Origin of the sequence: Haloarcula pelagica, from assembly GCF_030127105.1 — an archaeon.
GTDB classification, from domain to species: Archaea; Halobacteriota; Halobacteria; order Halobacteriales; family Haloarculaceae; genus Haloarcula; species Haloarcula pelagica.
In genome coordinates this window covers 113,678-168,942 of sequence record NZ_CP126163.1, presented here as the reverse complement: position 1 = coordinate 168,942, position 55,265 = coordinate 113,678, and the positions used below count along the sequence as shown (strand labels likewise).

62 protein-coding genes and 4 pseudogenes (2 of these 66 running past the window's edge) are annotated in these 55,265 nt (G+C 57.3%); 38 read left to right on the top strand and 28 right to left on the bottom strand.

Annotated features, from left to right (window positions below; translation table 11 throughout):
- Nucleotides 1-59 (bottom strand): annotated as a pseudogene (locus tag P1L40_RS22025) (IS1595 family transposase); its annotated part reaches 73 nt to the left of the window's first position; the annotation flags it as partial.
- 236 nt (nt 60-295) lie between these two features.
- On the opposite strand from P1L40_RS22025, the pseudogene P1L40_RS22020 reads away from it, so the two are divergent.
- A pseudogene (locus P1L40_RS22020) lies at nt 296-446 on the top strand (zinc ribbon domain-containing protein); the annotation flags it as partial.
- A 28-nt stretch (nt 447-474) separates the two neighbouring features.
- On the opposite strand, the gene P1L40_RS22015 reads toward P1L40_RS22020, so the two are convergent.
- From P1L40_RS22015 to P1L40_RS21995, 5 genes and pseudogenes are all read right to left on the bottom strand, one after another.
- Nucleotides 475-1,803: a Cdc6/Cdc18 family protein gene (locus P1L40_RS22015; RefSeq protein WP_284011603.1), complete on the bottom strand. Its 1,329-nt coding sequence runs from the start codon at nt 1,801-1,803 to the stop codon at nt 475-477.
- A gap of 752 nt (nt 1,804-2,555) precedes the next feature.
- Nucleotides 2,556-2,861 (bottom strand): hypothetical protein, encoded by a 306-nt coding sequence (locus tag P1L40_RS22010; RefSeq protein ID WP_284011602.1) that lies wholly within the window; start codon nt 2,859-2,861, stop codon nt 2,556-2,558.
- A 219-nt stretch (nt 2,862-3,080) separates the two neighbouring features.
- Nucleotides 3,081-3,350 (bottom strand): annotated as a pseudogene (locus P1L40_RS22005) (transposase); the annotation flags it as partial.
- Nucleotides 3,351-3,524: 174 nt separating this feature from the next.
- Nucleotides 3,525-4,691, bottom strand: a complete 1,167-nt coding sequence (locus P1L40_RS22000; RefSeq protein WP_284011601.1) for an ISH3 family transposase — start codon at nt 4,689-4,691, stop codon at nt 3,525-3,527.
- Nucleotides 4,692-4,739: 48 nt separating this feature from the next.
- A pseudogene (locus P1L40_RS21995) lies at nt 4,740-5,298 on the bottom strand (IS5 family transposase); the annotation flags it as partial.
- Between the two features lie 117 nt (nt 5,299-5,415).
- Between P1L40_RS21995 and P1L40_RS21990 the strand changes: the two are divergent.
- Entirely contained in the window at nt 5,416-5,868 is a 453-nt protein-coding gene (locus tag P1L40_RS21990) for a DUF5518 domain-containing protein (RefSeq protein WP_284011600.1), read from the top strand.
- Nucleotides 5,869-6,271: 403 nt separating this feature from the next.
- On the opposite strand, the gene P1L40_RS21985 is transcribed toward P1L40_RS21990, so the two are convergent.
- Nucleotides 6,272-7,222 (bottom strand): CPBP family intramembrane glutamic endopeptidase, encoded by a 951-nt coding sequence (locus P1L40_RS21985; RefSeq protein ID WP_284011599.1) that lies wholly within the window; start codon nt 7,220-7,222, stop codon nt 6,272-6,274.
- 100 nt (nt 7,223-7,322) lie between these two features.
- Between P1L40_RS21985 and P1L40_RS21980 the strand changes: the two genes are divergently transcribed.
- From P1L40_RS21980 to P1L40_RS21870, 24 genes are all read left to right on the top strand, one after another.
- Entirely contained in the window at nt 7,323-7,667 is a 345-nt protein-coding gene (locus tag P1L40_RS21980) for an ArsR/SmtB family transcription factor (RefSeq protein WP_284011598.1), read from the top strand.
- Between the two features lie 326 nt (nt 7,668-7,993).
- Nucleotides 7,994-8,293 (top strand): DUF7521 family protein, encoded by a 300-nt coding sequence (locus P1L40_RS23640; RefSeq protein WP_284011597.1) that lies wholly within the window; start codon nt 7,994-7,996, stop codon nt 8,291-8,293.
- A 105-nt stretch (nt 8,294-8,398) separates the two neighbouring features.
- The gene (locus P1L40_RS21970; protein WP_284011596.1) at nt 8,399-9,223 is read left to right on the top strand and encodes an IS5 family transposase; all 825 of its coding nucleotides are present in this window, start codon (nt 8,399-8,401) and stop codon (nt 9,221-9,223) included.
- Nucleotides 9,224-9,315: 92 nt separating this feature from the next.
- Nucleotides 9,316-10,269 (top strand): ArdC-like ssDNA-binding domain-containing protein, encoded by a 954-nt coding sequence (locus P1L40_RS21965; RefSeq protein WP_284011595.1) that lies wholly within the window; start codon nt 9,316-9,318, stop codon nt 10,267-10,269.
- 233 nt (nt 10,270-10,502) lie between these two features.
- Nucleotides 10,503-11,024 carry a winged helix-turn-helix domain-containing protein gene (locus P1L40_RS21960; protein ID WP_284011594.1) on the top strand — a complete coding sequence of 174 codons (522 nt, stop codon included), beginning with the start codon at nt 10,503-10,505 and terminating at the stop codon, nt 11,022-11,024.
- A gap of 3 nt (nt 11,025-11,027) precedes the next feature.
- Nucleotides 11,028-11,471 (top strand): toxin-antitoxin system TumE family protein, encoded by a 444-nt coding sequence (locus tag P1L40_RS21955; protein ID WP_284011593.1) that lies wholly within the window; start codon nt 11,028-11,030, stop codon nt 11,469-11,471.
- An 81-nt stretch (nt 11,472-11,552) separates the two neighbouring features.
- Nucleotides 11,553-12,500, top strand: coding sequence for a DUF6610 family protein (locus tag P1L40_RS21950; protein WP_284011592.1), 948 nt, complete (start codon nt 11,553-11,555; stop codon nt 12,498-12,500).
- Nucleotides 12,501-12,519: 19 nt separating this feature from the next.
- Entirely contained in the window at nt 12,520-13,365 is an 846-nt protein-coding gene (locus P1L40_RS21945) for a DUF6884 domain-containing protein (RefSeq protein WP_284011591.1), read from the top strand.
- 148 nt (nt 13,366-13,513) lie between these two features.
- Complete coding sequence (locus P1L40_RS21940; protein WP_284011590.1) at nt 13,514-14,014, top strand: hypothetical protein; 501 nt, start codon at nt 13,514-13,516, stop codon at nt 14,012-14,014.
- An 82-nt stretch (nt 14,015-14,096) separates the two neighbouring features.
- Nucleotides 14,097-14,771, top strand: coding sequence for a hypothetical protein (locus P1L40_RS21935; protein ID WP_284011589.1), 675 nt, complete (start codon nt 14,097-14,099; stop codon nt 14,769-14,771).
- A gap of 39 nt (nt 14,772-14,810) precedes the next feature.
- On the top strand, nt 14,811-15,566 hold the full coding sequence (locus P1L40_RS21930; RefSeq protein ID WP_284011588.1) for a hypothetical protein: 756 nt from the start codon (nt 14,811-14,813) through the stop codon (nt 15,564-15,566).
- Nucleotides 15,563-15,817, top strand: a complete 255-nt coding sequence (locus tag P1L40_RS23770; protein ID WP_465260817.1) for a hypothetical protein — start codon at nt 15,563-15,565, stop codon at nt 15,815-15,817. The genes P1L40_RS21930 and P1L40_RS23770 overlap by 4 nt, the downstream gene beginning before the upstream one ends.
- Nucleotides 15,818-15,898: 81 nt before the next feature.
- Nucleotides 15,899-16,195, top strand: coding sequence for a hypothetical protein (locus tag P1L40_RS21925; protein WP_284011587.1), 297 nt, complete (start codon nt 15,899-15,901; stop codon nt 16,193-16,195).
- A gap of 48 nt (nt 16,196-16,243) precedes the next feature.
- Entirely contained in the window at nt 16,244-16,546 is a 303-nt protein-coding gene (locus P1L40_RS21920) for a hypothetical protein (RefSeq protein WP_284011586.1), read from the top strand.
- Nucleotides 16,543-16,848 carry a hypothetical protein gene (locus P1L40_RS21915; RefSeq protein WP_284011585.1) on the top strand — a complete coding sequence of 102 codons (306 nt, stop codon included), beginning with the start codon at nt 16,543-16,545 and terminating at the stop codon, nt 16,846-16,848. Before P1L40_RS21920 ends, P1L40_RS21915 begins: the two co-directional genes overlap by 4 nt.
- Nucleotides 16,845-17,084, top strand: a complete 240-nt coding sequence (locus P1L40_RS21910; protein ID WP_284011584.1) for a DUF8129 domain-containing protein — start codon at nt 16,845-16,847, stop codon at nt 17,082-17,084. Before P1L40_RS21915 ends, P1L40_RS21910 begins: the two co-directional genes overlap by 4 nt.
- Before the next feature lie 58 nt (nt 17,085-17,142).
- Nucleotides 17,143-17,811: an SWIM zinc finger family protein gene (locus P1L40_RS21905; RefSeq protein ID WP_284011583.1), complete on the top strand. Its 669-nt coding sequence runs from the start codon at nt 17,143-17,145 to the stop codon at nt 17,809-17,811.
- 68 nt (nt 17,812-17,879) lie between these two features.
- The gene (locus P1L40_RS21900; RefSeq protein ID WP_284011582.1) at nt 17,880-18,101 is read left to right on the top strand and encodes a DUF7557 family protein; all 222 of its coding nucleotides are present in this window, start codon (nt 17,880-17,882) and stop codon (nt 18,099-18,101) included.
- Nucleotides 18,102-18,103: 2 nt separating this feature from the next.
- A complete protein-coding gene (locus tag P1L40_RS21895) occupies nt 18,104-18,523 on the top strand; it encodes a type II toxin-antitoxin system VapC family toxin (protein ID WP_284011581.1) in 420 nt (139 codons plus the stop codon).
- A gap of 91 nt (nt 18,524-18,614) precedes the next feature.
- The gene (locus tag P1L40_RS21890) at nt 18,615-19,514 is read left to right on the top strand and encodes a transcription initiation factor IIB (protein WP_284011580.1); all 900 of its coding nucleotides are present in this window, start codon (nt 18,615-18,617) and stop codon (nt 19,512-19,514) included.
- 45 nt (nt 19,515-19,559) lie between these two features.
- Nucleotides 19,560-20,552 carry a DUF7983 family protein gene (locus P1L40_RS21885; RefSeq protein ID WP_284011578.1) on the top strand — a complete coding sequence of 331 codons (993 nt, stop codon included), beginning with the start codon at nt 19,560-19,562 and terminating at the stop codon, nt 20,550-20,552.
- A gap of 110 nt (nt 20,553-20,662) precedes the next feature.
- Entirely contained in the window at nt 20,663-21,064 is a 402-nt protein-coding gene (locus P1L40_RS21880) for a response regulator (protein WP_284011577.1), read from the top strand.
- Between the two features lie 258 nt (nt 21,065-21,322).
- Nucleotides 21,323-21,769, top strand: coding sequence for a DUF8030 family protein (locus tag P1L40_RS21875; RefSeq protein ID WP_284011576.1), 447 nt, complete (start codon nt 21,323-21,325; stop codon nt 21,767-21,769).
- On the top strand, nt 21,766-22,074 hold the full coding sequence (locus P1L40_RS21870) for a hypothetical protein (protein WP_284011575.1): 309 nt from the start codon (nt 21,766-21,768) through the stop codon (nt 22,072-22,074). Before P1L40_RS21875 ends, P1L40_RS21870 begins: the two co-directional genes overlap by 4 nt.
- Nucleotides 22,075-22,397: 323 nt before the next feature.
- Here the strand turns inward: P1L40_RS21870 and ppsA are convergent, their stop codons facing one another.
- The 10 genes from ppsA to P1L40_RS21820 form a co-directional block, all read right to left on the bottom strand.
- Nucleotides 22,398-24,674 (bottom strand): phosphoenolpyruvate synthase, encoded by a 2,277-nt coding sequence (ppsA, locus tag P1L40_RS21865; RefSeq protein WP_284011764.1) that lies wholly within the window; start codon nt 24,672-24,674, stop codon nt 22,398-22,400.
- Between the two features lie 416 nt (nt 24,675-25,090).
- Entirely contained in the window at nt 25,091-25,372 is a 282-nt protein-coding gene (locus tag P1L40_RS21860; RefSeq protein ID WP_284011574.1) for a hypothetical protein, read from the bottom strand.
- A 135-nt stretch (nt 25,373-25,507) separates the two neighbouring features.
- On the bottom strand, nt 25,508-26,782 hold the full coding sequence (locus P1L40_RS21855; RefSeq protein ID WP_284011573.1) for a TRAP transporter large permease: 1,275 nt from the start codon (nt 26,780-26,782) through the stop codon (nt 25,508-25,510).
- Nucleotides 26,783-26,784: 2 nt separating this feature from the next.
- A complete protein-coding gene (locus P1L40_RS21850; RefSeq protein ID WP_284011572.1) occupies nt 26,785-27,351 on the bottom strand; it encodes a TRAP transporter small permease in 567 nt (188 codons plus the stop codon).
- Nucleotides 27,352-27,389: 38 nt separating this feature from the next.
- Nucleotides 27,390-28,529, bottom strand: a complete 1,140-nt coding sequence (locus P1L40_RS21845) for a TRAP transporter substrate-binding protein (protein WP_284011571.1) — start codon at nt 28,527-28,529, stop codon at nt 27,390-27,392.
- 329 nt (nt 28,530-28,858) lie between these two features.
- Complete coding sequence (gene hisD, locus P1L40_RS21840) at nt 28,859-30,139, bottom strand: histidinol dehydrogenase (RefSeq protein WP_284011570.1); 1,281 nt, start codon at nt 30,137-30,139, stop codon at nt 28,859-28,861.
- A gap of 128 nt (nt 30,140-30,267) precedes the next feature.
- Nucleotides 30,268-31,434, bottom strand: a complete 1,167-nt coding sequence (locus P1L40_RS21835; protein ID WP_284011568.1) for a UxaA family hydrolase — start codon at nt 31,432-31,434, stop codon at nt 30,268-30,270.
- A 6-nt stretch (nt 31,435-31,440) separates the two neighbouring features.
- Nucleotides 31,441-31,764 carry a UxaA family hydrolase gene (locus P1L40_RS21830; protein ID WP_284011567.1) on the bottom strand — a complete coding sequence of 108 codons (324 nt, stop codon included), beginning with the start codon at nt 31,762-31,764 and terminating at the stop codon, nt 31,441-31,443.
- Nucleotides 31,765-31,813: 49 nt separating this feature from the next.
- Nucleotides 31,814-32,812, bottom strand: coding sequence for a YeiH family protein (locus tag P1L40_RS21825; RefSeq protein WP_284011566.1), 999 nt, complete (start codon nt 32,810-32,812; stop codon nt 31,814-31,816).
- A 330-nt stretch (nt 32,813-33,142) separates the two neighbouring features.
- Nucleotides 33,143-33,895 (bottom strand): SDR family NAD(P)-dependent oxidoreductase, encoded by a 753-nt coding sequence (locus P1L40_RS21820; RefSeq protein ID WP_284011565.1) that lies wholly within the window; start codon nt 33,893-33,895, stop codon nt 33,143-33,145.
- A 387-nt stretch (nt 33,896-34,282) separates the two neighbouring features.
- On the opposite strand from P1L40_RS21820, the gene P1L40_RS21815 reads away from it, so the two are divergent.
- Complete coding sequence (locus P1L40_RS21815; RefSeq protein ID WP_284011564.1) at nt 34,283-35,068, top strand: IclR family transcriptional regulator; 786 nt, start codon at nt 34,283-34,285, stop codon at nt 35,066-35,068.
- An 806-nt stretch (nt 35,069-35,874) separates the two neighbouring features.
- On the opposite strand, the gene P1L40_RS21810 is transcribed toward P1L40_RS21815, so the two are convergent.
- On the bottom strand, nt 35,875-36,261 hold the full coding sequence (locus tag P1L40_RS21810; RefSeq protein WP_284011563.1) for a hypothetical protein: 387 nt from the start codon (nt 36,259-36,261) through the stop codon (nt 35,875-35,877).
- A gap of 106 nt (nt 36,262-36,367) precedes the next feature.
- Between P1L40_RS21810 and P1L40_RS21805 the strand changes: the two genes are divergently transcribed.
- From P1L40_RS21805 to P1L40_RS21795, 3 genes are all read left to right on the top strand, one after another.
- A complete protein-coding gene (locus P1L40_RS21805; protein WP_284011562.1) occupies nt 36,368-36,820 on the top strand; it encodes a hypothetical protein in 453 nt (150 codons plus the stop codon).
- Nucleotides 36,821-36,903: 83 nt separating this feature from the next.
- Nucleotides 36,904-37,728 (top strand): N-6 DNA methylase, encoded by an 825-nt coding sequence (locus P1L40_RS21800; protein WP_284011561.1) that lies wholly within the window; start codon nt 36,904-36,906, stop codon nt 37,726-37,728.
- 66 nt (nt 37,729-37,794) lie between these two features.
- Nucleotides 37,795-38,031 carry a DUF7389 domain-containing protein gene (locus P1L40_RS21795; protein ID WP_284011560.1) on the top strand — a complete coding sequence of 79 codons (237 nt, stop codon included), beginning with the start codon at nt 37,795-37,797 and terminating at the stop codon, nt 38,029-38,031.
- Nucleotides 38,032-38,763: 732 nt separating this feature from the next.
- Here P1L40_RS21795 and P1L40_RS21790 read toward each other — a convergent pair.
- From P1L40_RS21790 to P1L40_RS21775, 4 genes are all read right to left on the bottom strand, one after another.
- Nucleotides 38,764-39,234: a DdfA family disk-determining factor gene (locus P1L40_RS21790; protein ID WP_284011558.1), complete on the bottom strand. Its 471-nt coding sequence runs from the start codon at nt 39,232-39,234 to the stop codon at nt 38,764-38,766.
- Nucleotides 39,235-39,370: 136 nt separating this feature from the next.
- The gene (locus tag P1L40_RS21785; protein ID WP_284011760.1) at nt 39,371-40,048 is read right to left on the bottom strand and encodes a helix-turn-helix domain-containing protein; all 678 of its coding nucleotides are present in this window, start codon (nt 40,046-40,048) and stop codon (nt 39,371-39,373) included.
- 68 nt (nt 40,049-40,116) lie between these two features.
- Complete coding sequence (locus tag P1L40_RS21780) at nt 40,117-40,479, bottom strand: DUF7344 domain-containing protein (protein ID WP_284011759.1); 363 nt, start codon at nt 40,477-40,479, stop codon at nt 40,117-40,119.
- Between the two features lie 184 nt (nt 40,480-40,663).
- Complete coding sequence (locus P1L40_RS21775) at nt 40,664-41,125, bottom strand: Lrp/AsnC family transcriptional regulator (RefSeq protein ID WP_284011758.1); 462 nt, start codon at nt 41,123-41,125, stop codon at nt 40,664-40,666.
- 743 nt (nt 41,126-41,868) lie between these two features.
- Between P1L40_RS21775 and P1L40_RS21770 the strand changes: the two genes are divergently transcribed.
- From P1L40_RS21770 to P1L40_RS21755, 3 genes are all read left to right on the top strand, one after another.
- Nucleotides 41,869-43,218: an RNA-guided endonuclease InsQ/TnpB family protein gene (locus P1L40_RS21770; protein ID WP_284011757.1), complete on the top strand. Its 1,350-nt coding sequence runs from the start codon at nt 41,869-41,871 to the stop codon at nt 43,216-43,218.
- A 344-nt stretch (nt 43,219-43,562) separates the two neighbouring features.
- On the top strand, nt 43,563-44,399 hold the full coding sequence (locus P1L40_RS21760; RefSeq protein WP_284011756.1) for a hypothetical protein: 837 nt from the start codon (nt 43,563-43,565) through the stop codon (nt 44,397-44,399).
- Nucleotides 44,400-44,489: 90 nt separating this feature from the next.
- On the top strand, nt 44,490-45,095 hold the full coding sequence (locus P1L40_RS21755; RefSeq protein WP_284011755.1) for a hypothetical protein: 606 nt from the start codon (nt 44,490-44,492) through the stop codon (nt 45,093-45,095).
- Between the two features lie 64 nt (nt 45,096-45,159).
- Here P1L40_RS21755 and P1L40_RS21750 read toward each other — a convergent pair whose 3' ends face one another.
- Nucleotides 45,160-45,999, bottom strand: a complete 840-nt coding sequence (locus tag P1L40_RS21750; RefSeq protein WP_284011754.1) for a DUF1109 domain-containing protein — start codon at nt 45,997-45,999, stop codon at nt 45,160-45,162.
- Between the two features lie 150 nt (nt 46,000-46,149).
- Nucleotides 46,150-46,344, bottom strand: coding sequence for a DUF7557 family protein (locus tag P1L40_RS21745; protein ID WP_284011753.1), 195 nt, complete (start codon nt 46,342-46,344; stop codon nt 46,150-46,152).
- Between the two features lie 251 nt (nt 46,345-46,595).
- Here P1L40_RS21745 and P1L40_RS21740 point away from each other — a divergent pair, with 251 nt between their 5' ends.
- Nucleotides 46,596-47,618 (top strand): hypothetical protein, encoded by a 1,023-nt coding sequence (locus tag P1L40_RS21740; RefSeq protein ID WP_284011752.1) that lies wholly within the window; start codon nt 46,596-46,598, stop codon nt 47,616-47,618.
- Nucleotides 47,619-47,866: 248 nt separating this feature from the next.
- Here P1L40_RS21740 and P1L40_RS23765 read toward each other — a convergent pair whose 3' ends face one another.
- Both P1L40_RS23765 and P1L40_RS21735 read right to left on the bottom strand, forming a co-directional pair.
- Nucleotides 47,867-48,037, bottom strand: coding sequence for a DUF7837 family putative zinc-binding protein (locus P1L40_RS23765; RefSeq protein ID WP_465260815.1), 171 nt, complete (start codon nt 48,035-48,037; stop codon nt 47,867-47,869).
- A gap of 672 nt (nt 48,038-48,709) precedes the next feature.
- Nucleotides 48,710-50,074 carry a Cdc6/Cdc18 family protein gene (locus P1L40_RS21735; protein ID WP_284011751.1) on the bottom strand — a complete coding sequence of 455 codons (1,365 nt, stop codon included), beginning with the start codon at nt 50,072-50,074 and terminating at the stop codon, nt 48,710-48,712.
- A gap of 1,015 nt (nt 50,075-51,089) precedes the next feature.
- On the opposite strand from P1L40_RS21735, the gene P1L40_RS21730 reads away from it, so the two are divergent.
- Together P1L40_RS21730 and P1L40_RS21725 are read left to right on the top strand one after the other, a co-directional pair.
- Nucleotides 51,090-51,371 (top strand): DUF8028 family protein, encoded by a 282-nt coding sequence (locus P1L40_RS21730; RefSeq protein ID WP_284011750.1) that lies wholly within the window; start codon nt 51,090-51,092, stop codon nt 51,369-51,371.
- A gap of 8 nt (nt 51,372-51,379) precedes the next feature.
- Nucleotides 51,380-51,553: a DUF8106 domain-containing protein gene (locus P1L40_RS21725; protein ID WP_284011749.1), complete on the top strand. Its 174-nt coding sequence runs from the start codon at nt 51,380-51,382 to the stop codon at nt 51,551-51,553.
- A gap of 67 nt (nt 51,554-51,620) precedes the next feature.
- Here the strand turns inward: P1L40_RS21725 and P1L40_RS21720 are convergent, their stop codons facing one another.
- Together P1L40_RS21720 and P1L40_RS21715 are read right to left on the bottom strand one after the other, a co-directional pair.
- Nucleotides 51,621-52,724 (bottom strand): hypothetical protein, encoded by a 1,104-nt coding sequence (locus tag P1L40_RS21720; protein ID WP_284011748.1) that lies wholly within the window; start codon nt 52,722-52,724, stop codon nt 51,621-51,623.
- 24 nt (nt 52,725-52,748) lie between these two features.
- Complete coding sequence (locus tag P1L40_RS21715) at nt 52,749-53,531, bottom strand: hypothetical protein (protein ID WP_284011747.1); 783 nt, start codon at nt 53,529-53,531, stop codon at nt 52,749-52,751.
- 128 nt (nt 53,532-53,659) lie between these two features.
- On the opposite strand from P1L40_RS21715, the gene P1L40_RS21710 reads away from it, so the two are divergent.
- Together P1L40_RS21710 and P1L40_RS21705 are read left to right on the top strand one after the other, a co-directional pair.
- Complete coding sequence (locus P1L40_RS21710; RefSeq protein ID WP_284011746.1) at nt 53,660-54,523, top strand: DUF4352 domain-containing protein; 864 nt, start codon at nt 53,660-53,662, stop codon at nt 54,521-54,523.
- Nucleotides 54,524-54,620: 97 nt separating this feature from the next.
- Nucleotides 54,621-55,265: the 5' portion of a hypothetical protein gene (locus P1L40_RS21705; RefSeq protein WP_284011745.1), read on the top strand. It continues 492 nt past the right edge of the window; 645 of the gene's 1,137 nt are visible here — the first part of the coding sequence; its start codon is at nt 54,621-54,623; the stop codon falls past the right edge of the window.

The following is a 55,265-nucleotide window of genomic DNA, read 5'->3' as shown; positions in this document are numbered from 1 at the left end:
AGATACGGTGTTAGCTTGTCTTTCGATATTCCTCGATGGGGCGAGAGCCACCGTCGCGTACGACGGCAACCTGCGAATACCGTTTGTGGGTGTTGATGCCGAGGTACATACAACGCCTCCGTTGGGGCTGAACTGGCGTGAATCGGAGAGACACCTATACGTGCTCTGTGGCACAATTTTCTTCATCCTCCTGCGCAAGATCGATTGGTCTTAATCACACAGCTGTACACACCACCTTGCAAGTGTTCGATGCATACACTCAGACCTACACCACCCTGCAAGTGTTACAGAGGTTCAACAGTCGTCTCAGCGGACGGGCAACAGTCAACTTGCCCTGAAGTCTGGAACGGTGACGCCGAGTGGCGGATTTACCGCCCACCCGGACCGGGTTCGAGGACGAGGACACGGACAAGCCCCACCCTCAACGAGCGAAGTCATCAGACTGAGCGAAGTAGGGTGGGGTCGTTGACTTTGCTACGTGAACTGCCATATCTGCTGCTGTTTTTTGTCGTCCGGGTCAGGTGCTTCGAACGATGTCGACTCGTCTTCTTTGTGGTGTTTCAAGATATTCCAGACATTGTTTGGGAGCGCCCCACTGTAATCTGACTTGACGACGGCATTAATGATATCAACAGGATCGTCAGTCACCTGGTATACGAACCGTCGCCCACCACCTCTGCCTAGGTTGCGGTCTTCAGACCGAACGAATCCTTGCATCGACAGCTGGTCAAGGAACTCGTAGATTTTCCGCTCCGAGCGGACCTTGCTATCGGCCGCTTCAGCAATCGACGAATAGAGACTGTAGATCCGTTTCGTCCGTGCGTCGTGTTCTGGCTCGATAATCGCAAGTGTTGTGGCAATATAAGTCAGTGCTTGTTGGCGGGTAAGATCATTCTTGAAACAGTCGAGTATCTCATCAGTCTCAATCGATTCAGTCGCACGGCGAGTGTAGTCTTCTGTGACGACTGTTGACCCGTCCATTCGGGCGTATTCACCAGCTTTTTCGAGAATTTTCAGACCTTGCCGAACATCCCCACGCTCCTGAGCAGTGAACGCTGCCGCGAGTGGAACCACTTCAGTGCTGAGAACGTCGTTATGGAACGAGAGATCCGCATAATAACCGAGGATATCACGAAGTTCATTTGCATCGTATGGCCCAAATTTGATTTCCCGCTCCCCCAAAGTACTCTTCACTTTCGGTTCAAGAGAGTCAACGAACTTCAGATCGTTCGAGATACCGATGAGACCAATTCGAGCTTGGTCGATTGCTGCGTTCTCACTTGCTTCTGCTCTTGGAAGGTCGTAAAGGAAATCGTTCCGGGCATCAGGAGGGATGTTGTCAATTTCATCAAGGATAATCAGAACGTTCCCGCCAACAGATTCAATCTCCTCGTAAAGGAACTCAAAGACGGTATCCGTGCTGTATCCACTTTTCGGGAGCTTGTCTCCTGGTTCCCGAAACTCATTGACAAGCCGACTGACAAGCCGATAGGATGATTTGTAGTTGCGGCAGTTGACCGGGCCGACAATTTTGAGGGGAACATCCTGCTCACTCGCTTTTTCAAGCAGTTTGTCTCGAACCCACTTGGTTACAGCTGTTTTTCCGACACCTGTCGGACCATACACGAACACATTGTTAGGATCATGACCGACAACGACATCTTGGAGGGAATTAACGTAGTGGTTTATCTCTTCGTCACGGTGGAAGATTGTATCAGGGTCAAAGCTGTCCTTTTTGAGTGGTTGTTTCGCCTTGAAGATCGGATCTTTTCCCTCGAACGGATTCTCGTCCGTCTGTACCATCTTACTTCCCACTTCCCCATCTTCAGTAATAAAATCATCCACTACCCTGCATGTGTTTCAAGTGTTCTCGTTGAGTCGGATCGAGGGAACATACACACACCACCGTGCAAGTGTTCTTGGTGATAACAAGTGAGAGGGGTCAAATAGCTAAATGACGGAGTTGTATAAACAGATAAGTGCGAAATATACTATTAGAGGCCTATTTCACCTATACAATAAAATATTTATTAACGACTAGTGGTAGTGTAGTAGTTACTCAACGAAACTTGTAAATTTGTCTGAGGATACCATCTATTGCGTGTATGCGTGTGTGGACCAAAGCAATTCAAGAACACCTACTCCATCTCTTCACCTAGGAACACTTGCACGGTGGTGTGTGGGTGTAGGGTAATTCAGCCTTGTTAGAACTCTCAATAGGTAGTAAGTTTGAACAGTCCTGCTAACTGGTCCGTGTGAAAGAAGCCGAGTAATGAGCGTTTCATCCCGGATGCTGCTTAGCCCCAAGACACCCGGCCTGTTCCGCCTGTGAGAACCTCCGCGTCGTGAACGGTGCGGCTACCCACACATGGGGAATACCAGCTAAGTGCAGCTATCGCTGGTAGGGGGTCCACCCATGGACCGCCGAGAGAGTCATTTGCGAGTGTTTCTCGTTCGTTTCACGGTGGATCGTGGGTCTGTACTCGTGTACTCCCGTCGGACGTATTTGGCCGGAATGCCAGCCTCTCGCGCTTTGTCCTTGACGCGGTTCTGTATTAGACCGGTTGTGAGTACGACCGGGTATTTAATTGGTAAATCAAGCGTCCCACATCCACCAGAATTACCCCACCAACCACAACCCCGAGATACGAAGGTAGGGCCATCACAGTCGCAAGTACGCCGACCCCGAAGATGGCGATACCGACTCGGAAAATCGTATTTCCAACCATGTTCTCTACGACATTATCGGAGACTGTTGAGACCGGCTCGCTGTAGCCAGCCAGCAACCACGTCCACCCGGAGTTAATGATTCCACCGAGGAACATGGTGAATGCACCGCATGCAAGCCATTTGATAACCATTGGGCTAAGGGAGAGCATACTCGGAAAATGTGCTTGTGGGTAATCAAAAAACTAGTGATGCGCGAAGAAACGATGTCGAGGTTAGGAGGTAGCATCAGTACCTCACAAAGCCGGTTAGTTAGAACGTCTGCTTGCTGCGAATGTGCCTAGCAAACAGCAGCAAGCAGACGGTGAAATCCACGAGGACGGCCGTGGTGAATCGCCAGACGTAGCTTGATTTCACTGTTTCAGCGACTGCTTGATGTTGTGAACCGCACACATCAAGACGAGTTCTCGAAATTCTCCGTACCAAGTTCGCGCACGTACGGCGTCGCCGAGCGTGCGCTTGATCGTGGAGAAGACGGTCTCACACATCGCTCGTTGGCGGTATCGAGGCCCATCGATCCGCGCGTTATGCGCGTGATCGATGGGCCGGAACTCACGATGTTTGATCAGCGGTCTTACGCCCTCTTCCCGGAGTTTTTCGCGTAAATCCATCCAATCGTAGCCTCAGTACCTCACAAAGCATCGCCAGTTGACCTGACTTGAGTCACCTGTTCTATTGGGATGAGTCGTCGATAGTGGTCGATGAACGCTAATCGAGGACCGAGCTGCCGTGTCGGCGGCGATCAGCCGCCGACGCGGCAGCGTTGCCACTCACGAGGCAGCGTCCTCGGTCAGTGATTACCGGTGGAACCGGTCGTCCGGTGGCCGGTTCGCGGGGACGGCCCGACGCACCGCGAGGGCCGTCCACGCTGCCCGACACAACATGTTGATGAACTCCTCGAACGACCAGGACCAGAGGCGACGCCCGCCACGGCGGGGCGTCGCCACATACTCCCAATGGAGATACCGCCACACATTCTGCAAAAGTAGGCTAACCACGACGTACAGCAGCCGTACAACCGGATTCTTCGTTGTGGTCGTCACGATACTTTGTTCAGAGAGTCGGTAGCTGGCCTCGATACCGAAGCGTTTCGCGTAGTGGTATCGAGCATCTCGCGGTGTGTCAAGGAACGGCGCGTCAGCGGCGTAGCCGTGACGCGCCACTCCGTGCTCGCCGTACCGTCCGTTTTGATAGGTACAGTCGATGTAGACTGGAAACTCGACGGTCCAGCTGTGACCGTCGAGTTTCCCTGTCAGGTCATGTTGGATGATGCGGCTCCATCCTCTCGAGAGTTCCTGCTTGATCGTCTTTCCCCATCGGACGATCGGCATCACGTACGCGTAGTTGTGTGCGTGAAGCAGCGTGAGACACTTGCTATCGTAGAATTCTCGGTCAAGATAGACGGCCTTGACGCTGAGGTCAAGGCCGTCAAGCAAACCAAGAAACTCGGCGAGGACACTGCTGGCGGTGTCGCCGTCGATGAGACGGCGCACCGCCAGCGTGTACCGTTTATTCTTCACACGCGCGTAGAGTGTCGCATAGGCGTGGAACGCAGTGGTTCCACGCTTTGCTTCTGAGTGATAGAGGCCAGCTGTTTCGTCCTCGTCACCGTAGTAGGGCCGCAGGTGGAGGTCCGCGACGACCTCCACCTGCTCAGGAAGAACCTCTAGAACGTCCTTTTGCAGGAGTGCGTTCCCGACTTGTTCAACCGACGTTAGGTCGAACTTCTCGCGGAGGTGGTACAGAATCGTGTTCTGATGAGGAGAATCTTCACTGGTCTCGCAGAGTTCAGATATCGAGGTCCCGTCGGCGCAAGCGCCGACGAGGACCTCGTAGATGTCCTCAGCATCGATTTCAGCATTAGCGCCGAGACCGAGATCGACTTCCTCGTCAAGCGTGTTGACGAGGAAGTTAAGGAGCTGGTCCTCGTGGATTTCACCGTCTGCTTGCTTGGTCTTAGACACACCTTCAGCAAGCAGACCTCTCAACTAACCGGCTTTGTGAAGTACTGAGCCTTTGTCGGCAGCGAGGCAGCGAGGTCGCCCGCGTTGCGGAGGGCGACCTGCCAGCCGAGCTGTGTGTCGTGGCGTTTCTCAGTCGTACAGTGAACATCCAGAATGGCTTGGCTTTCTGTGTCGACGAGAGCAGTAGCTTTGAGCGTCTGAACCCGGTAATTCGTCCGCCGACAGTAGTGCTTGCTAGCGTTTTCGCGGTCGAAGAACGTCGCATCAATGGCGGCGTGACCGCTCGGCTCGTGCAGCTGCGCCGAGAGGCGCAGCAGCACTTGCCAGAGTGCTGTCTTGATTCTGTCAAACCACTTGACTAGCGTGGAGTGGTCGGGGAGATCGGTCGCGTTGAGGCCGATCTCCCCGAGTATTTGTGGCATCTCGCTCAGCAAATCGAGTGCCTCTCGGTAGGATTTTTCCAGGTAAACCCGCAGACAGTGCAGCGACACCACCGCATACTCGGCGAAGCCGCCACCCCTTCGGGGGCGGCGACTTCGCCTCGACCACCGACAGCATTTTTAGCTAACTGAACCGCTTTGCTCGTGAAGCGGGAGATCTTCGACATGGACATCGGCGATTTCCCGCTTCATTCCACTAGTTCTGACGGTTGAAGCCGACGCTGTCCAGCGATTCACCAGAGCCAAAAGCTACTTTTTTGTTTTCCCGAACTGAATAGATCTTCATGGTTCGAATTGGTCCCCTCCCCCTCCAAGTGACTGCGACGTGGAAGTACGCCCTCATCGGCGGAGTTGCTACCCTCCCGTTCACGATCGGCTTCTACTGGCAATCGAGAATGGGCAGTGAGTTCTCGCTCAACATGGTGTTCTGGGGTGGGCTCCTCGCTGGCTATCTCGCTAGCGCGGCAGCGACGGAAACTGAAGCTTCGAGTGCCGGGTTCCGTGCCGGCGTTCTTGGCGGACTGCCGGGACTGTGGCTCCTAGTCGACTTGCTCGAGGCTGCGATTACGTGGGGCAGTCCCCTTTGGTTCCGCGTGGTCACAGTTTCGATGTTAGCCGTTGGCTTCACAATAGTGCTACTCGGGTTCGCCGGTTTCGTTGGGCTCCTCGGCTCGAAGGTCGGTGGCTGGCTCGCCACGAAAACCGGCGCGCGTCGAACACCTTCAGTCAGGACATAACGAGCGGGTCAAGTTTCTTTCTGGGTTTCTCCGTCCGATTGGGTGTAGTAGTCCAGAAACCTTCTCTAGGAATCACAAACAGAGACTATATTGGCTCTGTTGAGGGCTCTGAATTCTAACGGAAAGTTCGTCTTGTATGCTGTCCCATCGAAGACCCAGGTTGCCAGCGTGTGAGCACCGTCGAAATCCATGTCAAGTTCTCCTGTGACGGCACGGAGGCGTTCGTCGCGGACGTATTCGTCTTGTTGGCTTAGTACTGTGTCCACGCTCCGGTGGGAACCGTCGGTGGGGCCGTATTCAAATCCGACGCCGGCGCATCGACAGACAACTTGAGAGTGAACTCGCCCCCGCAACCGCCCTTGTCGAGAAGAAGTTCCTTCTATTCAATTCTGGCAATTCTGAATCATGTTGAGATTGGATTCCATCGGGTCACGTGTTCGCTTATTTGTAACTGCCCATTCTGCCAGCGGATATACGCGAGAAGCAAGAGACCACCAAGGATCGCGAAGGAAACATGGACGAGCCCCTCCTCGCCGACCCATTTATCCGGGCCGGCGAGCTCAAGAACAACGAGTTCGGGCGTGACTTGAGAGACTCCAAGTCCGAGGAAACCCTGTGAGAAATTGTAGAACACATGAAATCCCATGGGAAGTGCGAGCTCGCCGGTGAGCGCGTACACGGTTCCGAGCACCAAGCCAGCGATCACGTAGTAGCCATACTGGCTGACGTGAGTTACTTTCCCGCCGTGTAATGTCGCGAAGACGAGTGTGCTGATGAGGACGGCTAGAAGGATAGCTGGTTTCTCCCCGACATATCCTGCACCGCCTTCTGCGAGATTCTTCAACATAGTCGCTCGGAAGATGAACTCTTCCCACATTGCCGCGACAGCAATCAACCCGAACGTGACGACCACTGCCGGAACGAACGGGAGGGTACCAGGGGTTTCAGCGAACCCTGTCACGGATACCCAGCCGGCGTAAAGCGACACGACGAGAGCCCCAGCGTTGACTAAGATTCCTATCACGCTCCCAACAGCGGCGGTCTTGCACCAGTCACGATCGACCGAGAGCCCGTAGTCGGTGGCGGGACGTCGGTCGATGAGCCTCGTGGCGACGAGAAGTCCCAGAGTGAGAACGACTGCTAGACCGAGTAGCTCGAGGAGCTCGCGAATTGGATGCTCGAACCGGGCTCGAACTGCTGTCTGGATTACCGCAAGAGCCAGAAACGTCAGGACGAGCGGTATCAGTGCCCGGAGCGGGGCCCGAAGCCGTTGATCGCCGTGGTTCCAAACCGGCCAGGTAAGCCAGTACCGGACACGCCACATAGTCTGGCCCTGGGTCTCTGTGGAGGGCATACTCGACTGGAGAATCCCGACCACAGTAGGACCCCAGCATCGGCTTCCAGTCCAGAAGTCGGGAAGGGTTTTTATTTGCAACCGCTCGCAGGGAGACGGTATGGACGAGGAAGGCGATGATGAACTCCTCGCGTTGCTCGACGACGAGTACGCGCGAGCCATCCTCGCCGAACTCACCGCTGAACCGATGTCCGCCTCTGAGCTCTGCACGGCCTGTGAAATGTCCGATCCGACAGCGTACCGTCGCCTCGACCGGTTAGAGGAGGCGGGCCTCGTGGCCGAACAACAAACGATCGATCCTGATGGTCACCACTACAAACAATACGTAGCTACCGTCGGCGAAGTGGCGGTCACGTTCGAGGATGGCACGTACGAGGTGACCGTGACAAGATCCGCGACGAATCCGGCCGACCGATTCACCAACCTGTTCGAGGGGTTGTCCTGAATGCTGGATGTACTGTTACAATTCCGTTCACCGTCCGCTGACCCGGTGATCGCGCTCGCCGTCATCGGCCTGATACTCATGTCGATCATCCTATCTTTCGTCATCGCGATCGTTCTCCTTCGCGGCTATCGTCGGGGGCCAGGACAGCCTGGGATGCTATATCTTGCTCTCGGCCTGATTCTGCTCACGACCGTTCCGGAACTCCTTCGAGTCGGATTACCCACCCTCACGAGTGTTGGCACCGTTGGTCGTACCACAATCGTGAGTGGGTGTGAACTCGCCGGGTTAGGAGTTATCCTCTGGACTGTCTATGGAGGCGGGTCGAAATGACGGGGCTTCCGGGTACAGAGGCACTTTCTCCTGACAGTATCGTCTGGCTTTCGCGGGGGTTGACTGGGCTCGTTGGACTCTTCGTTTCAATTCTGGCGTATCGTGGCTTTAGACGAAACGACGCTCCAAAGATGCGCTCGCTCGCCCTCGGAATCGGACTCCTAACGACGGGTGTGTTCCTGACAGTTACAGTCGCGAATCTCGCAGGTGCTAGTACAGGATCTATTCTGCTAGCACGGGGACTCGTGACCACAACTGGTCTCTGTGTCGTGCTATTGGCCCTTCTGTATCAATAGACTTTAGCCAGAGCACAGCAGCGGGATTTTCTGCTGTGTTGAATAGCGGTCTAATCGGTTGATATCGCGGAGTAGAAGGACGAAGCCGAGGAATTGACTCTGTCCATGGAAGTCGACATCCTCGACTTCGTTGAGCAGTGTCGGCGTCTAGCCAAACAAGCGTTAGGGAAGCACGCGGGCGAGCCCGCCAGCGGCGGGTTCGCCCGCTGGGTCCACGTCGTCTTGCACTGTTTCCGGGTCGAAGAAGAGTACAGCTACCGTGAAACGCCCAATCGGCTGGAATACATGGCTGAACTCCGTGAGCTTCTTGATCTTGATCAGGACGAACTCCCTGACTACACAACAATCTACAAGTCCTTCGACCGGCTGAAAATGTGGGTTTGGCGGGCGTTGCTGCGCGTTTCAGCGCAGCAACACCCGCAGTCTGGGCACGTAGCACTCGACAGCACGTTCTTCGACCGCCGCATTTCTTCATCGTACTACCGGCAACGCTCCGGAAACAGCGTTCAGACGCTGAAAGTGACGACGTTGACCGATGTGGAATCGCTTGCTGTGCTTGACGTACACATCTCGGCACGCTGGCTACACGATACCAAGACCGGACCGCAGGTCGTCCGCCGGAACGCGGGCGACCTGCAGTCCGTCGCCGCAGACACAGGTTTCCAGGACTGGAACACCGAGTACGAGATTGCCGCACTAGATATCGACTACCTTGTTCACTACCGTGGTTCGTCGCTGAACGCAACCGCGAATAACGCACTCATCCGGGCAAAAGGGTACTCTCAGCGGTGGATGGCCGAAACCTCGTATTCGACAATCAAGCGCTCGCTCGGCGATGCCGAGCGAGCGCTTGACTGGTATCGGCAGTTCCGTGAAATTGTCCTGATGGTCGCCATCACAAACATAGAACCGCTCTGTGAACCGCTCTAACTGTGACTCAGCATCTATTCAACAGAGCAGGATTTTCTGCCCCCCAGGGGAGGTGAGGGGTCGTGCCCGAGAGCGCGATCCGACACAGACCGATGTCGACGATACAGAGCAACCTCCCCGACCAGGAGCACAGCCAGCAGACCACTACCTTCGACGATTCGGACAGCCGTGCCGACGACATGCGCGAGCGCCTCAACGGGTGGGTTGAGGACCTCGCTGATCTCACCGACGAGGCCCAGGCCAGCGAGCAGTTCCAGCGCTGGCTGGACGTCCAATCGAAGTTCCATGACTACTCGGCGCGGAACACGCTGCTGATCAAGATGCAGTGTCCCGAGGCGACCCGCGTCGCGGGGTACAACACCTGGAAAAACGGGTTCAACCGCTACGTCCAGGAAGGCGAGTCGGCCATCTGGATCTGGGCACCCATCGTCACCAACAAGTGTCCCAAGTGCGGGAACTCGCCGTCCTACCACGAGAACACTGACTGTGACTACGACGAGACCGAGCCCGACGAGTGGCCCCGCGGACTGGTTGGATTCCGGCCAGCCAGCGTCTTCGACATCTCCCAGACCGACGGCGAGCCACTCCCGGAACTGGAGACCGAGACCCACGGCGACCCGGCTGGACTCGTCGAGGACCTCCTGGCTGCGACCGACGAGATCGGCATCGACGCACAGCTCGTCGACTCCGACGAGTGGGACCATGGGGCGGCAAAGGGCGTCTGTTCGCGCCGGAGCGTGACGACGACCAATCCCGTGGTCGAGGTGAAGCACCAGGACAACCGGGCCGCGGTCGCGAGCATGCTGATCCACGAGTTCGCCCACGCCAAGCTCCACTTCGACGTCGAGGACGAGACGGAGCGGGCAAAGCGTGAGGTCGAAGCCGAGGCCGTCGCCTACATCGTCAGTCGACACTTCGGACTGGACCCCGACAACTCGGCGTTCTATCTGGCGGCCTGGGACGGGGAGGCAGCCGAGACGCTACGGGACCGGCTGGACCGGATCTCCTCGACAGCAGCGGATCTCATCGATGTAGTCGAGGGATAGTGCCGATCGAATACGAGAAACGGACGGAAAGAGTCGTGTCGGCTAAAAATCCGGCCTAAAAGGAGATCTGGTAACCAGATCAGGGCCATCCACTCTCGCTCGAAAGTCGTTCTAGCGTAAGTTATATTTGCACCTCAAAGAATATCTTATGTAGGCATGGCGGATCTCCCACGATATCGGATTCAACATCGACAACCGATCCGGCGCCACCGCAAACGAGACAGGGCAAACGCATGAATTTCGATCCAACCGAGAAATACGACGACGTAAATGAGGCGGCGGTTAGTGACTGGAAGGACGAAACAACGACGCGAGAACGAATCAAGGTCGTAATCACGCGAACGACTGAGCCAACGCCGGCGTCCGAGATAGCCGAGAAAGCCAGAGCGAGCCAGCCAGTGGTTCGTGATGAACTCAAGGAGCTCACTGACATCGGGCTCGTCGAGACAATTGACAGTGGGCAGGGCGCGCTGTACAAGCGCAACGATCAGATGTATATCTATCAGCAGGTGTTGGAGCTGCACGATGCGTACTCGGAAGCAGAACTGGTCGAGACATTGCAGGATCTGAAACAGACAGTCAACGAGATCAGAACCAAACATGACGTCGAGTCACCTGCGGAACTCGCACAACAGCTTGACCCGGATGATCATGACGGTTGGGAGGACCATAAGACGTGGCAAACGGCTCAGAAGAATCTCTACCTCGCGAAAGCAGCGATCAGCTTCTACGATGCTGAAAAAGTGGTTGTCTGACTAATGACGTATATCGCAGGGAATACGGGGCCGATCGACTACGAGGCACTCCAACGAATCCGAGATATCTTTCTCAAGAGCGAACCACTGGTGACTCATCACGACCTCAGTGGTCGGCTCGACCCGCAACCGGAACTGAATATTACGGTCGGCGAGGGCTTTGGCGCTAGCCCGTCCGGGAGGTTCGACATTGTCTGGACGGAACGTGACTGCTACAACTTCCATTACACCGAACCAGATGGCATCGACTTTCGCTTCGATCGCCATCCGGAACCGAACGTCACAGAGAAGCATTTCCACGAACCACCGGATGCGAGCACGAGAGTTCCCTCGTGTATCGAGGTCGAAGCGGTCGAAGTTGTTACCCGAGCCGTGTTGAAATGCTGGCGAACAGCGCTGGAACGTGACGACCCCACGCTTGTCAATACCCGCTCGAATCCACCCTAACGCACCTTTCTATAACCAGTAGGGTGAGTTTTGTGGCGCGCTGGCCAGCTGGGCGCGCCCGATAGTGGCGCGCGATACTCGATGTCCTCCGAAGCAATCCACTCCTGGTCAGCGACGGCTATCGGCGACGCACAGCGCGCAGACTACATCGGATTCCTCCATCGCGAACCCTTCGTGATCGACGCCTATGCACGGGGGTTCGCCGTCGGCGTCCGCGAGGACTACTCCTACCAGTCCTCGCTCCGGAACGTCGACGTCCCGGTCGAGATCCTCGACAACGACTTTCGTAATCCCGACCTTGACCGGTACATCCAGCGGTTCGAGGCCCACGAGCCGTCGGTCGGGATACTCGGCGATGCATACGACCGCCAGGAGGCCAGACGGTACAACGAGGCCGCACGGGAGCTGACACGGAAGTTTCCGGGTACAGAGGTCATTATCGTCCCGAAGTGCCGGGTAGCCATCGACGTGATCGACGAGGACATCGTACTGGGCTACCCACTGGGATACTCGGATCAGACCGCCGACGAGTATACGGATATCGTGGACTGGCGCGGGCGGCGGGTGCATCTCTTGGGTGCGAGTCCGCCCAAACAGTACGAGGCCATCGAGGCGCTCACACAGCCGCGTGTGACCGGCGAGGAGCCAGCCGATATCGTCGGGCTTGACTGGAACGGAATCCACTTGGCGGCGCTGCACGGTGAGTATTTCACGCCGCATGGATATGCCGCCGCCGACCACCTCTCGATCCGGGAGACGGTTCGCGAGAGTCTGGAGTGGATCAAGCGATTCTGGCAGGACAAGGGCGTCTGGCCCAGCTGCGGAGACACTCGGAGTCCGCTGGAGACCGAGCCGATGGACCCAGTGTGGGCCGTCGACGGTCGGCGGGCGACCGCCGAAGCTCTGGAGGACGCCATTGTCGTCGAGTACGAGAACGGCGAGACACTCGCCTTCCGCGATCAGCACGAACGAGAGCGAATCGAGTACCGGGAGGGGCTGACGCCGAAGGCGGATTTTCTGACTCCCTGACGGGGTGAGGGAGTTGAGAATGACCACCACGCAGACCGAGCGAACCCGCGGCCGCTTCGTACTCATCGGTTGCGGCGACGCAAAAACCGACGATCCAGCCGACGCTCGCAACCTCTACACGTCCTCGTATTTCGCCGTCAAGCGCAAGTACGCTGAGGCCGCCGTCCAGTGGGCGCGAACGGCCGATCGACGAGCAAACGCCTGGGGTGTCCTCTCCGCCGAACACGGCGTGTTGCTGCCCCGCCAGACGGTCGACCCCTACGATACCACGATTGAGGCCCTCCGCAGAGAACCGATCGAAGGGGAGCTGAACTACGAACTCCCGTCAGGGGACCGAGTCGAAACCCGTCTCGATCAGTGGGCGCTTCGTGTCCACTCGGCTCTCGGCGATTGGCTTCGCCGCCCGTTCGCCGCCGATCAACAGGAGTCGCCCTGCCGGGAGTTGGTCGTACTGGCTGGCAGCGACTACGTCGACGCGCTTCGCGAGCGCGGGATCTTCGACGAGCGGCCAACCGCGATTCGGACCGGTCGCGAGACGTACCGAGCGCTCCCGCCGAAGGCGACTGTCCGGTTCCCCTTCCAGGAGCGAGATTTCGACGGAATGTTCGAGCAGATGGCGTGGCTCTCCGACCGGGCCGAGGCCCTCGATGCAGCCGCCACGCCCGCCAGAGAATCGGAGCTCTCAGCCTTCGACGGGGGCTTCGAGCGGGAACGTGCCACGTGGCAAACAGACCACAGTAGCGTCGACGTCGACGGCACCGAGCAGGCAGGCCTGGACGCATTCGAAGACGTCCCCGATAGGTTCCGTGCCACGAGGCAGACGAGTCTTGCCACTGACGGCGGGGAGGGAGGCCAAGATGTGTAGCTCACGAACTCGTCAGATCGAACGGGCAGCGGACGTCCGTGTCGGCACACCGCTCGATCGAGAGACGATTCGGACCACCGAGACTGGGTTCCTGGCCGTCTGTGCTGACCATCACTGTAGCTGGCAGGGCTTGTTCCCGAGTCGGGAAATGGCCAGCCAAGCAGTCGAGACACACGTCGAGCGAGCCCGGCGGTCGCCGGATTACGACTACCACTTTGGCAGCCAGTACCCCTTCGTCGTCGAGTTGCTTGACGACACGACGGCACGGGTCTGCCCCGACCAGGACCTGGACCCACTGGAACCGTGGACGGCCAGCTACGACGGCCAGAAGCTCACCCGAGCGGAGTGCGGGCGGCCACCTCTCGACGAGGAACTCCATCGCGGGGACCTCCTCGAGTGCCATGGCCCTGGCGACGGCATGGTCCTCCAGGTCACCCGCACCCGATCGTTCGGCCTGCCCGCGTTCAGCATCGTGTACGTCTCGCCGGAGGCCGAGACCAACGAAGACGGAACCTATCGGGACACAGACCACCGATACCTCAACGAGTACATCGCTCGTGACGGCGAGGCGGTTCGTGTCTCCGGCTCCGATCGGCTGTCGATCCTGGGGCAGACAGACGCACAGAGCGACCTCCGGCGCTGGGCTTAACCAACACTGGAGGGGATAATCGCGGGTTCGTTGGTTAAGACGCAGCCGACCCCCGTTTTCTGTTCCTCCAGAGGGTGAGAGGATGTCGACAGACAGTTCCACTCCGACCGAGGCAGCGACTCCTGACCAGTCCGGTGGCTTCCAGTTCACCAACCTCGCTGGCGACCACGAGATCGAGGCGGCCTACTCCTGGCGGTACGTCGACCGTATCCAATTCCGGGAGGGCGATACAGTCCGAATCGAGGATACCGACGGCTACTACGCGGAAGACGAGGAGTTCTGTTGCACCTGCGGCGAGGAGTTCGAGAGCGAAGCAGCGGCCAAAACTCACCTCCGGGAGCAGGCAGCCCAGGGGCCGCCAGTGCCCACCGCCGACGCCCCGACCCCCATCTCCTGGCAAAAAGAGGTGACCGACGAGTGTGACGGGTTCGTCCAGCTCCACCTGGGTCGTGGTCGTTCCACCGGTAAGGTCGTCGACGGACAGGAGTATCTCGTCGCCGTCTCCCGGGCAACGTACACGCCGCCAGCAGGGTTCCGGTTCGACGCCTGGGAACCCCTGGAGTCCGGGCGGCTCACGTTCCCGTCGGGCCGACCACTGTTCTCGGCGCGGTTGCTATCGCGAGCGCTCGCAACGCTCGTCGACGGCCACCGGTACACGCCTGAGCGGTACACGCTGTACTTCTTGGGCGGCGATGGGATGCTGCTGGAGGGGCCAGACAGCGCGGTTCTCGTCGCTCCGAAACAAACCTCACAGTAGCCCACACCGCGGTTTTCTGTTCCTCCAGCGGGTGAGAGGATGGCTACTCACCCACCAACGAAATCGTTCCAGCATCGTCCGTCGACGATCTCCTGTGACTGTCCGATCCACGCTGGCGGCGACCCGTTCACGGCGCCGCTCGGGGTCCGGTTCGCCGACCACGTCGACGTCGCCCCGATCGACCGGGAGACCGCAGCCGCCGTCTACCAGGCTCACCACTCCTACATGGACTCGCTGCCGTCGGTCAATCTCGCTCACCACGGGCTGTACTTCCAGGAGTCGCTCGTCGGCGCGATTACCTACCGCTACCCGCTGATCTCGAAAAAGCGAATCCGATACGGCGTCGACGGCCAGCTGAGACCCGAACCCGTCGAGATCGAGTCCTTACCACGAGGCATTCGGCCAACAGCCCGCCGGGTCCTCCCGTCGACGGACGAGCCCGTCGTCGACAGCGAGGTCGTCGCCGGCGACACGATCGTCGAGGCCGCACGGATCTGTCTGGGTGTGCGGATGCCCAATCTCGCGTCAGCAGCGCTGGCCCGCTCCCAGGAGCGATTCGTTCGCGACCACGAGGACCGTAGTATCCGATTCCTGTTGACGTGGGTCCGGGCGGATTTCGACGGCGCGATGGTGCGAGCGTTGCGAGACAAAGGCTGGACCTGTACGGGATATCGAGAGCCCGGCCAAGCGAGCAACCGCGAGGACAAGCCGATCAGAGAGCGGTACAAGTGGCGGTTTCTCTGCCCGGTCGAGCGCGTTCGCAAGCAGTCGACGCTCGAACGGTGGTCAGGATGACCGTCCAGTGTTCGACCTGCGGGCAACACTGGGAGCGCGACCCGGCGCTGGAAGTCGCCTGCCCGTCCTGTGGCGCAGACGTCGGTAGCCAGTGTCGCCGTCCAAGCGGGCATCCCTGTGCTGTCCATGCTGGGCGAGACAAGCGAGCGCTCCGCGAGGTTGCGGGCTACGAGCAGTGTCCTGGGGCGGACACACAGCAGCCCAACGCTTCCACAGAGAGGGGGCAGTCAAATATTGCTCAGTGGATATAAGGATAACTCAAACACTATTTTTATGTTATTTTCCTGTTGAAATGAGAAAATATGTTACCAGAAACTGTCAAAGAAAGTCTGGTGAGCACTCTGGAGGCGGATCGACAGGCGGCCCGGAACGTGGCTGTTCAGTGGTTCGAGGATGCGCCACACACCGATGTCGATCTCGCAAAGGGCGACGGCCAGACCACGCTTCGGTCCTGTGGGTTCACGGCAGTCTTCGAGCACGACGAGGGCGGGTACGAGTCTAAGGGAACGGCCTCGCTCAATTTCGTGTACGACGGCGAGGAGTACATTCTTCGGAGTCTCGCGGTCCCCTTCGAGCCGGTGGCCCACGCCGTCGGGGCTGAAGGGTCAGTGCGATTCCCGCCCTCGTAGGGCTAGCGCTCTCCGCCAGATTTTGTGCCCCTCCAGGGAGGTGAGAGGATGTCCCGTAACCAGTCTCGACAGAGTAGTGTGGGTGTCTCGTGTCAGAACCACTCGGCGTTCGTCGAGTCCATCGCGCAGAGCGCTCGCGAAGACGCCAGCGACCACGACCTCGAAGCGGTGGTCCTGCGGGCAGTTGCACAGCAGTCGGACACACTGTCCCTCCCGGACGTGCTGGAACTGCGGGCGGTCCTGGACGTCGACGTCGACGAAACGGCGCCGCTGGAGGTTCGCGTCGCGACGATCGTCGACGCCATCGAGGCGACGGTCGCTAGCTGGCCCCGACAGGAGGTCCCGGCATGAGCTCGGAGGGGACTGCAACGCTGGGCGATTTTGGTGCCGGTGGCCGGCGGTCGGAGGCGATGATCGACAAGGAGCAAGCGGCGATTGACGCCACTGTGGGGGAATGGGAGTTCCAGGTCCACACGAGCAACTCGATCGGCTGGCACGTTCCCGACACGACGGCGGCGCTGCTCCTTCGGTCGACGAACCAGGGCTGGGCGCTCCGGCGGGCTGGGAAACTAATCGGCTCCTGCGAGACGCTCGACGAGGGGCTTTTGTTGGCCCACAAGCACATGCAAGCGCGCCCGGAGGGTCAGCGATGAGCGACGAGCGAGACGCAATCCTCGACGAGTTGCCGCCCGAGCGGCTGTTGGACGGCGACCACCTCCAGCCGATTCTAGCCGGGATTCGCTGTATGCACTCGGTTGAGACCGTCCAGCAGTATCTCGCATACGAGAACCGGAACCAGAACAGGACGCCAGTCCAGTCCCACCTGCGGATGCGAGCGCGCGAACTTCGTCGCGATCCAGCGGATTCCCAGGAGCGAGCATCGGGCTGATTTTTTGCGCCCCAGCGGGCTGAGGGGCGCTCCAGAGAGGGCGTGCCGCCTGCTATCTATGGCTACAACCGACACTCCCACCGAGATCGACGTCGAGGAGGCTGGCCCAGACAAACGCACTGTCGCGGCGCTCACCGAGGTCATGACCGTCCTGGATTCGATCGGCCGGGCGCGGGACGCACCCGGCCTGTACCTGGTCAACTCCAGTTCTGGTTCCGAGTATCTCGTCGATACTTTCCAAGGGACCTGCGAGTGTCCCTGGTCCCAGTACAACCCCGGCCAGGAGTGCAAGCACCGCAAGCGGGTCGCCTTCGCGACCGGTGAGCGGCCGATCCCCGAGTGGATCGACGCCGACGCCCTGGACGACCAGTTCGGGATGCACGTCGACGGCGAGCCGCGCCGAGCGGTGGCCGACGGGGGCGTCGCGCAGGCTCGCGTCGACGATGGCGGCGTCACCGATCCAGCAGAGGACCTCTTCGCGGTCCACTCTGAGGACGACCCTCGCACCAAGCGGGCCAAGCGCGAGTCCATCGACGTCGCCTTCTTGGAACAGCCCGGTGTCTACGAGGTCCACTCGGCGTCGGACAGTCGCTACGAGGTCGACGTTCTCGAGGAGACGTGTACCTGTCCCGACACCGCCGATCGGTGCAAGCACCTCCGGCGTGTCGATATCGAGATCCGCGAGGGGCTGGTGCCCCGCCCCGACGGCAAGCTTCCCGACGCCTGAGCCACGTCGTTGCCGACCACAACGATGGGGGCGAAACAACTACCACGGTTTGCATACAATGTATTCGTATGAGTACATCGATTCGGATCTCAGAAGAAACGAAACAGAAGCTTGAGGCGGTGAAACGTGACGACGAAACGTTTGATGAGCTGCTTGATCGGTTAGCAGTGACGCGCACAGCTGACGATGTGGAAGCAATGGCCGGCTTTGCAGAGGAGGGCATCGAGGAGCACATGGACGAAACCCATGACAAGCTATCCGAATCACTCGAAGAAAACAGCCACCGGTGACGATGCTGTGTTTCGACAACAGCGTGGTCGCGAAATTCGCACGGCCTGATCCGGATGCTAACGTCATCGCATACCTGAAACAACACGCGAAAGAGCCGTGGGCAATTCCAGCGACGGTGTTGTTCGAGTACCTTCGCTACTATTCAACACAGAGTACCGTCAACCAGAACCACCACGCACTGAACCAACGAATCCAGCGTGTCTTACCGTTGAATGAAGCCGTTGCGGTAGAGGCGGTCCTACTGGAGCAATCTCTTTCGCAACAAGATGTCTCATTGGACCTGGCCGACCTGCTCCACGCTGCAACGGCCCGCGAAAATAGCGCGACCTTTGTCACCTGTGATGCGTCGGATTTCGACAAAGCTCCGATTCATCAGTTGCTGGACCTCGATATCGTTGAACCAGCCGACTCCGAAACGTAGGCACGCTTCCCGACACCGTAGTTCGCTTTGTTCGGTCTTGAGGTATATCCGCATTTTCTGACTCCCCTGGTGGGTAGAGGAGCGATTCTCCATGTCTTCACGTGTCCAGACACGACTCGACGCATCGACACAGATCTGTCCCGAGTGTGGCGCCAGCCTGGCCACCAGCGGCCAGGAGACCCACTGTCCGGAGTGTGGCCTGGTCGTCGACGAGCAGCCTGTCGACCACGGCCCCGAGTGGCGCTCGTTCGACGACGAGTGCAAGGGGCAGCGGACCGGCGCTCCCCGGACAGTCCTGCGCCACGACCGGGGCCTCTCGACGACCATCGGAGCTGTCGACAGGCCGGACATCTCCGCGAGTCGGCGCCGGCGGCTCTCTCGACAGCGGCGACTCCACAGCCAGTCCAAATTCGAGAGCAAGCGCGATCGGAACCTCGCGCACGGCCTCGGCGAGATCCGGCGGATGGCCAGCGCGCTCGAACAGTCCCACGCGGTCAGAGAGCGGGCCGCGACACTCTTCCAGCAGTCACAGGACGCCAACCTCCTGCACGGGCGGTCGATCGAAGGCGGTGCAGCGGCCGCCGTGTACGCCGCCGGCCGGTGCAACGGCGTCGTTCGAATGCGCGACGTGGCCGAGGTCGCTCGGTGTTCAGAAGGGCAGGCCTGGAACTGCTATCGGACGTTCCAGGCGGAACTCGAGCTCTCGATTCCGGTCGCCCTGCCCGTCGACTGGGTGCCGAAGGTCTGTTCGGACGTTCCTAGGCGGGTTCCTCGCGACGTGCAGCAGCACGCGAGCCAGCTAGCCGAGCAGGCCACTGAGTCTGCCCAGATCAACGGGAATCCGGTCGGCATCGCAACTGCCGCCGTGTACCTCGCCAGTCGGAACGCCGACCAGCGGATCACCCAGGAAACACTGAGCGAGGCCGTCGACCTCTCGACAACGACGATTCGGCTCTGGTTCGGGCGGCTCCAGACTCACATCCTCGATTAAGGACTTGGTCAGTACATCTTTGATGACGGAAGTAGTGGATTAAATATGTCGTTCAGTGTTAGCTGGCACACGCTGCTGGACGAGGCTGAAGACCTTTCAGCGGATGCGGTACTGGTGACACCACTTTCACAGACGCCGTTCCGGATCAGCGATACGCAGGAACATCGAATTATCATCGAGTACATCGAGAAAGACAAGACACGGCCACTCCAGCGCGAGCAATTCGAGACGCTGTTCCGTCGGGTTAGCGATGCGCCGGCCCAAGAGTTCGATCTTGACCGGTTGCCACCCGACGCCGAGCCGTTCGCTGCGGTTTGGTCACTGCACCCGCGCATGGAAGTCGATGAAGACGTTGGCGTCATCCGCCAGACAGACCTCGAAACGACTACACAACTGGCCACATCCGGACAGGCGGACGAAGAGACTAAGCGCGAAGAGCCGGATTTGCAGGTCTATAGCGATGCGCTCCTGCTGACCGATGCCTTGGAGCGCCACGATATGACCGACCCCACCACGATCGAAACGAACGCACTCGTGGACCTCTATACGATGCTGTCAGATGTTCAGCGTAGTGCTGACGATCTTCGTAAAGAGATCGCCGACGTTCTCTTGAGTCGGCTCCATCACGACCAACCTGTCAGTGGACAGTTCGGCTCGGTCCAACGGACGACGCGTAGCCAGCGCTCGCTCAAGGACGAGGAAACGGTGGTGAATGCGTTGGAAGCTGCCGGTATTGACCGCGAGCGTGTCACCAGTCTTGACCGCGACAAAGTCGATGATGCACTTGCGGTAACCGAGCTTGCAGAATCGGACCTCTACGAACTCGACACGACCGAGTACGTCCGGAAAGCCAATGTTGACGAGGAGTCCAAGGAAACACGGCTGCAAGGACTGAAAGATCGGATCGCGGCTAGCGATGCTACTGACGATGAGGTAGAGCAGTTACAAGCCGAGATTACCGAGCTTGAAGACCGTATCGAGGAACTCACATCGTTCACATCCGCTACTTCCTATCACACCTCTTCAACCGGAGGGTAGTCGTTCGTGACCCGGCTCAACTGGTGATGCTGGACTGCTCGGTGTTTGGATGATCCGGTACCTACACAGTAAGGCAACGTTGGTACACTTACTAGCATTAATTTAGACACATGGCAGCTACAGGTGATGAGAACAGTGCTGATGGCCAGACCCCAACAGTGCTGATAATTGACGATGAGCCTGATATCCGCAATCTGTACACCCTCCACCTCCGGCCGGACTACACCGTGAAAACCGCTGCCAACGGGGACGTTGCGCCCGAAATGGTTGCCGAGACAGTCGATCTGGTATTCTGTGACCGGCGGATGCCCCAGGTCTCCGGTGACGAGTTTCTTCAGCGGCTCCGCGACCACGGCGTGGATGTCCCAGTCGTGTATATCTCTGCGATCGATGTGCCCGACGAGTCCGACCAAGACAATCAAGGGTATCTCGAAAAACCGATTACTGGAGAGACATTGCGGGAAACCGCTGAACGATACATCAAGCAGGGTGACGCAGTGGCCGCCGATTGAGTCTCATAGTCTGTCACCCGCTCCAGGTTCTCACCATTCGGCTCAACAATGTTTCGCACTGGCCGAGTATCTGAAAACCGTGGCTAATTTATGTCAGATTGGGTGAGTTATTTACCTTTCTATAGTGTGAAATAAGATTTTGAGATTTTTCCTATCGTACTGTCAGAGTAAAGTGGCTGTCAGACCGACGCGACAGCGATTTTCTGCGCCCCCAGCGGGGTGAGGGGCGGTCCAGAGAGAGCGCCCCGACACAGAACCATGTCTATCAACAGCCAGGCTGACGGAGTCGCACAGCCAGCAAGCGAACCCGCTGATCTCGTCGTCGACGAGGTCGATGCACCAGCCCACCACGATCCCTGGAGTTCCCTCGAAGCGAAGGTCCCGACGCTACGGTCGCCAACGGAGGTCGCCGCCTTCGTCGAGTGCGTCATGGTTGAGCTTCGCCACGAGCCTGTGGCCGCTCGATACCGCACCAAAGAGACCCAGGGCGGCGTCGAGACGATCTGGTGTCGCACCGAGCACACTGGACTGGCCGTCGACGTCGAGTACGTCCAGCTCCGGGACGACCCCCGGAACGGCGTCGATATCGAGCCCTGCTCGCGAGCAACGGTCCGCGAGGCGCTCTGTGAGTGTCTCGATCACGAGGAACTCGGTCGCGTCGACGTCCAGCCACTGGCCGCCATCACCCTGTGGGACCAGTCATGAACGAGTTCCAAGCCTTCGCACTGGTTGGCGGCCTTGCGAGTGTGCTCGTCGGAATCACGCTGGAGACCATGCTGTCTCGACGAGCGGATGTCTCCGCGCCGCTCGCTGGTGCAGCGACCGTGGTGTTCTCCTCAGCGGGTGTCGGGCTGGCACTGTCGCCCCTGCTGGTCGCGACGATGCGAACGGGGACTCTCTTCGGCTACGGCGCCGGGCTCGTCTCGTTCCTGCTGCTAGGAGTCGTCATGTTCCGGATTATCGAGGCCATCCGCGGCGCCGCACAGGCCCGAGCGCTCCCGGACCACTAACGCTCTGGGGTCGGAAGTTCAACTGTATTATTCCCGCAGAGATCCTTGTGGAGACAGCTAAACCTGAGCCACCAACTCTCTGAAACGCCGAGAGGATCTATTAATAGATATTGCGTTACCCCCGCTGAGACCCAGTTTCTATTAATAGATACGCCGTGGGGTGCAGAGTGTGTCCCGTCCCACCCCACTCGAGATATATGTTAATCCATGTTCAGTGATTCTGCATTCACTAGATCCAAATCGTTCCCAAACCTGCGGAAGGTGTGATTATATTTCGACCTACACCTCATACACATACAGATGTCGAATTTCTGGAGCCACATTTACTCTCGGACAGATTCGAGTATCATTTTCTGCTCGACACGCTTTACCTCCCCCTGTGTATCGTTAACGGCATCTACGTTGACACTGATAGACGTGATACCAGTGTCGACAAGTGTGCGTATCATCTGCGGTTTGGATGCAGCTTGACCACAGATGCTAGTCGAAACGCCGTATTCACGGCAAGTTTCGATAGTTTCGGTGATCAACTTCATCACGGCCGAGTGGAGTTCGTCGTATCGACCGGCGACAGTTCCGTTGTTCCGGTCGACCGCGAGTGTGTACTGTGTGAGGTCGTTCGTCCCGAACGAGACGAACTCGATATCGGTTTGGCACAACTCTTCGATGCAGAGCGCGCTCGCCGGTGTCTCGATCATCACGCCCCACGGGCGTTTCTTCGGGTCGATACCGACCTGTTCCAACACCGATGCCGCACGAGAAACGTCCTCGGCGTCGTTCACCAGTGGGAGCATCAGTTCGAGGTTATCGTACCCCATTCCGTAGAGCTTCTTGAACGCGCGGAGCTGGAGTTCGAAGGTTTCTGGCTCCGCGAGCGATCGTCGAATGCCACGGTAGCCCAGCATCGGGTTGTGTTCGTCCGGCTCTCCCTCACCGCCATCGAGCTGGCGAAACTCGTCCGTCGGGGCATCTAGTGTGCGAATCCTGACTGGTCTGGGGTAGAACGCCTCAGCAACGTTCCGCATCGAATCAGTGAGAGTGTTCACAAAGGCGTCAGCTCCATGGTCGGATACGTACTGTTGGGGGGTCTTGTTCGTCGAGAGCACCATATGTTCCATCCTGAGCAGGCCGACCCCATCGGCACCCGTCGCCGCCGCACGTGACGCAGCTTCGGGTATCGAGACGTTGACTTTGATGTCTGTCGCCGTCATCGGCTTGCTTGAAGGAGCGTGCAACTTCGACTCCGAGTCCTCAGACGATCCCGTCTCATCGGGCTCACGGTAACCGTCAGCGACGATTCCACGGTCACCGTCAACCGAGACAGCCTGGTCGTCGGTCAGCGTCCCAGTTGCCGTCTCTGTCCCGATGACGGCAGGCACCCCGAGTTCCCGCGAGACGATCGCGGCGTGACTGGTCATGCCACCCTCGTCGGTGACGAGCGCTGCTGCCCGCTTCATCGCCGGTACCATGTCGGGGGTCGTCATCTCTGTCACGATTACGTCGCCTTGATTGACCTTGTCGAGTTGGTCGAGTGTCCCGACGACACGGACAGTTCCCGTTGCCGTGCCGGGACTGGCACTCAGTCCATCGACCAGCACGTCGTCGGTGCTACTGTCCTGCTTCTCAGTGCCAGATGTCTGCCGGTCTCGAGTCGATTGCTCGTCGATAGTGGTGATCGGACGGGATTGGAGGAGATAGATATCTCCCCCACTGATCGCCCACTCGACGTCCTGTGGTTGGCCGTAGTGTTCCTCGATGCGTTCACCGAGATGATAGAGCGACTCTAATTCGTCGGCGTCAAGTACCCGTTCGTTCTGTCGGTCGTCAGGAACGGTCTCTTCTACTGTCTCGCCCGTCTCCGGGTCACGGACGTGCATTCGCTTTTTTGTGGCAACAGAGACGCTTTCGACAGAATCACTGGTACGGTCGTAGGTGTAATGGTCCGGAGAGACAGTCCCAGAGACGACAGCCTCTCCCAGCCCCCACGCCGCTTCGACCGTGATTTCCGGTTCGCCAGTCGAGGGATGACTCGTGAACAGCACACCGGACTTCTCGGCATCGACCATTCGTTGCACGACGACGGCGATGTCGACATCCACGTGGTCGAACCCCTGCTCCTCACGGTAGTATATTGCGCGCTGAGTGAAGAGCGATGCCCAACAGCGTCTGATCCTGTCCAGTAGCGCTGCTCGATCGACGTTGAGGAAGGTCTCCTGTTGTCCCGCAAACGACGCGTCCGGGAGGTCCTCGGCTGTCGCCGAGGAGCGGACAGCGACGAACGGGGCGTCGTGGAACTCGTCGTACGCCTTGAGGAGTGTCCCAGCAACACTCTCGGGGAATTCTGTCTCCAGAATTAGCTCGCGGGCGTGCTGTTCAGCTTCGGCAAGTGCTGCTGAATCCTCGCTGTCGATAGCCACCGCTTCGAACAGTTCTTCGGAGATTCCCGCCTCCTCGATGAACGTCCGATACGTGTCGGCGGTGACGACGAACGCTGGCGGCACGGGTAAACTGGCGTCGTGTAGCTCACCGAGCGACGCACCTTTGCCACCGACGATATCGACATCTCTCGCGTTGACTGCGTTCAGCCAGGCTACTGGCATATGGATGATCGTCACCGTCCCAGTATTTAAATCACGTGGATAGGCCACCCGAGACCCGCAACTAGGGAGACTGAACTGCTACTGGGACCACGAGTCCAACGCTAGCGTTCCACCGGCGGCAAGAACACTTCACGCTCGGCGCGGACGGAGTAGGAACAAGTCGTAGACGGAACCGATCCGATGGGAGGTCTCGGTCGATAGATACGGTCCGATCGAAGCGTCCCGATAGCGAGACAGGACGCGCCGCGCCTCGGTGAGTCCCGAAGCCGACACCGGTCGGTACAGAGGGCGGTCGTTAGTTCGTACCAGCCAGCGATCAGAGTGAACCAAGACTGAATCGAATCGGGGAGATACCGACGGATAGCACTGCTCCCAGCCCGCCAGAAGGGAACGATATGCGAGACGAAATCACCGGCTCAGGATTCGACACCGACATCGACGGGTGGCTCGGTAGAACCGTCTTGCTCTAGGTCCTCGGCTTCCCGGGCCTCCGACCGCATATCGGCGATGATAAACTCGATCGAGATGAGGGCAGATGCGACGAGCAGTATCAGAAATTGCTCTACACCGCCGAGGAACGGACTCCAGTCCACGAATGGTATAGCTTCCGAGTCCAGGAGAAGGTTCAGGAGGAATATCAGGACTAGCGCGCCGCTTGAGTACCGACCGAATTTGGCAAGTGAGTTGGCAGTTACCATCATGCCCAATTAATAGCAATGGATATAAAAAGATTTGCTCCTGTCCCTCAGGTTACTCATAGAATTTCCGAGCAACCCTGCGACAGCCCTGTTCTTACAGGTGAGCCCGGGCAGCTCCGAAAACAGGGTGGATCGCTATATGCCCCACATCGAGAGAATGGGGAACCATGCGATGAGCAAGATAATTCCCAACATCGCGATCATGAACGGTACTGCGGTCTTCGCGATATCGGTTATCGATTCACCACTGACGCCGGACATCACGTACAGGTTGAGTCCGATCGGTGGCGTGATGAATCCCACCGCAAGCGCGGAGATAAAGAACACGCTGAAGTGGACCGGATCCATCCCGATGCGCTCGCCCACTGGGAGCAGCAGTGGCCCCAGAACGAGGATATTCGGCGTCGTCTCCATGATCGCACCGGCCATGAACAGGAGGACGATCATGATGAGCGTAACGAGGTAGAAGTTGCTCGTGGTCCCGATGATCGCACTGACGAGCGCCTCCGGGATCCCCAGCGCAGAGAGGATCTGACTGAACAACAGCGCGATAGCGATAATCGGGGAGATGACCCCGTTCACCAGCGCACTGCGTTCCAGCATCTCCGGGAACTGCGGCAGAGATAGAGTTTGTAGTCCGATTCCGATGATGATAGTCGTAATCACGGCAACGGAAGATGCTTCCGTCGGGGTGAACGTCCCACTGTAGATTCCGCCCAGAATAATGAACGGAATCAGTAGCCCGTACTTCGCGTCCCACAGACTGAACGCGACATCGGTGACTTCAGGATGACCGGTACCGGTCTCGTACCCCTGATACCTGTTCACTAATACGTTCATCACGACCATGCCGAGGAGAATGGCTACACCCGGGATCAGTGCAGCTAGGAACAGGGTAGACGCTGAGATACCGAACACGAGGCCCACGATGATGTAGGAGATGCTGGGCGGGATGAGGATACCGGTCGAAGCGCCACTCGCAACCAGTGAACAGCCATACGAGCGTGGATAGCCTCGGTCCTCAAGCCGATCAAGTGTGATCCGGCCCAGAGCCGCCGCATCGGACGCGTTCGATCCACTGATCGCCGCGAACAGCCCACAACCGAAGAGGGTGGCAGTACCCATCCCGGTCCGGAACCCACCGAAGACGCTCTGAGTGAAGTTCAGTAGCTTGTGGGATAACCCCGTCTCGACGATCGCGTCCCCGGTGAGGATGAAGAGGGGAACCGCGATGAGAGCGAACGCATTGAGGCCGGTGAACAGAGTTTGCCCGAGGAGGATAGTCGGAAGGATTCCCGTCACTTCCAACAACAGATACCCTCCGATGCCGAGTGACGCAAAGATCGGGATACCTATGAGGATGAGGAGTGCAGTGAAAGCGAGAATCCCGAGGACAGCTGTTGAAACCATGGTTATGCGAAGAGTTGCTCCCCTTTGTACACTTCTCGGCCGGCCAAGACGTCCTTGACATCTCGGTACAGTGCCTGTAAGATGCGTACTGTAAGCAGCCCCATTCCGATCGGGACTGCGACCTGGAAGTAGATTTTGTTGACTCGCAACGCCTGGGTTGCGCCACCGAATTCGAGGAGCGTCTGGAGTTGTGGAATCGTCCACTGGATCGCGACGACGACGAAGGCAAGCATCACGATGTCGCCCAGAATGTACAAGAGTCCCGTCGTCCGCTCCGAGACGTACTGGTGGAGGATGTCGATTCGGATATGCAGCCGTTTGTGGACTCCCCAGCTCGCACCGATCCAGGTGAGGTAGATGAACATGAACCGAGCCGTCTCTTCGCCCCAGATGCTGGCGTTGTTCAGAACGAACCGGCGGAAGACCTCGATACCAATTATCGCGATGATGTACACGTAGATCGAGAGAAGGAGATACCTCTCGAGATGTTCGTTCAGTAATCCACCGGCTGACGCTATCCGCCGTCCCATCGGGTTTGAGCGGACGTTGGTTTGCAGGTTTTCGAGCATGGTCGATGATGATGATACGTCGATTTAAAACTACTGTGCTAGTTCGGGACTTCGAAATCGCTCTTCTGCTCTTTTGCCTGTTCTAGCTTCTTGAACGTCTCCATGTCGCCCGCCAGTTTCTTTTTCCAGCTGTCCCACTCGGAGCGCTGGTAGCCAGCTTTGTCCTTCCACTTCTGTAGCTGCGAGTCGGACAGGTCGTGGACTTCGACGCCCGCCTCTTCCAGTTTGGCCATGGAGTTCTCACGTGATTTGGGCACCTGGTTGAGATTGTCCTGGAACGTCTTCTCGGAGGCGTCATCCACAGCGCTCTGTAGGTCACTCGGAAGATCGCTGTACCATTTCTCGTTCATCGCGTATACCTGAGCATCTTCTACCATCTGTGTCCGGGTGATGTGTGAGACGAGATCGCTGAAACCGAACGTCACGAACGCTTCGATGGAGACGTGAAGCGAATCGGCGACCCCCTCCTCGATTGCAGACGGCGTTTCTCCCCAGGCGATCGGCGTCGGGTTCGCTCCGACCATCTTCCAGGCTTCTTCGAGGATCTGTGACCCAGGAATTCGATGTTTGAAACCGGCCATATCTTCCGGCGTCAGCACCGCATCCTTCCCTTTACCGACACCGATAGCCCGCGGATCGATGACGAGGTAGAACAGCGGTTCGAACCCGTTCTCCCGGACATTGTTGTGGACGTTGTTTTCCCATGCATCGCTGGTAACCAGGTTGACGAACTGCTGGTTCGTCCCCGCGAAGTAAGGGAGGTTGACCAGATCGACTGCCGATGCATACGGGGAGAAGTTCGAGAACGAGAACTGTGCGGCCTCGACCGTTCCCGTCTGAACCTTCTCGGCAAGTTCAGTTCCTGCACCGAGAACCCCATTGGGGTGAAGCTTGACCGAGATGCGGCCATCGGAAGCTTCCTCGACGTTCTCTTTGAACGCCTGTTGCATCACTGGGTACTCCTCCGTAGTCCCCAGTTTGTAGGCGGTTGCGACGTTCAGTTCGTATGTAGTTCCGCCAGCATTCGACGTCGACGCTCCGTCCTGTTCACTGCCGCCGTCCCCACTGCCTCCATCACCGCTCCCGGAACCCTGGTTCTCTCCGCTGCATCCAGCGAGAGCGACGCTACTTGCGGCACCGACACCTTTGATGTATTGCCGTCTGTTAATAGTCGGCATGGTAAGCAACACATGGCCATAGTATTAATAATTAACGATCATATATATCGGGGGTCGTCGGCCACGCTTCGGTTGCCAGTCGAGATTGAAGATATTCTGAAAATCAGACGCTACAGACTGCGAAGAGGCGTAGCCGGGGTCTGCGGTCGTGGCGAGGCCCACCACGTCTCCGAGAGCGTTCCAACTCGCCCGTGCTCTTCTGCTAACGGGGACCACTCCTCGAAAACGCTCACCACGCATACAGATCGAAACTGTCGATCCGGGACGAACCGACTCGGGGTTACGATGGAGCAACCCAGATCGGTAGTCGTAGCCGCTTCCGGTCGATTTCAGTCATCAGAGATTGGTCGTATCTCGGCCGATAGTTGATGTCCGTGCATCCCTTCCATCTCCGAGATACGAGCCGCGTACTCCGACAGGTGTGCAGCACCTTCCGCTGTCAGCTCCTGGTGTGTGATCGTCTTCATGTACGAACTGATCCAGCACCCGCCGTTGAATCGTGCTGTTCCGTGTGTCGGGAGGATATGATCGGGGCCAGTGATCTTATCGCCGAAGGCTACTGGCGCGTTCTCACCGAGGAACGCACCGCCGTAGTTACTCATCTGCTCGAGAATATCACGGGGCGCCTCCGTCATGATCTGGACGTGTTCGATCGCGTACTCGTCGGCGATCGTGACCGCTTCTGCATCGTCCTCGGCAAGCACGATCTGCCCGTTCTGATTCCAGCACTTCCGGGCCGTCTCTTCGGTGTCGAGTTGTGGTAGCCACGATTCGATCTCGTCGAGCGTCTGCTCACCTAACTCACGGTCGGTCGTGACCAGGACGGGCTGTGACGTCTCTGTGTGTTCTGCCTGGGAGAGGAGGTCGAGTGCGACGACCTCTGGGTCGGCGGTCTCATCTGCGACAATAAGGACCTCTGTCGGCCCCGGGAGCAGGTCGAGGTCGACCTCACCGAAGACCTGTCGTTTAGCCTCGAAGACAAAGACGTTACCCGGACCGGTGACGACATCTACCGAATCGATGGACTCAGTCCCGTATGCCATCGCCCCGATCGCCTGAGCTCCACCGATCTTGTAGATCTCGTCGGCACCCGATTGATCCATGGCGTACAACTGGTAGGCGTTTGCCGACCCGTCTTCCCGGGGTGGGGTACAGGTGATAACCCGGTCGACCCCTGCCACACGCGCGGGGACGATCGACATCGGTGCAGTCGCAATGTGGGTGAAGTGGCCACCAGGAACGTAGGTTCCGGCCGCTTCAACCGGAAGTGTCCGCTGTCCACAGACGATACCCTCACCGAACTCGCGCTCGAAGTCGTTATCTATCGATTCTTTCTGAGCCTGTGCGAAATCACGGACACGCTCGATGCTGTAATCGATCCGCTCTTTCTCCTCCTCGGATAGCTGGTTCCTTGCCGCCTGGATTTCGTCGTCAGTGACCCGGAATTCATCGAGTTCTACGCCGTCGAACTTCTGGGTCAACTCTCGAATGGCGTCGTCTTGTTCTTCACGGACCTGCGACAGAATATCGTACACGCTGTCACGGACTTCTTTGGTGATCTCCGTGGACTGCTCTGGTGCATCTTTGAGGTATTCTCTACTAGTCCCCATGTCTCGCACTAACTATTACACCATAATAAAACTTCTGTAGGTGTAGGTTTGATTTATATATTTGAATATTTGAATGAGTAGATGATAAAATGAATTTGGACTGCAGGACTGCTACGTACTGTTCGTCGTTACGTCGAAGGGCCGATACGGTGAATGGCGAACTGACTCTCACCCATGGCCTCGCTCATGGTCAGTTTGCCGTTGACGACATCACTGATCTCGTCCCAGAGTTGCTCGCCGGCCCAGTCGAACGTCTCGTCGCCGACCAGTGCTTCGCTGACGTCGACATCGGTCTGTTCAGGGACACGCTCGGCACTGCCAGGGTTGCCCGTGATCTTGATGGTGGGCATGATCGCGTTCGAGAGGGTGTGGCCCTGCCCGGTCGAGATAACCATGAAGTGGGCGCCACCCGCACCGATGCCAGTCACCGACTCAGCACCGTGCCCTGGAGTGTCCATGATGTACATTCCCGACTCGTCGGGGATCTTCGCACCGTAATCGATGATGTCCTGGATCGGGCCGTCACCTGACTTGACCAGCGCGCCCAGGGACTTCTCCTCGATGGTAGTGAGACCGCCATCCATGTTGTCGGGAGTCGGCTGGGCACCACGGACGTCGTAGCCCGTCGCTTGAAGGCGCTGGTTCCAGTTTTCGACGCGGTCGAGGATCTCCTGGCGGACCTCGTCGTTGACCGCGCGTTCAGAGAGTTCGTTCTCGCCGCCGAAGAACTCCGGTGTCTCGGCGAAACAACCACGTCCACCGTGCTCGTCGATGAGACGCCAGACGGCCTTCGCAGTCGCCTTGTGCTGGCAGAGACCGCTCGTCGTGTCCGAAGTGGCGCAGTTGATCCCGAACGTCAGATTCGACATGTCCGCACGGACACGGTTCTGGTTGCTAGCCTCCTGTACCATATCTTTCGCCGCGTTGACGGTGGTCTTGAGCCCGTTCATCACGCCCTTCTCGCGGTGGATGTTGACCGACTCGCTCGGGCGGCCTGTCTCGGCGACGTCTTCGGCCAGTTCGTCTCCGTCGACGATCTCACCAGCGTGTGCGACGACGACTGTCCCATAGACGTTCGGATGGGTCCCATACCCCAGGAGAGTACGGTAGGTCTGGAACACGTCGGGCTTCGTCTGACAGCGTCCGAGTGGATGCGTAATCGGAACCGCGTTCTCGACGATATCGGCCGCACGCTTCACAGTATCGTTGGCATAGGGCGCTGTAGAGATGATAGCGACGTGGTTTCGAATGCCGATACTTCCGTCCTCGCGCTCGTATCCAAGGAATTCACTCATCTGTATTCACTCACTCACCGCGGCGGTCTCTGTCTCGTCTGCGAGGTCACCACGTCCGTAGTTGCTCTCGACGTTGTGGACGTGGACCCACGTACCCGCGGAGATGTCCTCCGTTGCGTTGCCGATACTCTTCCCGTACTTCGTGATCGTCTCGCCCGCAGCGATATCTTCGATCGCGATCTTGTGTCCGAACTGTACGTCGTCGGAAACCTCGACAGTCCGTTCGGTATCACCGACACCGACCGTAACTGTCTCACCAGCTTCGAGTTCCCGGAGTGCTGTCGCAACGTTGTCTTCTGGTTCGACCACCTCTAAGTACCTATCGGGCATACATGACTCCAGTTCAGTTACGCACTCATAAATGTTCTGGTAGTGGAGTTTAGAACAGCGAGAAGACGACGAAGAGAGTGATCAGACTGACAGTAGTGAGATGGACGAGTACGACCAGGACAGGCTTGATTCCCGTTGACCGGAGTTCCCTGAGACTGATATCGAAGCCGAGGCCGACGAAGGCCAGGAGGAACAGCCAGTCACGTACTGTACCGATGGAAGAGATAGCTCGAGCCGACGGGTCGGCCACGTTGGCGAAGACAACGACGACGAGAAACCCGAAGAGGAATTTCGGAAACTGGCCCCAGAGCTTCGAAGGAGCCAGCTGATCGGTTTCAGCAGTAGTATAGCGGATAGCATACGCGACAGCCAGTATGCCGATGAACGTGTTCCGAACAAGTTTCGTTATCGTTGCCCACTGTCCCGCCGACTCGGAGACGGCGAAGCCAACGGCTGCTGTCGGGCCAGTACTGAAGAGGCTCAATCCAGCCCAGATACCGAACTGCTTGCTCGAAAGCGGCAACAGTTGACTGGCCAGCGGGAAGACAACGAGTGTGACAGCATCGAACAAAAGTATCGTCGCAACAGCGTAGGTGATGTCCGTTTCATCGACTTCGATGCTACCTGACACAGCCAGGACAGCAGAAACACCGCAGACACTCGCACCAGCAGCAAGCAACGATCTCGTCTGCTTCTTTATTTCGAAGAGCCGGCCGACGATCCACTCCATGTACAGGATACCGAAGAGCACCATGACGCCGGCCAGCAGCGCAACGATCGGACCGGTGTCGATGATCTCGGCCAGTGTGAGACGAGCCCCGAGCAGCACGATTCCGGTCTGGAGGAAGAGTTTGTGCGTGTCTAATCCAGGGCGAATCCAGTGAGGGACACCGGCCATATTGCCGATGAGTGCGCCAATGCCGATCGCGACGATAAGCGGAGTCGTACCCGGGGTTGCGTTCCCGAGGTACCGGGCGATGACAGCGATCCCGAACAGTACCAGAATACCCGGAGCTACGTTCCGTAGACCCGTTCCCGGAGTCGTCATCAGGGGAGGACTCCTGCAATGTACGGGAGCACGATGAGTATACCGAACAAGCTTGCTTTCCAGCCACGGTCCAGCGCTTCCCAGCGATGCAATACGGTGGATTTGATTTTTCCACTACCCGATAATCCGCCGGTCTGCTCAGACATACTCACACGAAACAGAGAGTAGGAGTTATTTATATTTACTGGTGGATCGTTCGAGAGATGGACACCTCACGCTGAAAATCACAGCTGTCTCACTGATTCAGGCACGCACAGTACCGAGACCCGAGGCAGAGATCCGCTGTAAACAAGCGGGGTTCTATCGCACACCGCAAAGAGGTGTGGTCAATCAGACGATAGAGAAGCCTCCGTCAGCGATCAGCACGTGCCCGTTGACGTAACTCGCCATATCCGAGGCGAGGAACGTCGCGACGTCGGCGATCTCTTCGGGCTCAGCTAACCGGCGGAGCGGCGTCGCGTCCTCCAGATACGATTGACGCTCTTCGCTCATTATCTCGTGAACCATCGCAGTCAGCGTACCGCCAGGCCCGACAGCATTGACCCGGATTCCCTTTGGGCCGTAATCGATCGCGTTTTGACGGGTCATCATCGTTACGGCACCCTTGGAAGCACAGTACGCAGGGGCGTTCGCCCGACCAATCTTCCCACTGATGGAAGAGATATTGACGATGCTCCCACCGCCTTGCTCGGTCATATGATTGAGTGCAGCTTTCGTCCCGTAGAAGACACCATCGACGTTGATACGCATCAACTCTTCCCAGTCCTCGACGGGCGTTTCGTGGAGCAGGGTCTGCTGAAGGATTCCAGCGTTGTTGACCATGACGTCGACCGAACCGTACTCGTCTGCTGCTGTATCGACGAGGTTCTCGATCTCATCGTACTTGGTGACATCCGCCTCGACGTGCATCGCTTCGCCACCATGGTCGTTGATCGCGTCTGCCGTTGACACTCCGCCCTGTCGGGGGTCTCGTCTGATATCGCCGATGACGACAGTCGCTCCGTGATCGGCGTAGTTTTCGGCAATCGCTCTCCCGATACCACTCGCACCGCCAGTGACGACAGCTGTCTTACCGTCAAGCATTACACACGCAGTGTGGAGGGTATAGTATATAAATCCACCCGCAACCCCACTGTTCAATTGTGTAGAATTCGCGGGCGCCCAACCACCCATGATAGACGTTAACAATATTTGAATGATCGATGGACCGACGCCGTAGATCGGGTCTCCCAGGCTGGAGGCCACCACCAGCAACAATTAGAGAAAGTTCGACTCATTCGAACGGTATATCGGACTGATCGAGAGCGAATACAGCATGCAACAGAAATCTGTATCGATCTATCCCCGGCCCTTCCGCCATGTGAACAATACACAGTCATTGAGGGTGGGAATAGACCGGTGGCCCGGCCTGGCTTGAATATTCGAATGAATCGAACAAGGTTTATTATGTAGCATAGTGATTAACCGGATATGAGCGAAAATCACGGGAATACGGAACGAACGACCGAGAAATTGCTCAGCATAATCTCGGCACTTCACGAACAGGGTCCACAGGGGGTGACAGAACTCGCGACGTATCTGGATATCCCAAAAAGTACGGTTCACTATCATCTTCAGGCACTCAAGGACCAGGGATACGTGGTCCAGACCGACCAAAAGTACCGGATCGGGCTACGCTTCCTCGAGATAGGCGGGCAAGCACGGCGTCGAATCCCGTTGTTCGAAGCTGCAACGGACGAGATCAATGATCTTGCAAACGAGACTGGCGATCTAGCGATCCTCATGGTGGAAGAGCAGGGATTGGGCACCATCCTGTACAAACAGGCCGGTAACGAGGCGATAGATATGGACGCATCGATCGGTCGACGAGCACGGCTCCACGACAGGGCGCTCGGAAAAGCGATTCTTGCCCACCTCCCCGAAGACCGGATCGAAGCAATCGTTCAGGAGTACGGGCTTCGTCAGACGACAGAGCACACAATCCACGATCGCGAAGAGCTGTTCGACTCATTGGAACAGATTCGGGAAGAGGGTGTGTCCTACAACCGTGGCGAAGCGGTCGAGGGCCTTCGTGGCGTTGCAGTCCCAATCCTCACAGACGACGGCGAAGTCCTCGGTGCAATCAGCATTGCCGGGCCTGCAGCACGGTTAGACGGCGACCGGTTTACCGAGGAACTGCCAAACCGCCTGTTTCAGGCTAAGAACGTGATCGAGTTGAAGATCCAGAAGAACGCCAATTCACAGCTGAATCACTGAGCTGGCAGTTGCACCCCTCGCAAACCACAGAATAACAGTAGTACATATATTATTCATTACTCGGAATGTAGCTAATAGCTTCATAACAGCTGTACACACGTTACACGCTACGGCCGGTAGCTCACAAGAGCCATCACAGCAGGGTATGAACATACAGGGTAGCAGATATATTTTCGGATTTTGTCCCTACCTTTTCGACATTATACCCATTATGAAACCATATTTCTCCATTTATTCTCATAATTGAGATTTTACCTACATATACTCTGCTTTTTCTATATCATATACGTTTCTTCCCACGTAACTGCATTTTTAATTTCTTATTCGAGGATATCTGCCTAGATAGGTGAATTCTCGGTCAGAAGCGGCTCGTGGCCTATAGCAAGTCTTTCGCCCCGAGAACCGGTTCCAGGACATATTATTCTTGAATGGGAAACCTCGTTCGAACACTGATGATCTCACAGAGAGGCGAGTAGGTCGAGCAGGCTGACCCCCATTGTATCGACGAGTCCTAGAATCGTGAGTTCACTTTCGTGGGTATCGACTCGGAGTCCGAGTCTCTTGTCGACTGTGTTGGTCTGAGAAAATCCCGGTATCGACGTCTATGCAACCGGTCTGGCTCTATTAACTCTTCCCAAACTATCCAAAAGTACGAACCGTCAAAGTATCGTATAAGAGAAACGCTGGACAGTGGAACCGACTGTTTTTCAACCCTGAATTGCTACCGTCTGGTGGTGGCGATGACGAACTGGTACCCCCGCTAAAACCATTCTAGAAATCCGCCGGCTCGAATATCGAAGCTGTACCTACACGGACGGCGACTGACTGCCGTCGATCCGGACAGGAAAGCAGAGATCGCCGAGAGCGGCCCGCTGGCGGAGCACACACAGATGCGGGCAGACTGCGGTCGCCTGGAAGACCTGGCAGCTGCACCAACCAGCATGCTCGCCAGAGGGGTACTCGGCGAGCGAGCAGTTGGCCGGGCAGTCGTCGTCGACAGCGACCAGAAACAGGTCCGGGCGACCGCCGCGGTCGATGTCGACGCTCGCCTCGAGTGCAGCACTCCAGGTCGTCGATCGGGACTGGCGAATCGTCTCGAAATCGAGGTCGCGCGTGCCCTCGGGCTGGCGAGCAACCCACTGGTCCGGGGCAGAACGATCGCTGGTCGGAGCGGGGGACTCGGCTGTTTTCATCGGGGAGTCCTCGTGGTCTTTCGTACTAGCGCTAAGTGCAAGAAAGTTAGGATAGACGCAATCTACGCCTGATTTTCTGCATCTCAGGGGAGGTGAGAGATCCACTATGGGAAGTGCCTACACATCCAGTTCACGGAACGCGAGCAAAAAACGAACGTGGCGCTGGAAAGACGAGTCAGATCCCGAACCACTGCCGCAATCCTGGGCCGACGGCGGCCGTCGCGAGTCGCCCGGTCCAGAGCAAGTGCCCGTGTATGCAGTCCAGGTTCGCGCCGGGCTCTTGCTGGAGTGGAAAGTCAAACCCGGCAGCCGGAAAGTCACCGGGGCGCCGTTGCGCGAGCGGCCAGCGATTCGAGCCGTCTACGTCACCGAGAACGCTACACAGGCCATCGTCCAGGAGTGGGACGCGACGAAGCGATCGAGTGGCTGGGTGCCCGACAAGGACTTCGCCAGTGTGCTCGCCAAACGTCCCGAGAAACTCGATCCTGTTGGGCCGACAGACCAGCAACTGTTCCAGCGCCTGTTGGCTAACCTGTACGACCTCGGTCGCTGCTCTTAACCAACGCTGAGCCGGGTCGCCGTGGGATTGTTGGTTAAGACGCAGTACTCCCCCGTTTTCTGTTCCTCCAGAGGGGTGAGAGGATGGCTTCTCCACACGTCGACGTCGACGACCTCGTTGCGACGCTCGAACAGATCCGCCAGCGCGGCCACAGCGCCCATACCGTTTTCCGCGACTGGGTCGAGTTGATGCTGTTCGCGCTCCAGCGCCGGGACGAGCCCTACTTGGAGATTCTCGAGGGCTATCGCGATAGGGCCGACCTGGACCAGCCCGAGGGGCAGCGCTCGGCCGACCTCTTCGCCACGGCGTTCGGCCAGCTCCAGGAGCGCATGGCAGAGACCGACGCTGATGTTCTTGGCGCCGTCTACGAGGAGTACGGGATGTCCAGCGACGCATTCGGCCAGCACTTCACTCCACACTCTGTGTGCGAGATGATGGCCGAGATCTCCGGAATCGTCGACGACAACGAAACCGGTGGTCGACAGACAGTCCTCGATCCGGCCTGCGGGAGCGGGCGGATGCTTCTGGTCGGCGGTCGGCGCCATCCGGAAGCGCTGTTTGTCGGCCAGGATAAGGACCCGCTCTGTGCGAAAATGGCAGCGCTGAACTGCTGTTTCTTCAATCTCGACGCCTACATCGTCCAGGGCGACTCGCTGACCGTCGAGTACCAACGAGCCTGGCAGACATCCCACTCGCCGATGGGCGGGAGCGTTCGCGAACTCGACAAAGACGAGGTCGAGGACCTCCGGGAGTCGCTCACCTCGGCGTTCGAGAACACGGCCGAGGAGGTCGCCCCAGACGACGCAGGACAGGACTCAGAGCGCCAGGAGGAGAGCAGGTCGGTGTCCGTCTCAACGCTATCTGGCGGCGAGCAGGCGTCGTTGCTAGCCTTCGACAGCGACCACTGACCGTACTTTTCTGCGCCCCCAGCGGGGTGAGGGGCGTTCCAGAGAGAGCGTTCCCGACACAAAACCATGTCAGACGACACTTCAGCCGACGTCGAGCGTATCGAGCGAACAGATATCGGGACCAGCATGGAAGCCCGGCTCAAACGCGGTACTGGAACCCGTGACGAGGACCAGGTCACCATCAAAGCGAAGGGCGAGACTGCCGAAGAGACCATCGACGAGTTCTACAAATTGCTCGCTGAGTACGACGACGAGATCAGCGACCGACTCCGTGATATTCAGCCCGACAAGGCGGATTCCTGAGAAGTCCTAGTAGATTTTTTATGCTAGGAATTAGAAACAAAACCCACCGCTCGCTTGAAGGGGCCAACCGGCTCCGACAGGAGCTCGCTGCGGCTTCGATACGAGAACGCACCGTAGCATAGCAGGGGAGGCCCCGCCTGTGCTCCCGGTGCCCGAGGCAATCGGAATAATCAAAGTTTCGTCACGCCGTGTGAAAGATCTGTACTAATCCTGTCGCCATCGTGTGGTTTAGGAAGCCAGCCGATCAGTCATCGTCAGCGGTGGAGGCTCCGACCTCAACCGGCTACTCCAGATGGCGGAACGTGACTGTTCCTCCCAGAGAGGGAGGGACGCGGGAATCCGTATCGAGTTCTGAATCGCTCTGTGTAGCTGTCTCCGCGTCCCGTCAATTTGTATGGTACTAGTAAATAATAGTCTATTTTCAATATGTCTGAAATTCAAACCCCAGTTATTGTCCCAGCTTTAACGAACTGGTTTCCAGTTTCTAGATCAGCGGCCGGTGGGTAGCTGACTTAGGCCCGTATGCGCCAGTGTCTTGTCCGCCCGCGTGGTGTCTGTCAGTTTCAGTATCGGCCATGGAGAAGGTCTACGAATCGTATCCTGCCCTCGAATCGGAAACCAACGGTTCATAGATCATGATGACGGTGCTGTTGCGTATCTACCCTCAGATAGTCGAATCGATATCTCTCTACCCGAGATTCGGTTCGGATAGTATCCGCATCCAGTACTAAGTCACCGGCCAGCGATTATCTCGATTCGCCAGTTCTGCGAAGGGGTCTCGTCCCGAACAGGCCAGGCACCACTGACGTCGACACCGTTCGCCGCCGCTGCCCGGACGAGACGGGCCAGTTCTCTCTCGAAGGTCGCCTCGTCAATGCCATCCTGGTCTGGTGCGACACCGCCAGTGCGAACAGTCACCTCACCGTCGTGGGTGACCGTGACCTCGTCGCCATCGTAGTCGAAGGTTATCCGACAGTGCCCCTCTGGACGAGACGAGTCAGCGGAGGAGGTGACCAACTGATCCAGAGCGTCCACATCGACGTGGCGGTACAGCGGAGCGAGATCGATCGGGTCGGTACCGCAGTGGTGTGCAATCGCGTCGACGACTGTCCCAGAGATGGGCCACTCGTCGCTCCAGTCGTGGGTCGCGTACGACACGTGTTCTGCGTGTTCGTCGAACGGGTTGGGTTGCTCAGAACTCATTTGAATCACCGGCGAGGGACGATCCTCGGTCTTGGATAGGGGATGACACCTGCGGCCTGGATGCGCCCGGTTATCATTGATTCGTCAATACGACGACTTCTGTGAAATGGCCTACTCTCGATATCGAGACGCTATATTATTCTCCCTCGCTGTCTCCACTCGGCGAGTCGGTGGTGGTCCCGTAGAGGAGTTCAGAGACAGCGACCCTGATTCCACGTCGGAGGCGCTGTGACATCGAATTGTCGCTAATCCCAGCGAGCGTGGCGAGTTCAGTTTGCGTCACGCCACGCGGGATATCCCAGAATCCGTGTTCGTAGGCCAGCTCCAGAGCCTCCCGTTGCTCTGGGGTCAGTGGTCCCTGATCAGTCGGCAGTGTTGGATTGTACACTCGCAGTAATTCGACTGGAACGTCGTGCGTGGCACACTGTCGGCGAAATGCCGACAACTGGTCACGATCCGCGAACTGGAGCCGAAACTCCCAGAAATTTGCTGTCCCTTCAGCACTCAGTATCACGACGCCCAGATCGATGAGTGTCCCGACCAGCGCATCGATGTCCGGGCTCCAGTTGACCGACAGGAGAACGCGGTCGGGCATCCGGGTCAGTTCGTCGAGACGTTCGACGAGTGGATCCGCCCGGAGCGTCGCTTTGATCTCTGATTCCCGGTCGGATGTGATCCAGAACAGCGGAATCACTCCCTGATCTGTCGGTACGATGCGCACTAATTCGATCTCGATGTCTGGGTACTCCTGCAGGATCTGTCCCAGTGGGAACGCATCGGCGGGCACCCGAACGTCGGTGATCGTCGAGACCATCCTCTCTTAGATCAGTTCCTGTGACCGTCGGTCGTAGCTCACGACTGCTCTCTCGTGAACGTGGGGCGTTAGAGCGACCACTCTCCCGGCAGTTCGTCGCTGTGGTTCTGTATCAACTGCAGGAGTGGCCCGACCTCGTCGTAGTTCGGGCCTCGCGTGATCGTCCCCATCTCTCGGTCCCACTCGATGTAGCCCGCCTCGGCGAGTTTTGGGAGGTGTCTGTGGACGAGTTCCACTGCGGGACGGTCCGTGCTGTCGAGGTCAAGTTCTTGGAGGGAGAGTCTCTCTTCGTCGGCCAGCTCGGCGTCGGCGATAGTCAGCAGGATGTGGCGGCGGTCCCCATGGCGCAATGCATCGGAGACGCGGTCTACCTCCGGTTCGGTCGGGGTCTGGTCTGCAGAGCCCGATGTGGTGGTGCTGGTGTTGCTCATGATGATCCCGGGTAAGCGCCGATGGCTGACCCGTTTCGTCCCTCAAGCACCCAGAATCGTGAGAAGCGCAAAAGTGTTGTGTGTCTCACAGCTAGTAGGTTGCGAAATCTACGGAAATCACCGTTAGAGTTGCGAAAATTGGATACCACCTGGGTACCGGTTCGTCACACCGTGGTGCGGGCGGTCAGAACTCGAACTCGCCCCAGGGGCGGACCGAATGGCTCGTGATGATCTCGGAGGATTCGACGTCGAACCCCAGTCCCGAGAGTTCGTTCGTGATGGCGGTGAGATCGCGCGTGTCCGTGGCGACCACCTCGACGTAGAGGTTGCGCTTGCCCGTGAGCATCTCCCTGACGTCGACGACGCCGCGAGCCTCCAGTGCTTTTGCAGCCAGTTCCTCGCGCTGTTCGGGCGGGGCGCTACAGACGAACATGACGTGGAGCGGGAAGTTCGCACGTTCGTAGTCGATCTTCGGGTAATAGCCCTCGATGACGCCCGCCTCCTCCATCTGGTCGATCCGGTTCCGGACGGTACTGGGCGAGACATCGACCTCACCGGCGATCTCGTCGATGGTCGTGTTGCGGGCGTCCCGTTGCAAGGTGAACAGGATTCCCCGGTCCACGTCGTCGAGTGTGTAATCCTCCATAGCGGGGACATCGAGGCAAGCCTATATAATTCTCAGTCGCTGGCATGACCCCGGTCAGTACTGAAAAGAGTATATAACGCTCGATTAGCGCGCTGTACTGAGCGATTCGATCCAGAAGTGCCGTGTGACGAACGTGTGACTGAGTCTCGCTCTCTATTCAGCTGGACTGTTGAAATCTTTCATCAGCTGAGGGTTTATCAAAGTAGGTATCTGAGCACACACCGGCAGATCCCAACGCCGAAACCTGATCCCCATCGTGGTGTCGGGAGGAGACCGTGATGGGAGGCCACCGGGACAGGCGAGCGCAGCCAAAATCCCGTCGGCGACAGCCGGTTGGGGGAGTCGGCGGTTTTCTGCGCCCCCAGAAAGGTGGAGGACTCCACCAGTGAACACTACGACAGACGACGAAGCACTGCTCGAAGAACTGGCTACCTGTGACAGCGAGAGAGTCCCGCCCTTCCTGTGAGGGACGAGTGTTCCGACCGCAAGTCGGAACCGAGGACCGAACAGGGCGGGCGTGAATCGCGTAAGCTCTGGTGAGAAACCGCCCCGTTACTGCTGGTCTTGAGTCTCCAACGTTTCGAGTCCCGTTTCCAGAACCTCGATATACGCCTCATCGAGCGACAGGTCGTTTGCTTCGGCGTAGTCTTTCACCCGTCCGTGTAGTCCATGCGAAATATCTATTGCTGGTCGCATTGTCTCACAAGACTTATTTGACGGAGAGTCGTTAAAACGATTGTGGCATGAAGCGTACCAACACGTTCGCCGTGCGACCGCTCTCCGACGATGGTGAGCAACTGCTACGGGACCTGTTGGACGCTTCCGCCGCTCTCTGGAACGAAGTTAACTATCAGCGCCTCATGCGATACAACGACAAGGGCGGCTTCGAGGGCGAGGACGTGTGGGACGCCGATACGGGCAGTCTCGAAGGCAAATACAAAGGCGTGCTTGGTGCGTCCACCGCTCAACAGGTCATTCGCAAAAACAGTGAAGCCTGGCGCGGGTTCTTCGATACGAAGAACAAGTACCACGACGAGTCGAGCACGTCGGTTACGGAACACCCGGAACCGCCGGGATTCCGTGGCAACGAGGATGATGGACGTGTTCTCAAAACCGTCATTCGAAACACATCGTACACTGTCGAATGGGGCGAGCGGTCCCGGCTTGAGATACTGGTCGGGAGCGAGTTGAAAGACCGATACGACCATACTGGGCGTCTCCGCCTCGAAATCGCTGGCGACCCGAATTGGCCCGACTACGAGAAGCAGGGCCGGTTGGACCTGTGGTACGACGAGACTGACAGCACCTTCCGAGCTTCGCAACCCGTGACTGTTTCTGACGATGCACGGGATACTCCACTGGCCGACGAGATGGCCGCTCTGGACATTGGTGCAAACAATCTCGTTGCCTGTACCACGACGACCGGCGAGAAATACCTGTACGAAGGCCGCAAGTTATTCGACCGTTTCCGGCAGACGACGCGAGAAATCGCCCGGTTACAGTCCAAGCTACGGGAAGGCCGATACAGTAGCAACCGTATCCGGCGACTGTATCGGAAGCGGACCCGTCGCCGCAACCACGCCCAAGAAGCACTGTGTCGTGACCTGCTGGACCGACTGTACGCCGAAGGTGTCGATACGGTGTATATCGGTGGCTTGACCGACGTACTCGAAACACACTGGTCGGTCGAAACCAACGCGAAAACGCACAACTTCTGGGCGTTCAAGCAATTCACCGAGCGACTGGTCTGTACCGCCGAGGAATACGGTATCTCGGTCGAAGTCCGGTCGGAAGCGTGGACCAGTCAAGAGTGCCCGCAGTGTGGCGGCACAGACCGGACGACACGGCATCAAGACACGCTCACCTGCCCGTGTGGGTTCGAGGGACACGCCGACCTTACGGCGTCAGAAACGTTTCTGAAGCGGCACACAGAGAAAGCAGTCAGGCCGATGGCACGGCCCGTGCGGTTCGAGTGGGACGACCACAACTGGTCGGAGTCACCACGCTCTCCCGCGAGGGAAAGTCCCAAAGAACAGCGCACAGACCCGAGTACCGTCCACCACAACGGGAATGTTGCTTCCGGCGAGTCTTAGACCGGCTGAGACTCTCACGGAGGAAACCCCGTCGTTCACGACGGGGAGGATGTCATGGCAACCGCAAACTCCTGCTCTGGCAGCTTGCAGCCGACGACCGGACCTTCTGCGGCATCCGGTTCACCGCCAAGGAGCGCTGTCTGCAGGACGCCCCCGTTGAGACTCAGGTCGACGCCTTCGTCGACGATATGCTCGTCGACGGCGAGATCCGCACCGAGTACGAGGAAGCCGTCGACTGGGATATCCTCGAAATGAAGCACGGCGAGACTGTCGACCAGTACCTCTAGATCCAGCTGACACCAGCGTCAATTTTCTGTCGCCTCACGGGGTGGAGGCTTCGAAAAATGGAGACGACTGACACCCCGATCGAACCGTACTTCCTCGACGACTTCCCGCTCGAACCCGACTTCCAGCGAGCCATCGCGAGCGACGTCGGACTCCCATTCCACGTCGACGTCGAGCGCCCCGACGAGGTGCCTGCCGACGACCAGGAACGTGCCATCGACCTCGCCGAACGGATTCTCTGTGCCGCTGGCTTCCGAACCGGGTTCCACCACCACGAGGACATCCGGACCTCGATGGAGGAGTGGGCGCCCGATCGCGACGAGGACCGTGAAGATGACCCCGGCTTCTGGCGGTACCAGGTGTTCTCGATGACGCCCCGAGAGCGGAACATCGGCCAGTTGGCGGGCGAACCGGAGGTAGTTTACCAGAAAGCCCAGACAGTGCTGGCCTGGGCGGGCGACTGCGTCCACGCTGAGGTCCTCGAAGACATCGAGCAGTCCCAACTCGAAGATATCGAGCAGGCCTGGCGCGAGGCCGCCGAGGACGAACTGGTCCGACGCGAGATCCAGCAGTTTGCCGAGGACCCGCCTGCCGAGGTCGACGGCTGGGAGCGCTTCGATGCCAGCCACGACGCCGTCGAGGTCGCATACGTCGCTCAGAACCACGATACGCCGTCGGTCGCAGCCGTCTTCGAAACCGCTGACGGCGACCGGGAAGCACGAGAGTTTACGCTACAGGAGTGGATCGACAGCGGGGGCAATCCGCGGGATGCCCAGCCGAACCGCTTCTGCGTTTCCAGCGATGCCGACAGTGCTCACGCCCGTCTCCGGTCGCACCTGCTGACCTTCGAGGCCGAGGCGATAGCTGACCAGGAGATGGAAGCCCACGGGCTTTAGATCCTCTTTCGTCCGCTGGCTGTCGACAGCGGTTTTCTGCGCCCCTAGTGGGTGAGGGGCGTTCCAGAGAGAGCGGCCCGTCAGAGAACTATGTCGACACAAGACCAACCAACACTGCCAGCAGAGGACGCAGACGAGCAGGACACCGACAAGGCGACGTCGACGACTGGGGACGAAGCGTTCCCCTCCCTGACCATCGACGCCCGCGGCGTTGCAGAGCGATTCCGCCGGGTCGGCGATTGGGAGCACACCGACGCCCTGGAGACACAGGAAATTCGACTCTCGCTCTCCCACAAGATCCAATCCTACAGCGAGTGGACCGACCTCATCGCTCCGGATTTCGATCCGCACCGTCCCACGGTCTGGAAGGGCGACATCGTCGACCGGCTGTTCGACCAGCTCTCGGAACACTACGAACGGCCATCGTCAACGTCGGACGACCCACCTCACTGGACGCTCAGTGTAAGCGGATCAGCGACCGCGTGGCGACGGTTCTTCATGGAGTACGATCAGACCGGCGCCGAAGAGCACGAGCACGCCTACCACGCCGTGGCGCATCTCAGCCAGCTTCTCGGTGCGGATATCGCCAGCGACGGTGCAGCGCTGGCAGCGCTGGATCTGATCAACGAGTACGATCTGGACCACTCGAAAGACCAGTTCCTCGAGGATCTGCAGGACGACGCGGACGGCGAGTAAGAAAGGTTATCGACCGTACTGGGGGGGAGCACACACTCTATGAGTGTACGCTACAGTGCGCCGATTAGGTATCTGCTTCGAGCGTATTGACGACAAGCGTTGGCCTTTCTCGCTCTCCTTCGCAGTTGGCGTCTCGCTCAATGGTGTAGGTTATCGGTTCAGTCTGGTTGACGTCGATCAGCAGATCAGCCGTCACCCCAAACTGAAGCATCGAGTCCCCGCGAATGACATTTGGTTGCTCGAAACGAGCGGGATCGTATCCGACCCAGACTTCCCTATGGGTGGTGAAATCGGTTCCGAGAAGGCAGCCCCGAAGCGGTGGGAGATCCAGTGCTCTTGTGAACACGAACTGGTTCGTGGCGGTCATCGTCCCGACTCGTTCCGTCATCGAGACAACACCACGATCTTGTCCGGTCGCACGCGGCGGTTCGACAGTGACCGACTCGTTCGTCTGCAGATCGTAGGTCACGCCACCGCCAACCGCGTCGATACCGACTAACACCGTACTCACGAGGACGAGCCCCAGTGCGATCCCGATCGCCGTCCGCCGTGAGAGTGTCAGGTTCCATTCGCGGAGTGCATAACCAAGCGTTACGAACAGGCCCGCAGAGACTGCCAGTAACAGGAAGGTCCAGGTTTCACTCGGTTCGTACCGGAGGACGACATAGCCGACGAACACGATGTAGGCGATGCCAGCCAGTGCAAATCCGACCACATCGAGGACGTCCCGCTGTAGCGCGACGCCGGCGACGAAGAAGACAACAAATGCGACGAACAACAGGGCAGCTTTCACCGTGATCGAGAGATCGAACACGACGTCCCGAATGAAGTAGAGAAACGCCGCCGTGGCAAACACCACACCGAGTGCATAGAGCAGTTTCCCGCTGTCGATGTCGTAGTTCATGGAGAGCAGCAGAACTGACACACGCCCATCTAATCAATGTTCCTACAGGATGTGGGCTGCGCTCTGATGGGTGGAGCGAGACACCCCTCCATCGAGTTGTTTGCCAGCGGATTAGGAGTTGACACCGGCGTCCGGTGCTGGCAAACCCTTTCAAATATCCGAGAGTGATATCAGGTCGTTACTATCAGCCTCTTCCAGCTCCTGGAAGCGCTGTTCCAGATCCCGTCTTCGTCGCTGTTGGACTAGTTCTTGCAAGAACTCATCGTACGTCTGCCCTGGCTCTTTCAATTCCTGGAGTTCCTTTCGCGTTTCCTCGGTCACCGGGATCCACTTGTCCGCTGACACGGTTCTATACGGACCTACAGGGCTGACAGTCTTTACAGTTCTCCTCAGCACCCGACTTCAATCAAGATATCTTGGATGACGACGACAAGAATAGGCCCGAGATGTAGTCCCCTCACAACCCTCACTGAAGCGGAAATCAGAGTGGCAGTCTCCGTTATACGCTTGGCCGGACACCCCTTTATCGAACTGTTCAATTTTATTTCCACCCGCTGGCCGAGGCTTTAAAACTCATGACGAGTAGAAGACGGTGTGTGACCGATCGTAACCCTGATTTCGATCCTGCTGACATCCGCGGCGCTGCGAGCTCGGACCCCGATGCTGACCGTCGCGAGGAGGAGCGGACACCTGGGAACTACCCGGCCCACGACGGGGACGACACCAGTACCTGTGCGACCTGCTGGCGGGACATCCCCACGGGGGAGCTTGAGTGTCCCTTCTGCGCCAGCGAAGAGATCGGCGAATCGTCAGTCCCCGAAAGCATGCAGGAGGCGACCGTCGAGCCCTGGTCGTTCGGCCGTGTCGTGATCGCCGTCGTCGAGGCCAACTCCGACTACCACGCACGAGCGCTGGGGGCCGCGGCCTTCTCCGTCGCGAGTGAAGACGATCTCGCCCGCGACTTCGACGTCCCCTACGCGGAGGTCATGCCCCGAGCGGAGTTCAACTCAGAGCCCTCGAGTACGCTCACGAAGGGCTGGCCGGATCTACCCCCGGAAGCACCGGTCGACCAGCCCGAAGGACAGGCCATCCTAGAGACCGCCGTCCAGGCAACCGCCTGGGACGCCCCAGATACAGAGCCTGTGATCTATCGCGAGGACGGGACACCGCTGACCGACTCGACAGCCTATGAAGCCCTCTCGGCAGCGATGGATCTCGCCGAGGACGAGTACTGGGTCGTCCCAGGATTCCTCAAGCGCTACGAAATCGACCCCAATGGCGATGCTGTCACCCGGATGGTCAGCGAGTCCGGCGTCGAGTACGAGTACTACTGCCGAACCTGTGCCGACATGCGGACCCACACGCACATCGAAACGGACGGATTCGCGAGTCACCCTTACATGGATCGCCCGATCTGGGTCTGCAACAGCTGTTGTCAGCCTCGTCACGAACCGACCACGGATGACAGCGGGGAGGACACCCCCGATCACTTCCCGGACAGGCTCACCAAAGACGACGTCCACGGCGACGATCCGACTCCCGAAGATTTGGCTGACAAGGAGTTCGAAAAACGGGCCGATGCCTATCGCGAGCGCCACGGCCGGTACCCGTGGGAGTAACCTCGCGGGAGTATTGCTGGGGGAGAGTTCGGGAGGCTCCCGCGACAGCTATGGAGTTGTACAAATGATAGATAGAGTTGGTGATGCCGTTCGTCAGAGACTGTTTGGAAGGTCGCTATTGGACTCTGTACTGAGCAATACTTGAGGACCCACATTCCGGACAGGTTTCTGCCGACTGTTCGACGGTATAGCCACACTGTCGGCACTCAAATACCGGTTCTGATGAAGTCACGAACTCCCGGATACGCTCACGTATCATCGTCAGTGGGTTCGGGATGAACGACTGTCCCACAGTTGGGACAATCGGCCCAGATAGCGTCCTCGCCATCTGCATTTTCGTACTCCAGTAGGATATGGAATCGAGTCAGGACCGTCTCGCATTCCGGACACCGCCCGATTCCGTCGGTAGTGGATGACATATGGGACATGGAGGGCGTCGTAGATGGTTGTATGCACGCCCCTTTGTTAATTATTGTCAATAAAGAACCTGCCTTCGTGACTGAACTGTCCTACTCTCTGGTAGTAGTTTGCTCTGGGATCCGACGGATACGACTGGATACACACTTGATTCCGAGTTAGTTGACCTCCCCTAGACCTGAAGACGGAAGTATGCGCTACCGGTCTGTACCACACCCCGTTTGCAATATGAGCTCATGAACAGTTGCCCTACTATCTACTCCCCCGCTTACAATATCAGTTTATGTACAGCTGCTCCACCACCCACCCCGTTTGCAATATGAGCGCATGAACAATTGCCCCACTACAGACTCCCCTTTTGCAATATGAGCTTGAAGTCAGAGACTTCCGTTTCACTGCCGATCCTCCACAGCCCCCCTTTTGCAATATGAGCTATCGTAACCTGATGGATTGTAAATTAGAAGTATAAAATATCAAAGAGACAACTTCACTCTCAAGATTTAGTTATGGGTCACGCTCGCTGCTTGCGAATTCTCGGGGAACGACTGGGTACCGACACCCCATTTGCAATATGAGCACCTAACGTATTGAACATGTTTGAAGGCGAAGCGACACCCCGTTTGCAATATGAGCTTCCCAAATTGACCATACCCATATCCCCTATTGGATCTCGTTCAGAAATTCTTGAGATTGTTCCGAACGACCGGTTTGATCATGTCCTCTTCCTCCAAGATATCAGCAAGCCGATCGTCCTTGTCGGCTAGTGTCTCGACCATCACCTCAGCAGAGAGATTGTGGAAAATATACTCAGCGAAGACACCTCTCTCGTTGCCCCGTCCCTTCCGGTTCAACTCGATGACCTCGTAGGTATCCAACTCCCGCATCCACCGTAGAAAACTGTGCTTCGAACGCTGCTCAATATCTTTGTGCTCGGTGATCCAGTTGTAAAGCGTATGCGCGACGGGAGCAGGCACAGACTGTTCAGTGAACAAATCTGATTGCTTGAGTTGCTGCTGGCCATATTGATTGACAATAGCAGCCGCGAAGAGCGAGACTTGCTTCTGGACGGAAACATTTTCGATTATATCGACGACATAGTTTTTCTCGACTTGATTTTTCGCTTGCTCCACGTGCTCAGTGGTGACGATGGTTTCTTCACGTCGGTTCGCGATATTTCCGGCCTCCCGAAGGAGGTCAATCGCAAAACGGGCGTCTCCTTCGCCCTGAGCGGCGATCGCTGCGACGTACGGGATCACTTCCGTGTCCAGAGCTTCTTCGTAGAAAGCATCCTGACGGTGTTCCAAGATTTCTCGTAGTTCCTCAGCGTTGTAGTCCGCGAACGAGACCTCGGTTGGATTGAACGTACTGTCGGTTCGGGAATTGAGTCCGTTCATCAAGTTGTTCGGACTGTTTGTCGTGACGATGAGCGTGAATGCGCTGTCCATCTTGCCGATCCGTTTTGCTCGTGAGAGTTTGTAGAGAATATCCGAGAACGCAGGCGCTTTGTCTTTGTTTCGGTTGTCCCCCACGAGGAGGTCTAATTCGTCAAGAATCACGATTCCGAAGTCAAGATGATCGTCGACAATCTCGAAGAGACGGTCGTAGCGGGAACTCGTCGAGACGCCAGTTTTCGAGGTGTATCTCAGGTCCAGCGCTCGTTCAAACTCGTGAGTAATCTGGTGGACAGCCTCGTGTTCCGACTTCTTGTGTTTGCCGTTTATCTCTACGAACTCCATCTCGATATCCCGTGTTTCACCGATATTGATAGCCTTCGTCGCGACAGTCCCGGCGATAAGAGTTTTCCCGGTACCGGAAGGACCACGAAGCAGCATATCCTCGGGCTGGTCTCCATGGAGAGCAGGTTTGATGATGTTGATGACTTTGTTAAGCTGTTCGTCTCGTCCGACAATTCGGTCCTCGTCAACGATGGTGTCCGGCTCAATGAGATCCTTGTTTTTGAAGACAGTATTGTACTCGCTCGTGAGCTGATCGGTGATAGATAGTTGCTGCGAGTCGCCATCCCCCGACTCCTGATTCATGATAGTCGGTTGTTTCAGCCGCATCTTGCAAATACCTTTCCCACCACCTGCAAGAAGAGAGTGTGACAAGATACACTTCTCTTGAATAGTTCTCCTGATCCTCTTTCAGGGAACGATAGAATTCACACCCTCCCCCCATTTGCAATATGAGCGGGGACATCGAAGGAAGGGGGTTGATTTCACAATCACCCATCGAGAGGCCTGCTTTTCGGGAAATTCATGGCAAGAGGTTCTGAACCACTGATTTACAAATCATATACTAGACTAGGAAATATTTTTATATCTCCTGCTAAAACTATATCCGTACCACAATTAGATCTAGATGTAGATAGTGTATGAGTATCTAGAGTATTTTTTGATAACTTTTCCCAGTGATGATCCTATTCATCCACTTTCCGCACTTGAGGCTCTTGTACAGGTGTTTCCGCTCGATGCCTGCCTTTCCCCTATCTCGTCTTCCAACGCCGTATCGGTGAAGCTCATATTGCAAATGGGGGGTGGGTGTTCGACTCCATTGCATTGTCAGCTCAACCTCTTCGTCTGTAATTCGCCACACTCAACCAGGGTTCGTGGTCTGCTTTCTTGATTGAGTCGTCTACGATTGTTGCTCCCCTGAAAAATCAGGGGACATCAGTATTCGGTAATTTGTCTACAGAACACTTCTCGTGCATGAATGACCCAAGCGCCAGTACAATCCCCACGACTTACACTGAGGTAACTACCGCTTCCCGGAAAGCGTAACTTCCCACTTCGCGTGCCGGCTCCAACAGCGGCTACCGAATGCGGCTGGAACCCCTCTTTGTTGGGTTTGTTCCCCAGGGAATGCCAACACGCCGCGGGTATCCAGCTGAGCTCTTTGTATCGATTTATTTGCTGTTCTAAAACCTCTCGTGCATTTTCCATCGGTTTCAGACCGGTTTCCCGACCCCGTGAAAGGTGTGAAACCCACTGGGTAAACAGTGAAGCGAGCCGAATCCATACTGATGATCTGCGCTTTATATGGGGGTGCCAGTGCATGGATGAAGTACGCGATCCAGTCATGTCCACTGCTGATCCCTCCATTCCACGCCCGCCCGCGGTCGCATCGAACCTCCAGGAACTCCTGGCGACGGTCGTCGAGACGATCGTGTCCGTCTTCCAGGGCATCGCCTTCTGGGCGACGATCCCGCTGCCGCTGGTCATCGCAGGCACGCTCGCGACCAACGTCGTCGCGACCCGCCCGCTCCTGGTCGGTGGCCTGGTCGTCCTGAATATTGTCTGTGCCGCCCTCGGCCACAACTACTCGCCGAACGCATGAGCCTCGCAATGTCCACCACCCACGATACAGAGCAGCAGTTCAGCAAGACGACGCTGTTCTGCCCGACCTGCGAGCACGCCAGCCCGATCGAGGGCGACTGGATCATGGACGATGCCGTCCATCGCGAGCGACTCCTCTGTCCCCGCTGTGGTGACGTCGTCGTCGACCAGCCGTCGACATAGAAAATCTCGCTGACGGCGAGTTTGCTGAGTTTGTTGGCCGGACAAAGGATAGCCAAGAGCTGAGAATTTATCGATCGACAATCCCGTACGACCACGTGGGAGGGCCTTCTTTGATCGTCCCAACAAGGTCGGGAATCTCTGCCTGGAAGAGCAGAGCTCGACCTTCCTGTCGAACTGCCCGATACTCGACGGCCATAGGCGTGAATCGAGCAGCCCCTTCGCCAGCTGTGAACCGAATACTGCCGTCATCGACACTGAATCGTTCTCCGGTCTGGGCTGCCTTGTCTGAATCTGGATACGCAGCCACCACTGTTTTTGTTTGCTCCTCAAAGTCGATACCAACGGACTGTGAACGTGGGGCTGTCTCACCGTCTTCGATGTATGCCGGCCCGTATGTCGTCACGATATCCATGTCCGATACATGCCTGACAGGGTGATCATCCAGATTACGCTCTGTTCCGGCTCGCTCTAGTGTTTCCTGTAGGTGATAGTCACTCTCGTCTCCTGTCAAGTCGCCATTTGACCCAACTTCTACGAGCAATAGTCCATCTTCGATTACAGTCACTTTGTTGATTAGTTGTCCATTATCACTGAGCCCTCCCCCACCTCCCTCCAGCACAGTCATACCATTCACTTCACGTCCGTTAGCTGATGTCAGGTCCTTCAAACGTTGTTTCAATTCTGGTTTCGAAGATGACTCTGGTAGTTGGAACACAGCCACATGACGTTGCTCTTCTGCTTCACCGGTCTTGTCGATCGTGAGCGCAGCCATGGCAGGAATATCTCGGCTATGGTGCCAATCACTCCCCTCCTGCCCAACGACAAATGGCTCGCCACCAGCTACCACATCTTTTGGAATGAGTGGCAGTCGTCCCTGTTCATTCACGTATGCTGCGGGCGCAGACAGCCATGACACGAACTCAGGCCACGTGACACCGTTCATCGTTTTCACGTGGCTATAGAGATTGTAGGGTTCCGCATATCCGGATGAAATTCCGGGACCGTTTTCGGACGGTTTGACCCAGTTCGAACCGCGGAGAGTCACGTCGCGCTCTTCTTCATCGAACGCCCCCAGACATCCCGTCAAACTAGCACTCGCAGCTACGCCACCTAACGTACGTAGCATCGCTCTCCGATCTATACGTGAACTATTGAACAAGTCCTTGGTCATTTCTTGATAAGCACAAGGCGGTCATTAAAATTCTTCCTCAACCCAGGAAGGCTGGGAAACAGCGGTACTTCCCAGTTCCTGGATTTGGTAGCTTCTGTTTTCAGCCATGCTGGTCTCGCCCGATGATGAAGTTTTCACCTTGATATCTACAGAGCGAGCTATACTTTCCGGGTCGACTAGAAGTGATCCAGTTGAATCCGCAACAGTATCGTCAAAGGCACTCTGGCTTACGCTTTCTATCTTGAATTCAACAACTGGCCGACCACTACGATCGGTGGTCCGTACTGGAGTAAATTCTGAAATTTCGAGAATATTCCGGAGATGGTATCCTCGGATATGTTTGATAATATTCGCCCACAAAATCTCTTCATCGCCTGGGAGGTCTTCTCTATAATAACTGTTTGATGCGTGAAAGTCGCTGAAAGATCTCTCTGTTTTTCCTGTGTAGTATTCATAACCACTATGCGTTTCGTATTTTATATATAATGTCTCACCATCAAAATACACTTCATTGGCAAAATCAGAGTCCCCGACTTTCCGGTAGTGGCGCTTATCCTTGAGACCACTGTGAAAGCGTAACGTTGTCCCGTCATGTTCTAGTTTGACATTGTACCCATTGTTAGCCAACGCAGTACGTGTTGAATCAACAATGGTAGCAGGGTCAGTAATCCCGTCTTGTGAGGTTCCAGTGGGGTACTCTTCCTCTGAAATATTTGGGCCTCCAAAACTGGAACATCCTGCAACCGATGCACTAACTATACCAGCACCTGATATGGCAAACTCCCGTCTGAACATGCTGTTAGACATTTATCTATTCACTCCAGCCACCGCGACACCTCGTTGACAATCCATCTGATAAATTATTGGGAAATTCCAATACAAAAGCTGAATGGATACGGTAATTATATTACCTACCGACATATTAGCTCCGACGTGTGAACGTCAAATCGGTTCTCTTGTGGATTGGCAGTCTCTTGTTGCTACTTCTCGGCGTTGTGTTTCTGTTTGGCGCCCCACCTATCGGGATTGTTCTGATAGTGGCGGGGCTGTACTTGCTTCCTGCAATCGAATTTAATTTCCAGATCGTTGAGGCACTGTTCTGGCTCGGCGGTATCGTACTCATCCTGCTGGGACTACTGTTCCTGAGTTCGACAGTGATCGGAGGTGTACTCGGTATCCTCAGCGGACTGTTAGCACTGCCACCGGCCAGAGATCTGTTGACTAGCCGTGTGGAACTCAGATTTGAACGGGCTATCATGGCCACTATCGTACTGCTCGTCGCTGGGGCGTCGTTCGGTGCCATCTATGTCCAGGAAAGCCAGTCAGAGCCGCCAACGATCAAACAGCACGATGCAGGTGAACAATTCACCGTTGAGGGAACGACCAGTTCCGTTGCGTTCACGGTTGAGAAAGTTCGAACAGTCTCAACACTCCAGCCAGGTGAAACCGACGGCCAGGACGGTGAAACAAACATACTCGTCGTCGTCCGCATGGAAAATTTGGGTGACGACCCAGTCACAGTCTGGAAAGACGATCTGGCGGTCGTGACCGAGGATGATGAGGTGTACCAGTCCGCAACAGAGGTAAGCAGTGATATCCCATCTGATGGAGAGTACACAGGAGTCTCTGTCGGTGAAGTGAGTCCCCGGATTGAACCCGGGGGCGAACTCCGGCGTACATACGTCTTCGAGACCACTGAAGACGGAACATATCTGTTCACTGTATCGACTGCTGAGCAGTTTTCACCGGGAGCAAACCACTATGTTCCGATTGGGCGAGTCGAAGTCGATACGGAGTGAACTGTACTGAGCAACTACTATCGTCACCAAAGAATCCATAATGTCTGACAACTCGTACACCCGACGGCAATTCGTTCGAACAGGTGGACTCGCTAGCATGCTCGCAATCGCGGGCTGTAGCGGCGAAGATGAATCAGTAACTGACCCTGACCCGCCGGATGTTGAGGAGCAAACTGAGGTGGAATCGGTGGAGCCGGTTGAGACCAATCAAACGCCGACACTCAACGAGGAACAGTTGACGCCTGATGGCTATCCGCGAATAACGCTAAACTGGGTGAACTACTTTAAAAATGCCCTCCCATCCCTATCGGAGGAAACTCTACTCGTCGCGACAGCTGAAGACGCCCCGCAGAGAGCGCTTGATCTGGGCGTGGTTAGTATGGTATCGGGTGCCGGGTATTATGAAGAGTACCAGACAGCCTATGCAGCCAAGGAGCGGTTGCGAGTTGATGTCGGGGACATGTTGGAGACATATCACGTGGACACTCTGGAACTAACAGACAAAATCGAGGTCGAAGGGTATCCGAACACGGTATGCATCCTTGAGAGTGACCTGGATTTATTCGCACTCACGCGGGCAGGGGGACTCATCGCCGGTGGGAGTATCGACAAAGACAATTACATGGATCCCAAGCAAACCCTTCTCGACCAGCTTCGGACCGGGGAGCAGCCCGAAGGTGGTGGGATGGCGCAAAACCCGTGGGACATTGTGCCGCTATTTGACGAGCAGTACGGGCATGAG

Coding starts and splice junctions, on each gene's coding strand:
- P1L40_RS22015 (WP_284011603.1), bottom strand. CDS start 1,803: ATGGTACAGACGGACGAGAATCCGTTCGAGGGAAAAGATCCGATCTTC.
- P1L40_RS21875 (WP_284011576.1), top strand. CDS start 21,323: ATGTCTATCAACAGCCAGGCTGACGGAGTCGCACAGCCAGCAAGCGAA.
- P1L40_RS21715 (WP_284011747.1), bottom strand. CDS start 53,531: ATGTCTAACAGCATGTTCAGACGGGAGTTTGCCATATCAGGTGCTGGT.
- P1L40_RS21915 (WP_284011585.1), top strand. CDS start 16,543: ATGAGCTCGGAGGGGACTGCAACGCTGGGCGATTTTGGTGCCGGTGGC.
- P1L40_RS21820 (WP_284011565.1), bottom strand. CDS start 33,895: ATGCTTGACGGTAAGACAGCTGTCGTCACTGGCGGTGCGAGTGGTATC.
- P1L40_RS21830 (WP_284011567.1), bottom strand. CDS start 31,764: ATGCCCGATAGGTACTTAGAGGTGGTCGAACCAGAAGACAACGTTGCG.
- P1L40_RS21990 (WP_284011600.1), top strand. CDS start 5,416: ATGGTTCGAATTGGTCCCCTCCCCCTCCAAGTGACTGCGACGTGGAAG.
- P1L40_RS21855 (WP_284011573.1), bottom strand. CDS start 26,782: ATGGTTTCAACAGCTGTCCTCGGGATTCTCGCTTTCACTGCACTCCTC.
- P1L40_RS21725 (WP_284011749.1), top strand. CDS start 51,380: ATGTCCACCACCCACGATACAGAGCAGCAGTTCAGCAAGACGACGCTG.
- P1L40_RS21950 (WP_284011592.1), top strand. CDS start 11,553: ATGTCCTCCGAAGCAATCCACTCCTGGTCAGCGACGGCTATCGGCGAC.
- P1L40_RS21780 (WP_284011759.1), bottom strand. CDS start 40,479: ATGAGCAACACCAGCACCACCACATCGGGCTCTGCAGACCAGACCCCG.
- P1L40_RS23765 (WP_465260815.1), bottom strand. CDS start 48,037: ATGTCATCCACTACCGACGGAATCGGGCGGTGTCCGGAATGCGAGACG.
- P1L40_RS21730 (WP_284011750.1), top strand. CDS start 51,090: ATGGATGAAGTACGCGATCCAGTCATGTCCACTGCTGATCCCTCCATT.
- P1L40_RS21900 (WP_284011582.1), top strand. CDS start 17,880: ATGAGTACATCGATTCGGATCTCAGAAGAAACGAAACAGAAGCTTGAG.
- P1L40_RS21885 (WP_284011578.1), top strand. CDS start 19,560: ATGTCGTTCAGTGTTAGCTGGCACACGCTGCTGGACGAGGCTGAAGAC.
- P1L40_RS21920 (WP_284011586.1), top strand. CDS start 16,244: ATGTCCCGTAACCAGTCTCGACAGAGTAGTGTGGGTGTCTCGTGTCAG.
- P1L40_RS21880 (WP_284011577.1), top strand. CDS start 20,663: ATGGCAGCTACAGGTGATGAGAACAGTGCTGATGGCCAGACCCCAACA.
- P1L40_RS21895 (WP_284011581.1), top strand. CDS start 18,104: ATGCTGTGTTTCGACAACAGCGTGGTCGCGAAATTCGCACGGCCTGAT.
- P1L40_RS21960 (WP_284011594.1), top strand. CDS start 10,503: ATGAATTTCGATCCAACCGAGAAATACGACGACGTAAATGAGGCGGCG.
- P1L40_RS21850 (WP_284011572.1), bottom strand. CDS start 27,351: ATGCTCGAAAACCTGCAAACCAACGTCCGCTCAAACCCGATGGGACGG.
- P1L40_RS21760 (WP_284011756.1), top strand. CDS start 43,563: ATGGAGACGACTGACACCCCGATCGAACCGTACTTCCTCGACGACTTC.
- P1L40_RS23770 (WP_465260817.1), top strand. CDS start 15,563: ATGACCGTCCAGTGTTCGACCTGCGGGCAACACTGGGAGCGCGACCCG.
- P1L40_RS21800 (WP_284011561.1), top strand. CDS start 36,904: ATGGCTTCTCCACACGTCGACGTCGACGACCTCGTTGCGACGCTCGAA.
- P1L40_RS21945 (WP_284011591.1), top strand. CDS start 12,520: ATGACCACCACGCAGACCGAGCGAACCCGCGGCCGCTTCGTACTCATC.
- P1L40_RS21810 (WP_284011563.1), bottom strand. CDS start 36,261: ATGAAAACAGCCGAGTCCCCCGCTCCGACCAGCGATCGTTCTGCCCCG.
- P1L40_RS21785 (WP_284011760.1), bottom strand. CDS start 40,048: ATGGTCTCGACGATCACCGACGTTCGGGTGCCCGCCGATGCGTTCCCA.
- P1L40_RS21985 (WP_284011599.1), bottom strand. CDS start 7,222: ATGCCCTCCACAGAGACCCAGGGCCAGACTATGTGGCGTGTCCGGTAC.
- P1L40_RS21720 (WP_284011748.1), bottom strand. CDS start 52,724: ATGACCAAGGACTTGTTCAATAGTTCACGTATAGATCGGAGAGCGATG.
- P1L40_RS21980 (WP_284011598.1), top strand. CDS start 7,323: ATGGACGAGGAAGGCGATGATGAACTCCTCGCGTTGCTCGACGACGAG.
- P1L40_RS21870 (WP_284011575.1), top strand. CDS start 21,766: ATGAACGAGTTCCAAGCCTTCGCACTGGTTGGCGGCCTTGCGAGTGTG.
- P1L40_RS21905 (WP_284011583.1), top strand. CDS start 17,143: ATGGCTACAACCGACACTCCCACCGAGATCGACGTCGAGGAGGCTGGC.
- P1L40_RS21955 (WP_284011593.1), top strand. CDS start 11,028: ATGACGTATATCGCAGGGAATACGGGGCCGATCGACTACGAGGCACTC.
- P1L40_RS21750 (WP_284011754.1), bottom strand. CDS start 45,999: ATGAACTACGACATCGACAGCGGGAAACTGCTCTATGCACTCGGTGTG.
- P1L40_RS21770 (WP_284011757.1), top strand. CDS start 41,869: ATGAAGCGTACCAACACGTTCGCCGTGCGACCGCTCTCCGACGATGGT.
- P1L40_RS21970 (WP_284011596.1), top strand. CDS start 8,399: ATGGAAGTCGACATCCTCGACTTCGTTGAGCAGTGTCGGCGTCTAGCC.
- P1L40_RS21835 (WP_284011568.1), bottom strand. CDS start 31,434: ATGAGTGAATTCCTTGGATACGAGCGCGAGGACGGAAGTATCGGCATT.
- P1L40_RS21890 (WP_284011580.1), top strand. CDS start 18,615: ATGTCTTCACGTGTCCAGACACGACTCGACGCATCGACACAGATCTGT.
- P1L40_RS21795 (WP_284011560.1), top strand. CDS start 37,795: ATGTCAGACGACACTTCAGCCGACGTCGAGCGTATCGAGCGAACAGAT.
- P1L40_RS21825 (WP_284011566.1), bottom strand. CDS start 32,812: ATGACGACTCCGGGAACGGGTCTACGGAACGTAGCTCCGGGTATTCTG.
- P1L40_RS21935 (WP_284011589.1), top strand. CDS start 14,097: ATGTCGACAGACAGTTCCACTCCGACCGAGGCAGCGACTCCTGACCAG.
- P1L40_RS21940 (WP_284011590.1), top strand. CDS start 13,514: ATGGCCAGCCAAGCAGTCGAGACACACGTCGAGCGAGCCCGGCGGTCG.
- P1L40_RS21815 (WP_284011564.1), top strand. CDS start 34,283: ATGAGCGAAAATCACGGGAATACGGAACGAACGACCGAGAAATTGCTC.
- P1L40_RS21930 (WP_284011588.1), top strand. CDS start 14,811: ATGGCTACTCACCCACCAACGAAATCGTTCCAGCATCGTCCGTCGACG.
- P1L40_RS23640 (WP_284011597.1), top strand. CDS start 7,994: ATGACGGGGCTTCCGGGTACAGAGGCACTTTCTCCTGACAGTATCGTC.
- P1L40_RS21755 (WP_284011755.1), top strand. CDS start 44,490: ATGTCGACACAAGACCAACCAACACTGCCAGCAGAGGACGCAGACGAG.
- ppsA (WP_284011764.1), bottom strand. CDS start 24,674: ATGCCAGTAGCCTGGCTGAACGCAGTCAACGCGAGAGATGTCGATATC.
- P1L40_RS21735 (WP_284011751.1), bottom strand. CDS start 50,074: ATGAATCAGGAGTCGGGGGATGGCGACTCGCAGCAACTATCTATCACC.
- P1L40_RS21790 (WP_284011558.1), bottom strand. CDS start 39,234: ATGAGTTCTGAGCAACCCAACCCGTTCGACGAACACGCAGAACACGTG.
- P1L40_RS21845 (WP_284011571.1), bottom strand. CDS start 28,529: ATGCCGACTATTAACAGACGGCAATACATCAAAGGTGTCGGTGCCGCA.
- P1L40_RS22010 (WP_284011602.1), bottom strand. CDS start 2,861: ATGGTTATCAAATGGCTTGCATGCGGTGCATTCACCATGTTCCTCGGT.
- hisD (WP_284011570.1), bottom strand. CDS start 30,139: ATGGGGACTAGTAGAGAATACCTCAAAGATGCACCAGAGCAGTCCACG.
- P1L40_RS21965 (WP_284011595.1), top strand. CDS start 9,316: ATGTCGACGATACAGAGCAACCTCCCCGACCAGGAGCACAGCCAGCAG.
- P1L40_RS21805 (WP_284011562.1), top strand. CDS start 36,368: ATGGGAAGTGCCTACACATCCAGTTCACGGAACGCGAGCAAAAAACGA.
- P1L40_RS21860 (WP_284011574.1), bottom strand. CDS start 25,372: ATGGTAACTGCCAACTCACTTGCCAAATTCGGTCGGTACTCAAGCGGC.
- P1L40_RS21775 (WP_284011758.1), bottom strand. CDS start 41,125: ATGGAGGATTACACACTCGACGACGTGGACCGGGGAATCCTGTTCACC.
- P1L40_RS21910 (WP_284011584.1), top strand. CDS start 16,845: ATGAGCGACGAGCGAGACGCAATCCTCGACGAGTTGCCGCCCGAGCGG.